This is a genomic window from Pseudomonas sp. 10C3 (assembly GCF_036346185.1).
Classification (GTDB): domain Bacteria; phylum Pseudomonadota; class Gammaproteobacteria; order Pseudomonadales; family Pseudomonadaceae; genus Aquipseudomonas.
In genome coordinates this window covers 1-57671 of the sequence record NZ_JASJVE010000025.1, presented here as the reverse complement: position 1 = coordinate 57671, position 57671 = coordinate 1, and the positions used below count along the sequence as shown (strand labels likewise).

Genomic DNA, 57671 nt, shown 5'->3' with positions numbered 1-57671 from the left:
ACGATCGCAGCAAGATCGAACAGGAATACGTAGTCGAGATCGAAGGGACCATGGCAGCCCATGGTCTCAATCGCCTCAACCACGGCCTGACTTACAAGGGCAAGGAACTGCCGGCAGTAAAAGCCAGCTGGCAGAACGAAAACCGCCTGCGCTTCGCCATGAAGAACCCCCAGCCCGGCGTCATTGCCCAACTGTGTGAAAGCGTCGGCCTCAAGGTCGTGTCCCTTCGACGCATCCGCATCGGCGGTGTGTCCATGGGCAAGCTGCCAGAAGGCCAATGGCGTTACCTGTCCGGCAAGGAAAAATTCTAAGCCGGCGCGCCCCACATTTCAGCGTCGCACAGGCTTCCCGTGCGACGTTCACATCAGACTTATCAGGACCGTAAACAATGATGAACAACGACGTACTGCGTAGCGTTCGCTACATGCTCGATATCAGCGATGGCAAAGTCGTGGAGATCATCAAGCTGGGTGGCCTGGACGTGTCCAAGGACGACGTGATCGCCTTCATGAAAAAGGACGAGGAAGAAGAAGGCTATCTGAATTGCAGCGATGAAGTCATGGCGCACTTTCTCGATGGTCTGGTGATCTTCAAGCGCGGCAAGGACGACAGTCGCGCCCCGCAAAAAATTGAAGTGCCAGTGACCAATAACACCGTGCTGAAAAAACTGCGGGTTGCCTTCGAACTCAAGGAAGACGACATGCACGCCATTCTCAAGGCGGCCGAGTTTCCGGTGTCCAAGCCAGAGCTGAGCGCGCTGTTCCGCAAGTTCGGTCACAGCAACTACCGGACCTGTGGCGACCAGCTGCTGCGCAACTTCCTCAAGGGCCTGACGCTGCGCATTCGCGCCTGAGTCCCCTGCTTCAAAACGGATGACCCGACGGACCTCGGCCCAAGATCATGACCATGACTTACAACGTCTCCCCCGTCGGCTTCATGCGCTCCTGCTTCAAGGAAAAATTCGCCATTCCTCGGCAGCCCCAACTGGCTCCCGCTGCGCGTGGCGTCCTGGAGTTGGTGGCACCCTTCGATCATGCCGACGCCGTACAAGGGCTTGAGCAGGTCAGCCATATCTGGCTACTCTTTCTTTTCCATCAGACACTGGAAGAAAAGCCACGCCTGAAGGTTCGCCCGCCGCGCCTCGGTGGCAACCAGTCCATGGGCGTGTTCGCAACGCGTGCGACTCACCGCCCCAACGGCATTGGTCAGTCGGTGGTGAAGCTGGAGAAGGTAGAGCCTGGACGCCTTTGGGTCTCGGGCATCGACTTGCTGGACGGCACTCCTGTGCTGGACATCAAACCGTACGTGCCCTACGCAGATAGCGTCGAGGGCGCCACAAACACCATTGCCAGTGCCGCGCCGATGTTGATTCCGGTGCAATGGGAAGGCAGCGCGCTGCTTCAGGCCCGTGAACACGCGCAACGTCTGAATGAGCCATTGGTCGAGCTGATCGAGCAATGTCTGGCGCAGGATCCACGCCCGGCTTATCAGGTACCAACGCCAGAACGCCGCTACGGCACGCAGCTGTGGGATCTTGACGTTCGCTGGCATTATCCGCAAAACGGGCTGATACGCGTGCTTGAGGTCGTGCCAGCGACACAATGAGTAACACGCTGCAAAAGAAAAAACCCGCTCGGCCATTGACTGCCGAAGCAGGTTTTTTTCTGAATCGGCTGACCTTACTTCTCGACGAAGGCGCGCTCGATCAGGTAATCGCCGGGCTCACGCATGCGCGGGGACACCTTCAAGCCAAAGCTGTTGAGAACTTCGCTGGTCTCATCGAGCATGCTCGGGCTGCCACACAGCATTGCACGATCATCCTCGGGGTTGATCGGCGGCAGACCGATGTCCCTGAACAGCTTGCCGCTGCGCATCAGGTCGGTCAGGCGGCCCTGGTTCTCGAACGGCTCACGCGTCACGGTTGGGTAATAAATCAGTTTTTCACGCAATGCTTCACCGAAGAACTCGTTCTGCGGCAAGTGCTCAGTGATGAACTCGTGGTAGGCAACCTCGTTCACGTAGCGTACGCCGTGGCAGAGAATAACCTTCTCGAAGCGCTCATACGTTTCCGGGTCCTGAATGACGCTCATGAACGGCGCCAGGCCCGTTCCTGTGCTGAGCAGATACAGGTGCTTGCCCGGCTTGAGATCGTCCAGCACCAGAGTGCCGGTCGGTTTCTTGCTGATGATGATCTCGTCGCCTTCCTTCAAATGCTGCAACTGCGACGTCAGGGGACCATCAGGCACCTTGATGCTGAAGAATTCGAGATGCTCTTCCCAGTTCGGGCTGGCGATCGAGTAAGCGCGCATGAGCGGGCGCCCGTTCGGCTGCTGAAGACCGATCATGACGAACTGACCGTTCTCGAAGCGCAAACCTGGATCACGGGTGCACTTGAAACTAAAGAGGGTGTCGTTCCAGTGATGGACGCTCAGGACACGCTCGTGATTCATGTTGCTCATGTACGGGGGCTCCGGAAAATTTCGCTCGCGCTGACTCTGAGCGCTATTGCGCGTCATTCTAGTGGCAAGCACAATATCTGTTAAATGAATTATTAAGATATGGGTTATCGGTTATATAGATATGCGATTTACTCTGCGTCAACTTCAAGTCTTCGTCGCCGTCGCTCAGCAGGAAAGCGTCTCGCGCGCTGCCGGGCTTTTGTCACTCTCGCAATCAGCGGCCAGCACCTCTATTACTGAGCTGGAGCGCCAATCCAGCTGCCAATTATTTGATCGCGCCGGCAAACGCTTGAGCCTGAACGCAACGGGCCGCCAGCTACTGCCACAAGCGGTAGCGCTGCTGGATCAGGCCAAGGAGATCGAGGACCTGTTCAATGGCAAATCCGGCTTCGGCTCATTGGCAGTCGGCGCCACGCTCACCATTGGCAATTATTTGGCCACGCTCTTGATCGGCAGTTTCATGCAGCGCCATCCCGAGAGCCAAGTGAAGCTGAGCGTGCAAAACACAGCGAATATTGTGCAGCAAGTTGCCCATTACGAAATTGATCTAGGTCTGATCGAGGGTGATTGTACCCATCCCGACATCGAAGTTCAGACGTGGGTCGAAGACGAACTGGTGGTTTTCTGCGCCCCGCAGCACCCGTTGGCCAAACGCGGTCACGCCACCCTGGAGGAACTGACCCAGGAAGCCTGGATCCTCAGGGAGCAAGGTTCAGGCACCCGCCTGACTTTCGATCAAGCCATGCGCCACCACCGCAACGCCCTGAATGTGCGTTTAGAGCTGGAACACACCGAAGCTATCAAGCGAGCAGTCGAGTCTGGTTTGGGTATTGGCTGTATTTCTCGTCTGGCACTGCGCGATGCCATCCGCCGCGGTAGCCTAGTGGCGGTGGAAACCCCGGAGCTGGACCTGTCGCGGCAGTTCTATTTCATCTGGCACAAGCAGAAGTACCAGACCTCTGCCATGCGCGAATTTCTCGACCTGTGTCGCGCATTCACCGCAGGGGTTCAGCGTAGCGACGAAATAGTGCTGCCGAGTATTGCCTGAGCCATCCAGCTATCCGCGAACCATCAACCCAGCAGAATCACACCCCACACCAGGCCGATCATACCCAACGCAATGAATTGCGCCGCGCTGCCCATGTCCTTGGCGTTTTTCGACAATGGGTGCAAATCCAGCGAAATCCGGTCAATGGCCGCCTCAACAGCGGAGTTGAGCAACTCAACAATCAGCGCCAGCAGGCATACGGCAATCAGAACCGCACGCTCACCCCGACTGACATTGAACATGAAGGCCAGAGGTATCAGGATCACGTTGAGGAGCACCAACTGACGAAATGCAGCTTCACCTGTGTAGGCGGCACGCAAACCATCAAACGAATAGCCGGTAGCGTTGAAGATACGTTTCAGGCCTGTTTGGCCTTTAAAGGGCGACATAGATGGGTAACTGCGTAAAAAAGACAAGGAAGGCTAATTTAACAAAAGTCAAAAAAGCGTGAGCATCCGGGCCGAATACAGCATTTAGTTGGCCGGAATTGATTCCATTTGCTGCAAGAGCAAAGCAGCCTGTGTGCGAGTGCGAACATTGAGTTTGCGAAAAATCGCCGTGACATGAGCCTTGATCGTGGCTTCCGAAACACTGAGTTCGTAGGCGATCTGCTTGTTCAGCAACCCCTCGCAGACCATGGTCAATACCCGGAACTGCTGGGGAGTGAGACTCGCCAGACCTGCACTGGCAGCCTTGGCTTCAGCCGAAACGCTGATGGCTTCATTGACTTGCGGCGGCCACCAGACATCGCCATCAAGCACCGTACGTACGGCCTGCTGAATGGTCTCAAGAGAACTGGACTTGGGAATAAAGCCACTGGCGCCAAACTCGCGCGAGCGAACCACGATGGATGCCTCTTCTTGCGCCGACACCATCACCACCGGGATTTGCGGGTACTGTCCGCGCAACAGGACCAGGCCAGAAAATCCGTAAGCGCCAGGCATGTTCAAGTCCAGCAACACCAAGTCCCAATCTGCCTTATCGGTCAGACAGCTTTCAAGCTCGGCAATGCTTTCGGCTTCAACTAACTTAGCCTCAGGACCCAACCCCAGACTCAAGGCCTGACGCAGTGCACTGCGAAACAAAGGGTGGTCATCAGCAATCAGGATTTCGTATGTCATTTATCAATGATCCTGTTTAGGTGAGCACTAATGGATTCAGCGCTCACGAAGGCATCCATCGATGCCAGCAAACTCACGGTACCAACACGGTACGTTCAACGCCAAGACTTACAAAAACCAGCGTTCAAGCGTTATTTCGGTGACAAGGATGACGAGCGAAGTCGGGGTGGTCAAGTTCAACGCTTTACGGCAAAGTCTGCACCCTCCCAACTAGAGCGTCATCATGCGAAAACAAGCCCTGCGGGCCGACCTGTTAATGCTGATCACCGCAATGATCTGGGGCTCCGGCTTTGTCGCGCAAACTTCAGGCATGGACCATATTGGGCCATATCTCTATACAGGCCTGCGCTTCGCCCTTGGCTCGTTATGCTTGTTGCCCCTGCTGCTCCGTCGCTCCGGCGCTGCAAAGCCCGAGCCTCTAATGACGCGCGGCCTACTGCTCGGTGGCATTGTGATGGGGCTGGCATTGTGCACAGGCATCAACCTGCAACAAGTCGGCCTACTGTTTACCAGCGTGACCAACGCCGGATTCATCACCGGTCTTTATGTCATTGTAGTTCCGCTCCTGGGCCTGCTGCTGGGCCACAAGACCGGAACAGGCACCTGGCTTGGCGCAGGGCTGGCAGTGGCGGGCATGTTCCTGCTCAGTGTCGGGGACAATTTCCACGTCGCCTCAGGTGATTGGTTGCAATTGATCGGGGCCTTTGTCTGGGGCGGACATGTAATCCTGGTCGGCGTTTTTGCCAGCCGCCACGACGCGATCCGCCTCGCGTTCCTGCAATTTCTGACCTGCTCGGTCATCAGCCTGATCCTGGCGCTGATTTTCGAAGACATACAGTTGCAGTCGATCATCGCCGCCGGCCCTGCCCTGCTGTACGGCGGCGTGGTTGCCGTGGGGATCGGTTATACCCTGCAAGTCGTTGCACAAAAAGATGCTATCGCCTCCCATGCGGCGATTATTCTTTCCCTCGAAGCCGTCTTTGCCGCCATTGCTGGTGCGCTACTGCTGGGAGAGTCGCTGCACCCGAAGGGCTACCTCGGTTGCGCGCTGATGCTTGCGGGTATGCTGCTAGCACAGTTGTGGCCAAAAAAACCTGAGCCGGTAATGGCCCTATAAAAAAGCCTTGAGATGAGTATGCGACGCATCGTCGAGGTCGACCGGAAGCTGATGTTTGGCTGCCAGATAGTGTGCGGTGAAGACATCCAGATACGCGTCCAGCACGCCACCGGCGGTGTTGTCCTCGGCCAGTTCAAGGCACAGCGCCGCCACTTCAGCGGTGCAAAAATGATCATCACGCTTTGAGCGACGCAGTCGATAGCGGGAAATCTGTTCCGGCTCCAGGCTGAGCACAGGAAAATGATCCAGATACGGGCTCTTGCGAAACATCTTGCGTGCCTCGCTCCAGGTTGCGTCCAGCAGAATAAAAAGCGGGCGCTTGCCTTCTTCTAGCTTCACCTCGGTGACCACACGTTCGCTGGCGACAAACTCGCCGGGGAACACGATATAGGGTTGCCATTGTGGATCATTGAGCAATGCCGGTAATTCGGCATCGACTTCAGTCCGCGACCAACCGTACGCATGAGTTTCTTCGATGACATCGGCAATCAACCAGCCCGTATTGGTCGGTTTCAGCGGCTCGACGTCATACATCAACAGACACATGGCTGATTTGGCCGCCACCTTCGGACGCCAGGCGCACAGGCAATAGCTGAAAATCACCCGGCACCCCGGGCAACGCTCAGCCCTTGAGCCTCGAGCAGTAAAAGGCTTGATACTACGCGCCAGGCGTTGGGCTCGCAGCCGGGAAACGGCATGACTCATTGCGGATGACGCCGACAAATACAAAGTATCGACACAGCAGGATCTCGGCAGATAGAAAGTCGAAGCAGTTTATCAGAGGCCGATGTCGCGCCCTTTGTTTCCTTGCCCTTTGTTTACTTTATACTGCACGACCATTCGAGCCTGCCCAGGCAAACACGCTCTGCGTGTGATCGGTTTTGTCGTTACCGACCCCGGCAGTGAACGCACTTTCAAGTCGCTGGTCCAACGGCCAGTCACTGAATCAGGAGAGTTTCATGCTGCGCCTTATCGTCCCCTCCCTCTCGCTTTTGCTGGCAGTACCGTTCTGCGCCGAAGCGGCCTCCAAGCAGGATTTCGAACTGAGCAAAATGCTGGAAAAAGTTGCTATGGAAAGCAGCGTCGGCACACCGCGGGCGATCAATGAAGACATTCTGGATCAGGGTTACACGGTTGAAGGAAAGGTCTTGATCAATCACCTTAGCGTGCGCGAAAGCCACGCCATGAAGATGCGCAGCAACCCGGACGCAGTTCGCAGCCAATTGGGCGATAGCGTTTGCCACAACACCGGTTACCGTCAACTCATGGCCAAGGGCGCACTGCTCAAGTATGAGTTCACCGAATACAAAACCAACCGCCCGGTTGCGACCCAGGCTTTCAAAGCCGCTGATTGCGCGGTGAAGAAATAGTATCGGTAAAAAATTTCATACGGCGACAAGCAGGGTCTATACATTTAAAAGGCTTTTAAATTTTCAGGGCAAAAAGGGGGTTGCCCGTACTGTTACGTAGTACCCATGTTTTTCTTTTAACCCAAGGACATAAGCAGAATCAGTATGGATCACTCGGTAACGATATCCGTGCGAAACTGGCGCTCCAAAGCCAGCTGTAATGCTCGGGCAAATGTCTGGGCAGCCAGCGACACACGATGTGTCGCGGTCGTGTCGATCATGTCGGCACGATCAGTGGTTCTGCAGAAGGAGAAAGTCTGAATGCCTTATGAACCGAATGATTTTTTGTCTCGACACTTCCAGAGCAATGGTTTCGACCTCACCAGCAAGGTTGAAGAACATATCGGCCTGGTTGCTCCCAACAGCCCCAATCTACCGCTCTACCGCGACATGATGTTGACTGTTCTGCGCATGGCGCAGGACGACCGCAATCGCTGGAACGCCAAGATAACCCTGCAAGCATTGCGTGAACTTGAGCACGCCTTCCGGATACTGGAACAATTCAAGAGCCGTCGTAAAGTCACCGTGTTCGGCTCGGCTCGTACACCTGTAGAACATCCGCTGTATGCCTTGGCACGGGAAGTAGGCGCCGCCTTGGCGCGCTCCGACCTGATGGTGATTACTGGTGCCGGTGGCGGCATTATGGCCGCAGCACACGAAGGAGCGGGGCTCGACCATAGCCTGGGCTTCAATATCACCCTGCCTTTCGAGCAGCATGCAAATCCCACCGTTGAAGGCACTGACAACCTGCTGCCTTTCCACTTCTTCTTTATCCGCAAATTGTTCTTCGTTAAAGAAGCGAATGGACTGGTGCTATGCCCTGGCGGTTTCGGCACGCTGGATGAAGCGCTGGAAGTCTTGACGCTGATTCAGACTGGCAAAAGCCCACTTGTGCCTGTCGTTTTACTCGACACACCCGGTGGCAGCTTCTGGCAAGAGGCGCTTAATTTCATCAGCCATCAACTGGAGGCCAATCATTACATTTTGCCAAGCGACATGAAGTTGCTGCGACTGGTTTACAGCGCGGAAGAAGCGGTCGATGAAATCAACCAGTTCTACAACAACTTCCATTCCACCCGGTGGCTGAAAAGTCTGTTTGTGATTCGGATGAATCACCCGCTCAACCAGCAGTCACTCGACTACATACAAGAGGCGTTTGCCGACTTGCGGCTGAGTGACACCTTCCATCAGCATATGTACATGGGTGAAGAGCACGACGAACCGCAGTTCAGCCACCTTGTGCGACTGGTGTTTAACTTTAATGGAAGAAACCAGGGTCGCCTGCGCGAACTGGTCGATTACATCAACAAACCGGAAAGCTGGGCCAAAACCCCTCCTCAGCAACAAACCCGTGTACGTGAACCGCTAAAGGTCACGTAAGGGGTCCTGCCCCGGGCAAGCTCAGCGGCTTGTCCACTTCGCTCAGTCATCCGCACCCCGGCCGCTCAACAAGCGGCCGATCATGTCCAGCGGATAACCCCGATAGCTAAGGAAACGTCCCTGCTTCGCACGCTCGCGAGCGTCCACCGGTAGTTTCCCGGCAAACTTGCGTCGCCAGGTTTCTTCCAGCTGAGCCTGCCAGTCGAAGCCACTCTCGCGTAATGCCTGCTCTATATCTGCTCGTGGCAAGCCACGCTGCCCAAGTTCTTCACGGATGCGCAAAGGCCCTTGCCCCGAGCGAGCACGGTAAGAAACGAAGCTTTCGAGGTATCTCGACTCGGACAACAACCCTTCTTCCGTAAGCCGGTCAAGGGCAGGTTCGATCAATTCAGGAGGAGCGCCGCGCTGACGCAACTTGCGCGCCAGCTCGACTCGACCGTGCTCGCGACGTGCGAGCAGGTCCATTGCAGTACGCCTTACGGCGACAGGCGTATCAAGCACCGCTGTCATAGGCTGTATCAGATATCGACGTCGGCTTCGGCCAGATCAGCAGCAGCCACTTTACCGGATGATGCCTTGGTGTCGACACTTGGAGTCAGCAGCTTTTCACGAATCAGCTTCTCGAGGTTCGCACCAATTTCCGGATTATCCGCCAGGAACTTGGCCGAGTTGGCTTTGCCCTGACCAATTTTGCTGCCCTGATAGCTGTACCAGGCACCGGATTTCTCTACAAAACCGTGAAGTACAGCCAGATCAATGATCTCGCCGTTCAGGTAAATACCCTTGCCGTAGAGAATCTGGAACTCAGCCTGACGAAACGGCGGAGCCACTTTGTTCTTTACGACTTTGACGCGGGTTTCGCTACCTACAACTTCATCACCTTCTTTCACCGCGCCAGTACGGCGAATGTCCAGACGGACCGAAGCATAGAACTTGAGCGCATTACCGCCCGTGGTGGTTTCCGGGCTACCGAACATCACACCGATCTTCATACGGATCTGGTTGATGAAGATGACCAGGCAGTTGGCGTTCTTGATGTTACCGGTGATTTTACGTAACGCCTGTGACATCAGACGGGCCTGAAGGCCTACGTGCATGTCACCCATTTCGCCTTCGATTTCAGCTTTCGGAACCAGGGCTGCTACGGAGTCGATAACAATAACGTCGACGGCGTTGGAGCGCACCAGCATGTCGGTGATTTCCAGCGCTTGCTCACCGGTATCGGGTTGCGATACCAGCAGGTCGTCAACATTGACGCCAAGCTTGCCCGCGTATTCTGGATCGAGCGCGTGTTCAGCATCGACGAATGCACAGGTAGCACCCAGCTTTTGGGCTTGAGCGATAACCGAAAGCGTCAGCGTGGTTTTACCCGAGGATTCCGGACCGTAGATTTCAACGATTCGGCCTCGTGGCAAGCCACCGATACCGAGGGCGATATCCAACCCGAGTGAGCCGGTAGAAATAGAAGGAATCGCCTGGCGGTCATGATCCCCCATGCGCATAACGGCACCTTTGCCGAATTGACGCTCGATCTGACCCAAGGCCGCAGCCAAGGCTTTCTTCTTGTTCTCGTCCATTGAAGTCCTCACGTAATCAATAAGGCCTGACGGCCACAACACCTGTATAAGTAGACAGTATTATTCCACAGGGTGGAGCGCTCGCCTACCCCCGTTTTAGTATTTCTCCAGCCGCGAGCTGTATCAGCCCCTCTAGCGCGGCCTTTACCGTTTGTCGGCGGACCTGATCACGGTCACCGTCAAACTGTCTGCGCTCGGAAACGAGCTGCTGTCCCGCGCCCCATGCAAGCCATACCGTCCCTACCGGCTTGTCCGCCGAGCCACCATCAGGCCCGGCAACGCCACTGACCGCGACAGCAAACTGTGCCCCGCTTTTTTCCTGTGCGCCCGACACCATGGCCTCGACCACTTCGCGGCTGACCGCTCCCACCGAACCGAACAGTTCGGCTGGCACGTTCAACTGACGGGTCTTTTGCGCGTTCGAATAGGTGACATAACCGGCCTCGAACCAGGTAGAGCTGCCGGGTATACGGGTAATCGCCTCGGCAATCCCTCCCCCCGTGCAGGATTCAGCGGTGGTTACTTGCGCCTTCAACGATTGCAGATGCTTGCCGAGTACAGCCGCAAGCTGGGTAATATCATCCACGACCTTCTCCGATTTTCAGCACGTCAGACGAGACACCGTACACGAGCTTTTTATACGTGCAAGGACAGAAGCATTCGACCACTCCGCCCCTTGGATCACGCGCGATTGAATGGCTACCGACCTCTCTTGACCGGTTTTTTAACGGTTTCAATCATTGTTTCTCTGGGGCGCTTTTTTGCCTCGTCGACAGAGATGAAGCGACCATTGACTGCATCTCGACCACGTTTATTCGACATAAGAACATCCTTGTTCCTGCTGTTCTCTGGAATGAAACAGCTTGAATGCAAGCGTAGCCATCTCTGCGCAATAGCCCATCGCAAAGTCGTAACCAGGCTTTTCGCCAGGCTCCACTCTGCGAGGCAAGATCGTGCGTGTTAACCTTGCGCCCATTGTAAAAACAGACGGGCACAGGACTTCATCCACGTCGATGAGCTCCGCAAGGCGCCCGACATCTGGCCCACACTTTTGACGAATTCGCCTAAAAAACCGATGAATAAAGCATTGACTGACCTGTCTTCCCACACCCCGATGATGCAGCAATATTGGCGGTTGAAAAATCAACACCCTGATCAGTTGATGTTCTATCGCATGGGCGACTTTTACGAAATTTTCTACGAAGACGCCAAAAAAGCCTCCAAGCTGCTGGATATCACGTTGACTGCGCGCGGCCAGTCGGCGGGACAGGCGATCCCTATGTGTGGGATTCCTTACCATGCGGCCGAAGGCTATCTCGCGAAGCTGGTGAAGCTCGGCGAGTCGGTAGTGATCTGCGAACAGGTCGGCGATCCCGCGACCAGTAAAGGCCCGGTGGACCGTCAGGTCGTGCGAATCATTACACCCGGCACGGTCAGCGACGAAGCGCTACTCGACGAACGCAGGGACAACCTGATTGCTGCGGTATTGGGCGATGAACGCCTGTTTGGCCTCGCTGTTCTGGACATCACCAGTGGCAATTTCAGTGTTCTTGAAATCAAGGGCTGGGAAAACCTGCTGGCGGAGCTGGAGCGCATCAATCCAGTCGAGCTGATGATCCCCGATGATTGGCCACAGGGCTTGCCCGCCGAGAAGCGACGAGGGACCCGGCGTCGTGCGCCGTGGGACTTCGAGCGCGATTCGGCGTTTAAAAGCCTGTGCCAGCAATTTTCTACCCAGGACCTCAAAGGCTTTGGTTGCGAGAACCTGACACTGGCTATCGGAGCCGCAGGTTGTTTGCTCGGTTATGCCAAAGAAACCCAGCGCACCGCTCTCCCGCATTTGCGCAGCCTGCGCCATGAACGTCTGGATGATACGGTCGTACTCGATGGCGCCAGTCGACGCAACCTGGAGCTGGACACCAATCTGGCAGGCGGACGCGAAAACACTCTGCAATCGGTCATGGACCGCTGCCAGACCGCCATGGGCAGTCGCCTGCTGACACGCTGGCTGAATCGCCCGTTACGTGACTTGAGCGTGCTGCAAGCCCGACAAAGCTCGATCACATGCCTGCTCGAACGTTACCGCTTTGAACACCTGCAGCCGCAGTTGAAGGAAATTGGCGATATCGAGCGGATTCTCGCCCGGATTGGCCTGCGCAACGCACGCCCGCGTGATCTGGCCCGCCTGCGCGACGCCCTGGCGGCATTGCCCGAGCTACAACGAGCAATGACTGATTTGGAAGCACCGCACCTCCAGCAACTGGCGCTGACGACCAGCACCTACCCGGAATTAGCGGACCTGCTGCAAAGAGCTGTCATCGACAACCCGCCTGCAGTCATTCGTGATGGCGGCGTGTTGAAAACCGGCTACGACGCCGAGCTCGACGACCTGCAATCGCTCAGCGAAAACGCCGGACAGTTTCTGATTGATCTGGAAGCCCGAGAAAAAGCCCGCACGGGGCTGGCCAACCTCAAGGTCGGCTACAACCGGATTCACGGCTACTTTATCGAGCTGCCAAGCAAGCAAGCCGAGCAGGCGCCCGCCGACTATATCCGACGCCAGACGCTCAAAGGCGCCGAGCGCTTCATCACCCCTGAGTTGAAGGCGTTCGAAGACAAGGCGCTGTCAGCCAAGAGCCGCGCACTGGCTCGCGAAAAGATGCTCTACGAAGCGTTGCTCGAAGACCTGATCGGTCATTTGGCGCCCTTGCAAGACACGGCTGCGGCATTGGCTGAACTGGACGTACTGAGCAACCTGGCTGAGCGCGCGCTGAACCTTGACCTGAACTGCCCACGCTTCGTCGATGAGCCGTGCATGCGCATCGAACAAGGCCGGCACCCGGTTGTCGAGCAAGTGTTGACCAGTCCATTCGTCGCCAACGATCTGGCGCTTGATGACAACACTCGAATGCTGGTGATCACCGGACCGAACATGGGCGGTAAGTCGACATACATGCGCCAGACCGCCCTGATCGTTTTGCTGGCTCACATCGGCAGCTTCGTACCTGCAGCCAGTTGCGAGCTGTCGTTGGTGGATCGGATCTTTACCCGGATCGGTTCCAGCGACGACCTGGCAGGCGGCCGTTCTACCTTTATGGTGGAAATGAGCGAAACCGCGAACATTCTGCATAACGCGACCGACCGCAGCCTGGTATTGATGGATGAAGTTGGCCGTGGCACCAGCACATTCGACGGATTATCACTGGCGTGGGCTGCGGCAGAATGTCTCGCCCAGTTACGCGCCTATACGCTGTTCGCCACCCACTATTTCGAGCTGACTGTACTCCCGGAAAGCGAGCCGCTGGTTGCAAACGTGCATCTGAACGCCACGGAGCACAATGAACGAATCGTCTTCCTGCATCGTGTCTTGCCCGGACCTGCCAGCCAAAGCTATGGCCTGGCAGTCGCCCAGCTGGCGGGGGTTCCAGCCAAGGTCATACTGCGCGCAAAGGAACACTTGCAGCGTCTGGAAACAACGAGCCTGCCCCATGAGGCGCCCCGATCAGTCCCTGGCAAACCATCGACCCCACAGCAAAGCGATATGTTCGCCAGCCTTCCGCACCCGGTACTCGAAGAGTTGTCAAAAACCAAAGTAGACGACCTGACACCGCGCCAGGCGCTAGAGTTATTGTATGTCTTGCAGACGCGCATCTAACGGCAATCGCTGCAAGCTGTTAGAATCCCGCGCGGCTTGGGATGCTGCGGGTTTTTAGCCTGACTCCGCAGATTATCCGAGCCGCGTGAAAGCGAACGAACAACGGTAAGGCAAGGCGCGATGCCGTATAAGCGCCTTGCCACTGAATGTATTGGTTTCACACGGCCTGGGAAGTTCCCGAACTTAGCAGCCCTGCTGGAAGGGCTCAGCTACCGCCGCCTGAGGAGATAATTAGAAATGACCTTCGTCGTCACCGACAACTGCATCAAGTGCAAGTACACCGACTGCGTAGAAGTGTGTCCGGTGGACTGCTTCTACGAAGGCCCGAATTTCCTGGTGATTCACCCGGATGAGTGCATCGATTGTGCGCTTTGCGAGCCTGAGTGCCCGGCACAGGCAATCTTCTCGGAAGATGAAGTGCCTGAGGATATGCAGGTATTTATCCAGTTGAACGTAGAGTTAGCGGAAATCTGGCCGAATATCACCGAGAAGAAAGAAGGCCTGCCCGATGCTGAAGAGTGGGATGGCGTCAAAGACAAGCTCAAAGATCTAGAGCGCTAAGTCGTATTGCTCTTACAAAAGGCCCCTTCGGGGCCTTTTGTATTTTAAGTCTTTAAACAGGGTCCGCCCAACGGGCCCTGCTGCGCCGGCAGTTTTCCGCAGGCAAAAAAAAGGGCGGTATGACCCGCCCATATTGTCCTTAATCCCTGTAATCCCTTTCATCATCCTGATGAATCGCATCCTGCGATGTCCTTGACTGTCATCCTTAACGGCCTGTGTCTATCCCTGGACACAGTTCTTATCTTAGTGATTTCACCGCCAGGAGCAACCGTTAAAAGTTTTCAAAAAGAGTCCTGGCCGACCAGTCATTAAAATTAAATATCATTTAAAATCAACAAACTACACAAATAATAATAAAACAAAGACAATATCGCCCCCTTAAACTTACGATCACTTACACCACGCGTAAGCAAAGGCTTACATAAAAAACGCCCTATTGCTCGTCGCGCTAAACGTATGAAAGGCATCATCTAATAAATCATGGAACACCCGCAGCCACTTATCCACCTCGCGAATATAAAAACACCCCGACCCAGTCGAGGTGTTTTTATAAATCGGTCGCACAACGTCGCACACACTTGAGTCCATGCACTGCTATTGAAACAGAGACTCGCTCGACAGACCGTTCTTTTCAAGAATTTCACGTAAGCGCTTGAGGCCCTCGACCTGAATTTGCCTGACCCTTTCGCGGGTCAAACCAATTTCCAGACCTACGTCTTCCAAGGTACTGCTTTCGTGCCCTCGCAAGCCGAAACGCCTTATTACCACCTCTCGCTGCTTATCGGTAAGCTCGGAAAGCCACTGATCGATACTCTGGGAAAGATCATCGTCCTGCAGCAATTCACACGGGTCTGTAGGGCGATCATCGGTCAGCGTATCGAGCAAAGTCTTGTCAGAATCTGGACCGAGGGAAACGTCTACGGAGGACACCCGTTCATTGAGCCCAAGCATGCGTTTGACCTCGCCAACCGGCTTTTCGAGCAGGTTGGCGATTTCTTCAGGAGAGGGTTCGTGATCAAGTTTCTGGGTCAATTCACGAGCAGCACGCAAGTAAACGTTAAGCTCTTTGACCACATGAATGGGCAACCTGATCGTACGGGTCTGATTCATGATGGCACGCTCAATGGTCTGGCGAATCCACCATGTCGCGTAAGTTGAGAAGCGGAAACCGCGTTCAGGATCGAATTTCTCGACCGCCCGGATCAGGCCCAGGTTGCCCTCTTCGATCAGGTCAAGCAATGAGAGTCCACGATTGACGTAGCGTCGGGCAATTTTTACCACCAGCCGCAGATTGCTTTCGATCATGCGTTTGCGCCCTGCCGGATCACCGCTCTGCGACAAACGCGCAAAGTGGACTTCTTCTTCCGGCGAAAGCAGAGGAGAGAAACCAATTTCATTCAGATACAACTGAGTGGCGTCGAGCGCCCGGGTGTAGTCGATGTACTTGTGTTGCTTGAGCGTTGTGGAGTGTTTGGCTTTGGCGCGGGCAGGAGTTACAGCAGTTTCCTTGCTCGAAACCTTGTCCAGAACGATGCCGGGTTCCATAAGGAGCACCTCATCGTCGATGTCAAACTCCGGCGCTTCTTTGCTGAGAGCCATTGTTATAGTCCTTTGGTGAGTTCGACCTCAAGCCCTAGCGGCGCCTAACTTCCATGGCAACGCTTGAGCCTGTCCCCTCTACGCCAGGAAACAGGCTGGTAACCGATCAACGACGTGGCAGGAATTCCAGAGGATCTACAGGTTTACCTTGACGGCGAATCTCAAAATGCAGTTTCACCCGGTCAGTCCCCGTTGACCCCATTTCAGCAATTGTCTGTCCGACCTTGACCTGCTGCCCCTCCCGAACCAACAGCCTACGGTTATGTCCGTAAGCACTGACGTAGGTGTCGCTGTGTTTGATGATTACTAACTCGCCGTAGCCCCGCAAGCCACTCCCGGCGTACACCACCGAACCATCAGACGCAGCCAAAACAGGCTGTCCCAAATCCCCAGCGATATCAATTCCTTTATTCAAACTACCGTTTGAAGAAAATTTACCTATCAAAATGCCATTAGATGGCCACGCCCAACCCGCGGGTGAACGTCCTACAGCCTGTATCGGCGTTGTCGCAGGAGTCCCGGCAGGAGCAGGAACGATTACCGGGACAACCCCGATAGGGCGAGAGATCACTGTCGTTTTGATCGAACCGGAAGGGGCTACATCGGATGTGGAAGCGACTGACGTCGGCGCGGAACTTGACCGGCCATCAAAGCGAATTGTCTGCCCCGGGTGGATGGTATAGGGAGCAGGAATCTGATTGCGTTCGGCCAGCGCTTTCCAGTCCCAACCGTAACGAAATGCAATAGAGAACAGGGTATCGCTACGCCGCACCACGTACTGCCCGGTCGTAACCGCCTGCCGTTGGGGCGCCGTCTTGTTACGATCGACAACCCTCACCCCTCCAGAAGGCGTGCTGGAGCAGCCGGCCAGAAATATACCGAGGGCAATGCCAATCACCAGGCGCTGAAAGCTTGCTATGGACATACACTGTCGAATGACTGTGAGACTCACCCGCCACTCCCTTTACTGGTGACTGAATTTAAGTTGCCTATTGTGCCGTAATAACGGCTGGCAGCTAATACTTAACTGGTTACAAAACCGTGCGTTACAGCACTTATTCAAGATACTGCGTTAACCTGCTCGTCGGCTATAGGACCTTGATGACCGGACAGAATTCATTACGGGCCGTAACAAGCCTCACGCCAGTGGCCCATTGAGCAAGGGCACGAATCGCACCGCGCCCAGCACATGACGGGAAAAACCATTCTCCTCGCGGATGATCAACATCAATTGCTGGACCTCGCCTGAGCCGACCGGAATGACCAAGCGTCCACCCGGCGCCAATTGATCAAGCAAGGCCTGCGGAACATCGGTCGCCACTGCAGTCACTATGATGCCGTTGTAAGGCGCCAGAGCAGGCCAGCCTTCCCAGCCATCGCCCCAGCGAAAGACCACATTGCGCAGATTCAGCTCGACCAGTCGCTCCTTGGCGCGGTCCTGCAAAACCTTGATGCGCTCCACCGAAAAAACTCGCTCCACCAGTTGCGCCAGGACTGCGGTCTGATAACCCGAGCCGGTGCCTATCTCCAGCACCTTGTCCAGAGGACCGGCTTCCAGTAGCAGCTCGCTCATTCGCGCAACCATGTATGGCTGGGAAATGGTCTGGTTATGGCCAATCGGTAATGCGGTGTCTTCGTAGGCACGGTGTGCCAGCGCCTCATCAACGAACAAATGCCGTGGCGTTCGCCGGATCACTTCCAGCACCTGAGCGTTGGACAGGCCTTCTTCGTACAAACGTTGAATCAAACGCTCGCGGGTGCGTTGGGAGGTCATCCCGATCCCGCGTCGTAACAGATCATCTTGCTCGCGCGACATCAACCGAGCCCCTCTAGCCAGCCGTTGAGGCTGCTGAAACCGTCCTGATAGGTTCGGTCCAGCTGCAGCGGGGTGATCGACACGTATCCTTGCATGACCGCGTGAAAATCGGTCCCTGGTCCGCCGTCTTCAACATCGCCTGCCGCTGCAATCCAATAGCCGACCTTGCCACGCGGATCGACAACCTTGACCGGAGCAGCCGCGCGGGCGCGATGCCCCAGGCGGGTCAGTTGAATACCGCGGATATGCTCAAGCGGAAGGTTCGGGATGTTGACGTTTAGCACCGTGCGCGGCGGCAGGTCGAGCTGTTCATGGGCTTCGACCAGCATGCGGGCAAAGTGCGCGGCCGTCGGCAGGTTGTCTACCAGACGCGATAACAATGAGAACGCAAACGACGGGCGCTTGAGAAATCGCCCCTCCAGCGCGGCGGCCACCGTGCCGGAATACAGCACATCATCGCCGAGGTTGGCCCCCAGATTGATGCCCGAGACAACCATGTCCGGCTGCAGATCAAGAAGCCCGTTGAGCCCAAGATGCACGCAATCGGTTGGCGTACCGTTCAGGCTGATGAAGCCGTTGGCCAACGTGTGGGCGTGAAGCGGGCGATCAAGCGTCAGAGAGCTGCTTGCACCGCTTTTGTCTTGATCAGGGGCAATGACCACGCACTCCCCATAGCCCGCCAACGCTGCATGAAGCGCAGCCAAACCCGGTGTCGTAACCCCATCATCGTTAGAAATCAGAATGCGCATGAGCTGTCCGTCTGCCCCACCGCCACCAGATCGACGAGTTCACGCACCAATACGGTGGCGAAGCATCCGGCCGGAAGGACGAATTCTAATTGCAGAATGTCAGGCTCGGGATAATGCCACGTCAATCCACCAATGGGCAGCCGCAGGATACGACGTTCATGTTCCATGCCTGCTTTGATCAGCCAATCGCGCAACGCGGGTTCGCGATCAGCGACGGCTTGTTCAAGCATGCCCGTGACGCCGGTCGCAGGCGAATCACCCTCGCCCCACTGCGGCCCGGTCGGGTGCAGGTCAAGAATAGCCAGACGAGGATCGCTGCATTCAGCCTCGCCAGCAGGGAAAAAGCTGCGACTATCAGTGAACGCCAGCAGATCGCCCACTTGCGCCCGCTGCCAACTGCCATCCGCCACTCGCGCCGCCAACACCTGATTGAACAGATAGCTGCGAGCCGTCGACAACAGCCGCGAACGCACATTGCGTTGTTCCGGCAATGCCTGGCGCGATGCGTACTCACGGGCTTCGCCCAGATTACCGCCCTGCCAACCGAAGCGCTGGGCACCAAAATAATTGGGGATGCCGTGGCTGGCGATCAATTCGAGGCGCGCCTGCAAGGCCACGTGATCCGCCTGCAACTGGGTCAGGCGCAAGGTAAAGCCATTGGCCGCGTGAGCGCCGCGATTCAGTTTGCGTTTATGACGGCCAATCTTCAGGATTTTCAGGGTATCGTCCTGAGCCGCTGACAGATCAGGGTCAGCCTTGCCCGGCAAGTGCAAGCTGAACCACTGTCGCGTCAACGCCTGACGATCCTTCAAGCCCGCATAACTGACGGTTCGCAACGGCACACCGGCAGCACGCGCCAGGCGGCGGGCCGCTTCTTCAGTGTTCAGGCCTCGCTTCTCGACCCATAGCCACAGATGCTCACCGTCGCCGGACAACGGAATATCCAGGACTTCATCGACCTGGAAATCTTCGGCCGTGGCTTTGAGTACCGCAGTACCCAAGGCGTCACCGTAGGCGCGCGGGCCAAGCAATTCGAGTTCCGTCATGCCGAGAGCAACAAGGCGACAGCATGAACCGCGATGCCTTCTTCACGGCCAACGAAGCCAAGTTTTTCAGTGGTGGTAGCTTTTACGTTCACTTGATCCAACTCGACGTGAAGATCCGCGGCAATCAGCGCGCGCATCGATTCGATATGCGGGGCCATTTTCGGTGCCTGGGCAACAATGGTGGCGTCGATGTTGCCGACTTTCCAGCCTTTGTTATTGACCAATGTGACCACGTGACGCAACAAGGCGCGACTGTCTGCGCCCTTGAATTGCGGGTCCGTGTCCGGGAAATGCCTGCCGATATCCCCCAACGCGGCCGCGCCGAGCAAGGCATCGCTGAGTGCATGCAGCAGCACGTCGCCATCGGAATGGGCGAGCAGCCCGAAGCCGTGCGCGATCCGCACGCCACCCAAGGTGATGAAATCGCCTTCAGCGAAACGGTGCACATCGTAGCCGTGGCCAATACGCATAAAAAAACGCCCCGAAAAAGTCAGGGCGTGATTCTACCTACTTTGTCGAACATTAGCCGCTTAGAGCGACCCCATGATGACGTAAGTGATCTTCGATAAAGCTCGCGATGAAGAAATAGCTGTGGTCGTAACCGGGCTGCATACGCAAGGTGAGTGGATGCCGAGCAGATTTTGCCGCCTGCACCAGCGCCTCAGGCATAAGCTGATTGGCGAGGAAATCATCACGATCACCCTGATCGACGAGGATCGGCAATTTTTCCGAAGCCTCGGCGATCAACACACTCGCATCCCATTCGCGCCAGCGCGAACGCTCATCCCCAAGGTAACGGGAAAAAGCCTTCTGGCCCCATGGGCAGTCCATCGGATTGCTGATCGGCGAAAAAGCTGACACTGATTGATAGCGCCCCGGATTACGCAAAGCGCACACCAATGCCCCGTGTCCACCCATGGAGTGACCACTGATTCCACGCCGGTCCGAGGCCGGAAAATGCGCCTCGACCAGTACCGGCAGCTCGTTCACCACATAGTCATGCATGCGGTAGTTCTTCGCCCATGGTTGCTGGGTGGCGTTCAGATAAAAGCCGGCACCCAGCCCAAAATCCCATGCACCATCCGGATCACCCGGTACATCCGGCCCGCGCGGGCTGGTGTCGGGGGCGACGATAATCAAACCCAGCTCGGCCGCGATCCTTTGTGCCCCTGCCTTATGCATGAAATTTTCATCGGTACAGGTCAATCCAGACAGCCAGTACACCACCGGCAATTTACCGCCCTGCTCCGCTTGCGGTGGCAGGTAAACGGCAAACACCATGTCGCAGCCGAGCACATCGGAGTGATGCTTGTAACGCTTGTGCCAGCCACCGAAGCTTTTCTGGCAGGACAGGTTTTCCAGGCTCATGACAGACCTCAGAAATGGATGACGGTGCGAATGCTCTTGCCTTCATGCATCAGCTCGAAAGCCTTATTGATGTCTTCCAGGCCCATGGTGTGGGTGATGAAAGTATCCAACGGGATTTCGCCCTTCTGTGCCATGTCGACATAGCTCGGCAATTCAGTGCGACCCCGTACACCGCCAAACGCCGAGCCGCGCCAGACGCGCCCGGTGACCAGTTGGAAAGGTCGGGTTGAAATTTCCTGACCGGCGCCAGCCACGCCAATGATCACCGACTCACCCCAACCTTTGTGGCAGCACTCAAGCGCCGCACGCATGAGTTGCACGTTGCCGATGCACTCGAAGGAGAAATCCACACCGCCGTCAGTGAGATCAACGATCACGTCCTGAATCGGGCGATCGTAATCCTTAGGGTTGATGCAGTCGGTAGCGCCCAGTTGTTTGGCGATTTCAAACTTGGAGGGATTGATGTCGATGGCGATGATGCGCCCGGCCTTGGCCTTGACCGCGCCAATCACCGCTGACAAACCGATCCCACCCAGACCAAAGATCGCCACGGTGTCGCCCGGTTTGACTTTCGCGGTGTTCAGTACCGCACCAATCCCGGTAGTGACGCCGCAACCGAGCAGGCAGACTTTTTCCAGCGGCGCGTCTTTGGATATTTTCGCGACCGATATTTCCGGTAATACGGTGTATTCGGAGAAGGTCGAGGTGCCCATGTAATGGAAAATCGTCTGGCCTTTATAAGAGAAGCGCGACGTACCATCCGGCATCAAACCTTTGCCCTGAGTGGCGCGAATGGCTTGGCACAGGTTGGTCTTGCCCGACAGGCAGAATTTGCATTTACGGCATTCCGGGGTGTACAGCGGGATCACATGATCACCGACTGCAACTGAGGTCACGCCTTCGCCGATTGCTTCGACGATTGCACCACCTTCATGACCGAGGATCGAAGGGAAGATGCCTTCCGGGTCAGCGCCAGACAAGGTGTAGGCATCGGTGTGACACACACCGGAAGCGACGACCCGCAGCAGCACTTCACCGGCCTTGGGCATCGCGACATCGACTTCAACGATTTCGAGCGGTTTCTTGGCTTCAAAGGCAACGGCAGCACGTGACTTGATCATCAATCTTCTCCGACGAAGTAAAAACAAGCCTGAGAGTGTAAAGCAGTGCTGATTAAGGAATAATCGGGCTAAAAGCAAAACATTATTGCTGTACAGGGACAATCGATGTACGCCAATCGCTGGGAAGGGCTGGATGAGTTTGTGGCGGTGGCTGAATGCGGGCAGTTCACCGCTGCGGCAGAACGCTTGGGCGTTTCGTCATCACACATCAGCCGACAGATCGCCAGGCTCGAAGAGCGCCTGCAAACCCGGCTGCTGTATCGCAGCACCCGACGCGTAGCCTTGACCGAAGCCGGGCAGACATTTCTTCAGCACTGTCAGCGCCTGCAAGATGGGCGCGAAGAAGCACTGCGCGCGATAGGCGACCTCACCAGCGAACCTAAAGGCCTGCTGCGCATGACCTGCGCCGTGGCGTATGGAGAACGCTTCATTACACCGCTAGTGACCGGCTTCATGATGCTGTATCCACAATTGCGCGTGGATATCGAGCTGAGCAACCGCACGCTGGACCTGGTGCATGAAGGCCTCGATCTGGCGATTCGCCTGGGTCGTCTGCAAGACTCAAGACTGATTGCTACCCGCTTGGCGCCTCGGCGCATGTACCTGTGCGCATCGCCCTCTTACCTTGAGCGTTATGGGCGACCGCACAGCCTGTCGGAATTGAACCGTCACAACTGCTTGATCGGTAGTAGCGACACGTGGCAACTGCAGCAAAATGGTCGGGAATTCTCGCAACGGGTTCAAGGCAACTGGCGCTGCAACAGCGGGCAGGCCGTGCTTGACGCGGCGCTGCAGGGGATCGGATTGTGTCAGTTGCCGGACTACTACGTGCTTGAACACCTGAACAGTGGCGCGTTGATTTCGCTGCTGGACGCTCATCAACCCCCCAACACGGCGGTCTGGGCACTTTATCCACAGCAACGGCATCTGTCGCCCAAGGTGCGCAAGTTGGTCGAGCATTTGAAAGCCGGGTTGGCGCTGTGTAAAGAGTATCGCGATTAAAGCGACTTCGCCGGGCTCAACCTTTGAAGTCTCGACGCTGACGCAGCCATTCTAGGTCTTCGGGGCGCGTCACCTTGATGTTGTCTGAACGCCCCTCGATCAGCCTGGGAGACTGACCTGCCCATTCGATGGCGGAGGCTTCATCGGTGATACTGACATCCGATACCAGACTGTCAGCCAAGGCACGGTGCAGTGCGCCGAGGCGGAACATCTGCGGCGTATAGGCCTGCCAGATCAAGCTGCGATCAACAGTTTCAGTGACGCGCCCATTACTGTCCGCACGCTTGAGTGTGTCGCGAGCCGGAACGGCCAACAGACCACCGACAGGATCGTCAGCCAATTCGTACAGCAGCGTGTCCAAGTCTCCGCGCGATAGATTCGGACGAGCCGCATCGTGAACCAGCACCCAGTCATCGTCATGAGCGCCTTGCGCGTGGAGATGCAACAGCGCATTGAGCACTGAGTCTGCCCGCTCCCGCCCGCCCGCCACGCGCTGGATCCGCGAGTCAGCAGAGCATGCCAGGGTCGGCCAATAGGGATCATCCACAGCCAGGCTGATCACCAGTCCCTTGAGTTGGGGGTGATCGAGAAAACAATTAAGGCTGTGTTCGAGAATAGTGAGTCCGCCCAGTTGCAGGTACTGCTTGGGCCGGTCAGCCGCCATGCGAGCGCCAACGCCCGCGGCAGGAATCACTGCCCAGAAGGCAGGTAGAACAGATGTCATTGGGCCAACTGATAAAGGGTTTCGCCGTCCTTGACCATGCCCAATTCGTGACGCGCCCGCTCTTCAACGGTCTCCAGGCCTTTTTTCAGCTCAAGCACTTCCGCATCAAGAACCCGGTTGCGTTCCAGTAGCGTATCGTTTTCAGCATGCTGATCAGCGATTTGCTGGGTCAGACTGGCCACTTGCGCCAGGCTTCCGTTGCCCACCCAAAGGCGATACTGCAGGCCGGCCAGCAGCAGAAGCAAGATGAGGAACAACCAGTTAGGACTGCGCATTGAATATTCAGGTACTCAGTGGAAAAGACAGCGATGCCGACACGTTGGAAATCGAGCGAGGGCATTGAGCCCGGCAAAACCAGGCTCAATCACTCATGCGCTGGCAGAATCGTCAGCTATGCCGACTTTTCTTACAGCGCCCGTTGTCTTTTTACCATCTCCAGCTCAGCCGCGAAACTCACCACGACCGTTGTATACAGCCTTGGCGCCCAATTGCTCTTCGATACGCAGCAGTTGGTTGTACTTGGCGATGCGATCAGAACGGCTCAGAGAACCGGTTTTGATCTGACCTGCGGCCGTACCGACAGCCAGATCGGCAATGGTCGAGTCCTCGGTTTCGCCGGAGCGGTGCGAGATGACAGCCGTATAACCCGCTGCCTTGGCCATCTGAATGGCTTCCAGGGTTTCGGTCAGGGTGCCGATCTGGTTGAACTTGATCAAGATCGAGTTGCCGATCTTTTTATCGATGCCTTCTTTGAGAATCTTGGTGTTGGTCACAAACAGGTCGTCGCCAACCAATTGCACTTTCTCACCCAGTTTGTCGGTCAGAACTTTCCAGCCAGCCCAATCGGACTCGTCCATGCCATCTTCGATGGAGATGATCGGATAACGGCTGACAAGACCGGCCAGGTAATCAGCGAAACCCGCCGAGTCGAACTTCTGACCTTCGCCAGCCAGATCGTATTTGCCGTCTTCGTAGAATTCGCTGGCCGCGCAGTCCAGCGCCAGGGTCACGTCGGTGCCTAGCGCGTAACCGGCGTTGGCCACCGCTTCAGCGATAGCACCCAAGGCGTCTTCGTTCGAAGCCAGGTTCGGTGCGAAACCGCCTTCATCGCCGACAGCAGTGTTCAAGCCACGGGCTTTGAGCACAGCTTTCAGATGATGGAAAATTTCGGTGCCCATGCGCAGCGCTTCGGAGAAGGTCTTGGCGCCAACCGGCTGCACCATGAACTCCTGGATATCGATGTTGTTATCGGCATGCTCGCCACCGTTGATGATGTTCATCATCGGCACCGGCATTGAGTACACACCCGGCGTGCCGTTGAGGTTGGCGATGTGCGCGTACAGCGGCAGATCCTGATCCTGAGCGGCAGCTTTGGCTGCGGCCAGCGACACAGCCAGGATCGCATTAGCGCCCAGGCTGGCTTTGTTTTCGGTCCCGTCCAGGGCGATCATGGCACGGTCCAGCGCTTGCTGGTCCAGCGGATCCTTGCCCAGCAACAGGCTGCGGATCGGGCCATTGATGTTAGCTACAGCCTTGAGAACACCTTTGCCAAGGTAACGACCCTTGTCGCCATCACGCAGCTCGAGCGCCTCACGCGAGCCAGTGGAAGCACCGGACGGCGCGCAGGCACTGCCGATGATACCGTTATCGAGGAGCACATCTGCTTCCACGGTGGGATTGCCACGGGAGTCGAGAACTTCACGACCTTTGATGTCGACGATTTTTGCCATTGTTGTAAACACTCCAAGATTGACGAAAGCGACACAGCTGAGGGAATCAATTATCGCCGTCAGGCGTTGTGCAGCGGGCAGGTCTGACGAGGATAAGCCTCTGGCCCGTGGGCCAGAGAAATACCGAGCGGCACTTTACCGGAGAAACCGGTTTTACGCGGTCTCTACCGTCGGAAAACTTTTCACAAGTTCATCCAGTGCCTTGAGCTGAGCCAGGAATGGCTCGAGCTTGTCCAGACGCAAGGCGCAAGGACCATCGCATTTTGCGTTATCCGGATCCGGATGCGCTTCGAGGAACAACCCGGCCAGACTCTGGCTGAGACCGGCCTTGGCCAGATCGAAGACCTGAGCCCGACGACCACCAGCAGAATCGGAGCGACCACCTGGCATTTGCAAGGCATGAGTCACGTCGAAGAATACCGGATACTCGAACTGCTTCATGATGCCGAAGCCGAGCATGTCCACGACCAGGTTGTTGTAACCGAAGCTGGAACCACGCTCGCACAGAATCAATTGATCATTCCCGGCTTCTTCGCACTTGGCCAGGATATGTTTCATTTCCTGAGGGGCGAGAAACTGGGCTTTCTTGATGTTGATCACCGCACCGGTCTTGGCCATTGCCACGACCAGATCGGTCTGCCGCGATAAAAACGCCGGCAATTGGATGATGTCGCAAACCTCAGCCACTACCGCAGCTTGCTCAGGTTCGTGCACATCCGTGATCAGCGGTACACCAAAGGTCTTTTTGATCTCTTCAAAAATCCGCATGCCCTCTTCCAGGCCTGGGCCACGGTAAGAGGTCACGGACGAACGATTGGCCTTGTCGAAACTGGCCTTGAACACGTAAGGGATACCGAGCTTTTCGGTGACCCTTACGTACTCTTCGCAGACCTGCATGGCCATGTCCCGCGATTCCAGCACGTTCATGCCACCAAACAAGACAAACGGCTTGTCGTTGGCAATCTCGATCGCGCCTACACGGATGATCTTTTGCGCCATAAAAGTCAGGCCTTCTTCTGATGTTGCGTCAAAGCCGCCTTGACGAAACCGCTGAACAACGGGTGACCGTCGCGCGGTGTCGAGGTGAACTCAGGGTGGAACTGACAGGCGACGAACCAAGGATGATCCGGCGCTTCGATCACTTCGACCAAAGCACCGTCACCGGACCGACCGGTCACTTTCAGGCCCGCTTCGACCAGGCTTGGCAGCAGCTTGTTGTTCACTTCATAACGATGGCGATGACGCTCGACGATCACGTCTTTAGCATAGCAATCGCGCACCAGCGAACCAGGCTCCAACTGGCAATCCTGCGCGCCAAGACGCATGGTGCCGCCGAGGTCGGATGTTTCAGTGCGGGTTTCAACGGCACCGGTGGCATCTTCCCACTCGGTGATCAGACCCACGACCGGATGGCCACTGGCGCGATCGAACTCGGTAGAGTTGGCGTCTTTCCAGCCCAACACGTTGCGCGCGAACTCGATAACCGCTACTTGCATGCCCAAACAGATACCCAAATAAGGGATCTTGTTCTCGCGAGCGAATTTTACAGCAGTGATCTTGCCTTCAACGCCACGCAAACCAAACCCGCCCGGAACCAGAATCGCGTCGACACCTTCGAGCAAGGCAGTGCCCTGATTCTCGATGTCTTCGGAGTCGATGTAGCGCAGGTTGACCTTGGTGCGATTGGAAATACCGGCATGGCTCATCGCTTCAATCAACGATTTGTAGGCGTCGAGCAGCTCCATGTACTTGCCGACCATGGCGATGGTGACTTCATGCTCAGGGTTGAGCTTGGCGTCGACCACTTGTTCCCACTCGGACAAATCAGCACTGCCGCATTGCAGACCGAAACGCTCAACGACGAAATCATCAAGCCCTTGAGCGTGGAGCATGCCCGGAATCTTGTAGATGGTGTCGGCGTCTTCCAGCGAGATGACTGCGCGCTCTTCAACGTTGGTGAACAACGCAATCTTGCGCCGCGAGGCAATATCCACGTGATGATCCGAGCGGCAGATCAATACGTCTGGCTGCAAACCGATGGAGCGCAGTTCTTTGACCGAATGCTGAGTCGGCTTGGTCTTGGTTTCGCCAGCAGTGGCGATATAAGGCACCAGCGTCAGGTGCATCAACATCGCACGCTTGGCGCCGACCTCGATGCGTAACTGGCGGATAGCCTCAAGGAACGGTTGCGATTCGATGTCACCGACGGTGCCACCGATCTCGACCATGGCGACGTCAGCATCGCCAGCGCCCTTGATGATCCGGCGTTTGATTTCGTCGGTGATGTGCGGAATCACCTGGATGGTCGCGCCCAGATAATCACCACGGCGCTCTTTGCGCAGGACGTGTTCGTACACACGCCCCGTGGTGAAGTTGTTGTTCTGGGTCATGGTGGTGCGGATGAACCGCTCGTAGTGGCCCAGGTCCAGGTCGGTTTCGGCGCCGTCATGAGTGACGAACACTTCACCGTGCTGGAATGGGCTCATGGTGCCCGGGTCCACGTTTATATAGGGGTCAAGCTTGAGCATGGTGACCTTAAGTCCCCGCGCCTCCAGGATGGCCGCCAGTGAAGCAGAGGCAATGCCTTTCCCCAATGAAGAAACAACACCGCCCGTGACGAAGATGTAGCGCGTCATGAAAAACCCTAGAAGTCTGCGTTAAAGCGGTCAGAGCCGCCGGGGAGAGCGAAGGAAGGCCGAAGCCCCCAATTACCAATTAATTTCACAGTGCACTCCTGAAAATTGCTGCGTTGGGACCGGCAGACTGAAAAAGCTCGCCTGTTGCTCGCTACATTTTTGAGAATCGCCCAGCAAAAACTGCCTGGTAATCGGCAACTTCCGTCGATTCAGAAGAATCCACAGAAGCTGTATCAAGAAGGGAGCGTAGTCTACCGGAAACGGCCTTTCAGCTCAAACTTTGGTCGTTCGTCGGCGCATGCCAGCGCAATCGCCAGTCGCCATGGGCTGTTCCGTCCAATTCTGGCAGGTTGGCAACCGCCAATAACTGCTCACCGCGATACACCAGCGGCAATCGGCCACGGGCAAACACCGGCAAACCACTTTCGTTGAGCAAGCGCTTGAGGTCTCGATGCCCTCGCCCCGGCAGATGCATGAGCTCACCGCCTTGGCGATAACGCACCTGCAACTCGCCGCCCAAAACCCCATTGTCAAACTCAAGCCAGCCATTGCCCGGCAAACTCAATGCCTCCCGAGGATCTGCCCAGACGATCGAGGCGTCTGGCTGCTGCAACCATGCACCCGACAGCCACCAGATACGCCCCTCGGCGCGGTGTAGCTCACCGTCGGCAAGACGCCAGATCGGTCGAGCCTCGCAGCCGGCGTCACGCAAACTGTCCCAACCGACCCAATGTTCGCTGTCCGGCAGGCGCGTCAAAGGCGCTAGCCAATGGCGCAATGCGTTGCGTTGGCGTGCCGGAGAAAGGGCTTTTAGAGGGTCGAGCGCCAACGACGACAAACCCAGCCAAGGGAAGGGTGCATCGGTACCCGCCCGCACCAGGTCCTGGTCGGCCAATTCGTCGAGCAGCCCTTGCGCCTCCGCCAGATGCGCAGCGGTTCGCGCCATGTTCGCGGCAGCTTGAGGCCAGCGCTCGGTCAGTGAGGGCAGAATGAGCTGACGCAGGTAATTTCGGGAAAACCTACTGTCTTTATTGCTGGGGTCTTCGACCCAGCTCAATCCCCGTTCGCGGGCATACATCTCCAGCATTGCGCGCGAGACGTCGAGCAAAGGCCGCAACAACTGCCCTCTTCCCAGCGCGCGCTGTTCAGACATCGCAGCAAGACCCCGCACACCCGCCCCGCGCAGCAGACGAAACAGCAGGGTTTCGGCCTGATCATCGCGATGCTGGGCGGTCAACAGCACCTCGCCTGGCGCCAGCGCCTGACTGAACGCCGTATAACGCGCCTCACGAGCCGCACGCTCGATACTGGCGCCAGGCTCAACCTGCACCGCCATCACCTGCAGCGGCACACCCAAGGCCCGACACACCTGAGCACAATGTTCGGGCCACGCATCTGCCGCAGCCTGAAGGCCGTGATGGATATAAATCGCAGATAAGGGCGGCAATGCTTCTCGGGTAGCGAGATCAGCCAGAAGGTGCAGCAGAACGGAGGAGTCCAGACCGCCGGAAAACGCGATGCGCCAAGCCGAAGCATTGCGCCAAGGCTCGAGAGTGCGAAGCAACCTGGAGCGCAGATCGTTATTGCAGTGCTTGAACGTAGTCATGGACGACAGCCGCTGTGCGCCTGATTGCGGATAAGCCCGTTCCTGCAAAGGAGCGGGCTTATCCGCGAATGCAATCTTGACTCAGAGACCGTAGCTCATCAGGCGCTCATAACGGCGCGCCAGCAACGCTTCGGTATCGAACTTCTTGAGCATCGCCAATTGGCTGCTTAATTCCTGACGGATCGAAGCCGCAGCCATCGCCGGGTCGCGATGGGCGCCGCCCAACGGTTCGCCGATGACTTTATCAACGATACCCAAACCTTTGAGACGGTCAGCGGTAATGCCCATTGCGTCAGCAGCATCAGGGGCTTTTTCGGCAGTTTTCCACAGAATCGATGCGCAACCTTCCGGCGAAATAACCGCGTAGGTCGAATACTGGAGCATGTTCAATTGATCGCAAACGCCGATAGCCAGCGCACCGCCAGAACCACCCTCGCCGATAACCGTGGCAATGATCGGAGTTTTCAAGCGAGACATGACGCGCAGGTTCCAGGCAATCGCTTCGCTCTGGTTACGCTCTTCGGCATCGATACCCGGGTAGGCGCCCGGTGTGTCGATGAAGGTCAGAATCGGCATTTTGAAGCGCTCGGCCATTTCCATCAGACGACAGGCTTTACGATAGCCTTCAGGACGTGGCATGCCGAAGTTGCGGCGAACTTTCTCGCGCACTTCACGGCCTTTCTGGTGACCGATCACCATCACTGGCTGGTCTTCCAGACGCGCAATGCCGCCGACGATGGCCGCATCGTCGGAAAAGTGCCGATCACCGTGCAGTTCGTCGAATTCGGTGAAGATGTGTGAGATGTAGTCCAGGGTATAAGGACGACGCGGGTGACGCGCCATCCGCGCAATCTGCCAGCTGGTCAGGTTGCCAAAAATGTTTTCGGTGAGCGTGTTGCTCTTTTCCTGCAGACGAGAAATTTCGTCGCCGATATTCAGCGAGTTGTCATTACCGACCAAGCGCAGCTCTTCGATCTTGGCTTGCAGGTCAGCGATCGGCTGTTCGAAATCAAGAAAATTCGGGTTCATAGGCATCCGTCTTGGGTCGACGGCCAAGAGGCCGGCCGGTTGATCCGTTAACGCCTTACCTTACGGGAACAGGCGTATTCAGGTCGAGATTAAAAATTATGGTTGAACGCAGGCTGGATTAACAGGCCCCGTGCTATCAACGGTATTGCAGGAAGACGTTCTCACGCCCGAACTGGTCACGCAGTGCTTGAATCAAGCTGTCCGCCGGATCGATTCGCCACCCCTCGCCAAACTGCAGCAAAGCCTTGGCATCCACCCCGGTGTAGTCCACGGTAATAGGACACGCACCGCGATGCCGCTTGCACAAATCGCCCAACCACCGCAGCCGATCGCCCTTGAGCGCATCGGCATGCACCTTCAAGCGCAGGCTTTCAGCGAGATTGGTTCGCGCATCTTCCAGGCTCATTACCCGTTTAGCACGCAAACGCAGGCCGCCGGAGAAGTCATCATTGCTGACCTCGCCTTCGACCACCACCATCGCATCGGTCTGCAACAGCGACTGTGCCGAATGAAAAGCCTCGGCAAACAGTGAGGCCTCGATTCGTCCAGAGCGGTCATCGAGGGTGATAAAGCCCATCTTGTCGCCCTTTTTGTTCTTCATGACGCGCAACGCAATGATCATACCGGCTACCGTCTGCGTGTCTCGCGCCGGCTTCAGATCGATGATGCGTTGACGAGCGAAACGGCGAATTTCGCCTTCATATTCGTCGATAGGGTGCCCGGTGAGGTACAAACCCAGGGTTTCTTTCTCGCCACGTAAACGCTCTTTAAGGCTCAGCTCTTTGGCCTTGCGATGGTTCGCGTAGACGTCGGCGTCTTCTTCGACGAACAAGCCGCCAAAAAGATCGGAGTGACCGCTGTCATGACTGCGAGCGGTCTGCTCTGCGGCCTGAATCGCCTCTTCCAGCGCAGCAAGCAGTACCGAGCGATTGCGGTCGATGTTGGCTTGATAGGCTTTCGGCTCGATTTCAAAATAGGGGCCAAGCCGATCCAGCGCACCGCTGCGGATCAAGCCATCGAGGGTCCGTTTGTTGATGCGTTTGAGGTCGACACGCGCGCAAAAGTCGAACAAATCCTTGAACGGCCCAGCCAAACGCGACTCGGTAATGGCTTCTACCGGTCCTTCGCCGACACCCTTGATGGCGCCGAGGCCATAAAGAATCCGGCCGTCCTCACTCACAGTGAACTTGTATTCGGAGGTGTTCACGTCCGGCGCATCAAGGCGCAACTTCATGTTGCGCACTTCTTCGATCAAGGTCACGACCTTGTCGGTGTTGTGCATGTCCGCCGACAGTACCGCAGCCATGAAAGGTGCCGGGTAGTGAGTTTTCAGCCAGGCGGTCTGATACGACACCAGGCCATAAGCAGCGGAGTGGGATTTGTTAAAACCATAACCGGCGAATTTTTCCACCAGGTCGAAAATGTTACCGGACAAGTCCGGGTCAATATTGTTGTTGGTACAGCCTTCGATGAAACCGCCCCGCTGCTTGGCCATTTCTTCGGGTTTTTTCTTACCCATGGCCCGACGCAGCATGTCCGCACCACCGAGGGTGTAACCGGCCATGACCTGAGCGATCTGCATCACCTGTTCTTGATACAGGATGATGCCGTAGGTCGGTGCCAATACCGGCTTAAGGCCTTCGTACTGATAATCGACGTGCGGATAGGACAGCTCGGCGCGACCGTGCTTCCGGTTGATAAAGTCATCCACCATGCCCGATTGCAGCGGGCCCGGACGAAACAATGCCACCAACGCGATCAAGTCTTCCAGGCAGTCGGGCTTGAGCTTTTTGATCAGCTCTTTCATGCCGCGCGACTCAAGCTGGAACACGGCGGTGGTTTCGGCTTTTTGCAGCAGGCTGTAGGTCGCCTTGTCATCCAGCGGGATAAAGGCGATATCCAGCGGCGCTTCGTCGACCTTGGCGCGCTCACGGTTGATGGTCTTGAGCGCCCAATCAATGATGGTCAGGGTCCGCAGGCCGAGGAAGTCGAACTTCACCAGCCCCGCCGCCTCGACGTCATCTTTATCGAACTGGGTCACCAGGCCATCGCCCGCTTCATCGCAGTAGATGGGCGAGAAGTCGGTCAGTTTGGTCGGAGCGATCACCACGCCGCCGGCATGCTTGCCGACGTTACGCACGATACCCTCGAGCTTGCGGGCCATCTCCCAGATTTCCGCCGCCTCTTCATCAACCTTGAGGAAGTCGCGCAGGATTTCTTCCTGCTCGTAGGCTTTCTCCAACGTCATGCCGACTTCGAACGGAATCATTTTCGACAGTCGATCAGCCAGGCCGTAGGACTTGCCTTGAACCCTGGCAACGTCCCGCACCACGGCCTTGGCCGCCATTGAACCGAAGGTAATGATCTGGCTGACCGCGTTACGACCATATTTCTCGGCCACGTACTCGATAACGCGGTCGCGGCCGTCCATGCAGAAGTCAACGTCGAAGTCGGGCATGGAGACCCGTTCCGGATTAAGGAACCGTTCGAACAGCAGGTCGTATTCCAGCGGGTCGAGATCGGTGATCTTCTGCACGTAAGCCACTAGCGAACCAGCACCCGACCCACGGCCAGGACCCACCGGCACGCCATTGGCTTTGGCCCACTGGATGAAGTCCATCACGATCAGAAAGTAACCGGGGAAGCCCATCTGGATGATGATATCCAGCTCGAAATTCAACCGATCGACATAGACCTGACGCTTGGCCTCGTAATCCTCGGTCGTGTCCTTGGGCATCAGGACCGACAGGCGCTCCTCCAGACCATCGAAAGATACTTTGCGAAAGTATTCATCGATGGTCATGCCGTCAGGAATCGGAAAGTTGGGCAAGAAGTGAGTACCCAGCTTCACATCAATGTTGCAGCGTTTGGCGATTTCGACCGTGTTTTCCAGCGCCTCGGGCAGGTCGCTGAACAGTTCGGCCATTTGCGCCGCGCTTTTCAGGTACTGCTGATCGCTGTAGTTATGCGAGCGACGCGGATCATCCAGCGCCCGGCCTTCACCGATGCAAACCCGCGTTTCGTGGGCCTCGAAATCTTCCTGCTTGATAAAGCGGACATCGTTGGTCGCCACCAGCGGTGCGCCAAGACGATCAGCCAGGGCAACGGCAGCGTGCAGGTGCTCTTCGTCATTAGGGCGGTTGGTGCGCTGCACTTCCAGATAGAAACGGTCAGGAAAAACCGCCATCCATTCACGCAGTAACTGATCCGCCTCATCCGGATTACCGCCGAGCAGGGCCATGCCGATTTCGCCCTCTTTAGCTGCCGACAGTGCGATCAAGCCTTCGTTGGCCTCAGCAACCCATTCCCGCTCGACAATCACCTGGCCATTGCGCTGGCCTTCGATGAAGCCACGAGAAATCAGCTCAGTCAGATTGCGGTAGCCCTTGGCATTCATCACCAACAGGCTGATCCGGCTCAGCGCAGCATCTTCGTCCTTGTTCGACAGCCACAGGTCGGCACCACAAATAGGCTTGATACCCCCGCCCATGGCGGCCTTGTAGAACTTGACCAGCGAACACATGTTGTTCTGATCGGTCACGGCAACAGCCGGCATACCCATGCTGGCCAAGGTCTTGATCAACGGTTTGACCCGGACCAGACCATCGACCAGAGAATATTCAGTGTGCAGGCGTAGATGAACGAAAGAAGCCGGCATGTTGATCCTATAGCGCGAAATACAAAAAAACCAAGGCCCGGAGTGTACCGGGCCTTGGTCAAAACATCAGCCCAGTGAGACTGTCGTGAGCGGAATTTGCTACAGCAGCTCGCGGGCTTCGTACGCGGCCCGCACCGGGGCAAACGAACGCCTGTGAATAGGTGTCGGGCCGAGACGCGCCAGCGCTTCCAGATGAACGGGGGTTGGATAACCCTTGTGGCCGCCGATGCCATAACCCGGATAAATCAGCTCGAACGCCGCCATTTCGCGGTCCCGACTGACTTTCGCCAGAATCGACGCCGCGGCGATTGCCGGAACTTTGGCATCACCTTGAATCACCGGCGCGCTGGGCACGGACAATTGCGGGCAGCGATTACCATCGATCAGCGCCAGTTTTGGGGTAATGGTCAGCCCCTCGACCGCGCGTTTCATGGCCAACATGGTTGCGTGAAGAATATTCAACTCGTCGATTTCTTCCACTTCAGCCCGGGCGATGTACCAGCACAGAGCCTTTTCGCAGATCTCGTCGTAGAGTTTCTCGCGGCGAGCCGGGGTGAGCTTTTTTGAATCGTTGAGGCCGAGGATCGGGCGGCGTGGATCGAGGATGACGGCAGCCGTCACCACAGCGCCACAAAGAGGGCCGCGACCGACTTCGTCGACGCCGGCAACCAGGTCTTCCACCAGATTGAAGTCCAAACCCATTTGCATTTATTGCGAACTCACTGTGAAGGCGACTGACCCAACAGGCCAAGCACCGCATCGGCGGCCTGATTGGAGGCGTCGCGGCGCAAGATCCGGTGAATGGCATCGAAACCTGCAGTCTGCGCTTCGCCGCCATCGAGCAGCGGCAACAGCGTTTGCGCAAGGGTCTCGGCGGTTGCTGCGTCCTGCAACAATTCCGGGACCAGCAAACGCTGGGCGAGCAGATTAGGCAAAGAAACGTAAGGGCTTTTCACCAGACGCTTGAGTATCCAGAAGGTAATCGGTGCCAAGCGGTAGGCAACGACCATGGGACGTTTGTACAGCAGCGCTTCAAGTGTCGCCGTGCCGGATGCGATCAACACCGCATCGCACGCCGCCAGTGCCAGGTGAGAGCCGCCGTCGAGCAGCAGCACCGGCACGTCGCGCCCTTGCAACAGTTGCTCGATCTGCGCACGCCGCTCCGGGCTGGCGCAGGGCAGCACGAAGCGAATACCAGGACGCAAGGCCATCAGACGTTCCGCGGCATCGAAGAACAGGCCTCCGAGGCGCCCTACTTCGCCACCTCGACTTCCGGGCATTAGCGCAACCAGCGGGCCGGCAGCCAAACCCAGTTGAGCTCGCGCCGCAGCGCGATCAGCTTCAAGAGGGATGGTGTCAGCCAAGGGATGACCGACAAACCGCACCGGTACGCCCTTCTCTTCGTAGAACCGAGCTTCAAAGGGCAGCAGCGTCAGCATCAGGTCGCAGCCTTCGCGAATTTTCAGCACGCGCTTTTGCCGCCAGGCCCATACCGACGGACTGACGTAATGCACCGTCTTGATTCCAGCGCGCCGTAGCTTGAGTTCGATATTGAGCGTGAAGTCCGGGGCATCGATACCGATGAAGACGTCAGGCTTTTCGCCGAGAAACGTTTGAACAAGCTGCTTGCGCTTGGCTAACAACTCTTTGAGCCGACCCAGCACCTCGACCAGCCCCATGACCGCCAGACGCTCCATCGGGAAGTAGGAAACCATGCCTTCGGCCTGCATCAGCGGACCGCCGACACCGATAAACTCGACAGAGGGATGACGAATCTTGAGCGCTCGCATCAAACCCGCACCCAGGATATCGCCTGACGCTTCGCCTGCTACAAGCGCGATTCGCAGTGGCCTGATCATTAACGCGTGATGCCGCGGGTCGAAGCCTGAATCGACTCGAGGAACACGGCGACTTCAGGGAACAACGCAGCTGGTTCGGCGAGCTCGGCAATGGCTTGATCGACGGTCAGTCCCTGCCGATAGACGACTTTGTACGCACGACGTAGCGCGTGAATGGTCTCTTCGCTGAACCCACGACGGCGCATGCCCTCGAAGTTCATGCTACGAGCTTCAGCCGGGTTACCAAAAACGGTGACGAACGCTGGCACATCCTTGCCAATTGCAGTGCCCATGCCTGAAAAGCTGTGAGCGCCAATATGGCAAAACTGATGCACCAGTGTGAAGCCGGAGAGGATCGCCCAATCATTGACGTGCACATGTCCGGCCAACGCGGTGTTGTTGACCAGAATGCAATGATTGCCGATCACGCTGTCGTGACCGATGTGGGCGTAGGCCATGATCAGGTTATGGTCACCCAGGGTCGTTTCCGCACGATCCTGAATCGTCCCGCGATGGATGGTCACACCCTCACGAATAACGTTGTGATCACCGATCACCAGACGCGTCTCTTCGCCTTTGTACTTGAGATCGGGCGTGTCCTCGCCTACCGATGAAAACTGGTAAATGCGGTTGTGCTTACCGATCTTCGTTGGGCCCCTGAGAATTACATGCGGCCCAACGACTGTACCCTCGCCAATTTCCACACCAGGTCCGACGATCGACCAAGGGCCGACCTCTACATTGTCGGCCAGGATGGCCGTCGGATCGATGATTGCGCGAGGGTCAATCAAACTCATAGTTTACGTTCCGCGCAGATAATTTCTGCGGAACACACTGGCTTGCCGTCGACCGAAGCCTGGCACTCGAATTTCCAGATCTGACGCTTGCAGCTGATGAATTTAGCTTCAAGTATCAACTGATCACCCGGCAGCACCGGCTGACGAAAGCGCAGTTTGTCTGAACCTACAAAGTAGTAAAGCGTGCCTTCGGATGGCTTCACGTCCAGTATTTTAAAACCGAGGATACCAGCGGCCTGGGCCATCGCTTCAATGATCAGAACGCCCGGCATGATTGGGTGCTGAGGAAAGTGACCGTTGAAGAAAGGCTCATTAATGCTGACATTCTTGTACGCACGAATGCTTTTGCTCTCGACATTCAGCTCCACCACACGATCCACCAACAAGAATGGGTAGCGGTGAGGCAGGTATTCGCGAATCTCGTTGATGTCCATCATTTCGGGGGGGAAGCCTGTAGTAAAGAGTGGGAGTACGCGACTGAGGCGCAGCACTCCTGTTGCAAATCAAGGAGGCAGTCTATTGGCTGTGCACGCTTGATATCAAAAGAGCATCAGCCATCAGATGACTCATTACCGCCTGAGGTCACGGCTTCAACAACCTTTTCCAACTGTTGCAGGCGCCGCGCCATGTCATCCAACTGACGAATACGCGCCGCGCTTTTGCGCCATTCCGCAGCGGGCTGCATCGCAGTCCCCGAAGAATAGGCACCGCGCTCGGTAATCGAGCGGGTCACCATGGTCATACCTGTGACAAAAACTCCATCACACACTTCTATATGACCAACCATGCCGACACCGCCAGCGATGGTGCAATGCTTGCCAATCTTGGTACTGCCCGAGATACCGACACACGCCGCCATCGCGGTGTGATCGCCGACCTGCACGTTGTGCGCGATCTGAATCTGGTTATCCAGTTTGACGCCGTTGCCGATCAACGTGTCGGCTAACGCACCGCGGTCGACGGCCGTATTGACGCCGATTTCCACGTCGTCACCGATCAGAACACCCCCAATCTGCGCGATTTTCTGCCAAATCCCTTTTTCATTGGCGAAACCGAAACCTTCACCGCCGAGCACGGCTCCCGACTGAATCACAACGCGTTTACCAATGCGTACATCGTGATAAAGCGTGACCCGCGGGGCCAGCCAGCCACCTTCGCCAATTTCACAACGAGCGCCGATAAAGCAATGGGCCCCCACTGTGACCCCGGCCGCGATGCAGGCACCGCTTTCGATAACGGCAAAAGCGCCCACGCTGGCAGTGGCATCAACCTGGGCGTCCGCCGCAACCACTGCAGACGGATGCACCCCAGGCAGAGCCTTGGGCTTGGGGTCGAAAAAATGGGAAATCTTCGCGTACGCCAGATAAGGATCAGCCACTAATAACGCATCACCGGCAAAACTCTCCGCATCCGCTGGCTTCAGCAGCACGGCTGCAGCATGACTATCGGCGAGGAACCTGCGGTACTGCGGATTGGCCAGAAAACTCAACTGAGCAGGGCCGGCCTCTTGCAAAGTGGCCAGCCCGGTAATCTCTTTATCCGCGGCGCCACGTAACGTGGCGCCGAGGAACTCAGCCAGTTGGCCGAGTTTAATGGTCGCAGTCATGATTACTTCAGCTGATTCATGCGCTCAATCACTTGGCGAGTGACGTCGTACTGAGGTTTGACATCAATGACAGCGCCGCGCTCGAATACCAGGTCATACGCGCCTTTCTTGATCACTTCTTCTACAGCCTGATCAAGTTTTGGCTTCAACTGCTTGAGCATTTCACGGTCGGCAACCGCTTTGGCTTCATTCAGCTCCTTGGACTGGAACTGGAAGTCACGAGCCTTTTGCTTGAATTCAAGCTCAAGACGCTCACGCTCAGGTTGCGCCATCTTGTCGCCACCGCTGACCAGACGATCCTGAATACCCTTGGCACTGCTTTCAAGAGTTTTGAGCTTGGTCAATTGTGGGCCGAATTTTTTCTCGGCATCCACGGCATATTTCTTTGCCGCGTCTGATTCGAGCAGTGCCATTTGATAGTTCAGCACTGCAATTTTCATTTCAGCAAATGCTGGAGTCGCTATCAAGGCCGTGGCCAAGATAACCAGCTGAGTCAACTTACGCACGATGCACTCCTACAAAATCCGTTGTCGTTATCGGTGATCAGACGATTAGAAGGTCTGACCGAGAGAGAATTGGAATATTTGGGTTTCCGCATTGTCCGGTTTTTTGACCGGCATAGCCACGGCAAAACTCAACGGGCCCAGTGCCGTAACCCACGTCACGCCGACACCCACAGAACTCGCCAATCCAGAAAGGTCGATATTACTGCACGTGACCTTGTTGCCACTTAACGTGAGTTTGCTGGAGTCACAATTGCTGTCGAATACGTTGCCGACGTCCCAGAACACAGAGGTCCGCAGTGAGCGTTGATCTTTGATGAATGGCAGTGGGAACATCAGTTCTACACCACCCTGGATCAGTACGTTACCACCGAACGGCAGCGGATTCTGATCCGGATCTGCCAATGTGCCTGGGTTAACACCCGTACTCGGGGTGCTACGCGGGCCCAAGGTGCTGTCCTTGAAACCACGAACCGAGTTGAAACCGCCAGCATAGTAGTTCTCGTAGAACGGCAGGCCCGAGGTTGACCCATAACCATCGCCATAACCCAACTCTGTGTGCAGACGCAGGGTGTAATTATCGGTTAGCGGGTGGAAATACTGACCACGGTAATCAAGCTTGAAGAACGACAGGTCGCTGCCCGGCGTAGTGGTTTCCAATACCAGGCTCTGGGAATGCCCACGCGTGGCGAGCACACCTTTGTTCAACGTTGACTCGGACCAACCCGCCGAAGCCTTGAAGTTGAGGTACTTATCGCCCTGCGCATTAACGAAGTTGAAAATCTCGTCGACTGTGTAAACGCCGGTCTTGATTTGGTCCTCCTGCACGGTAAGGCCGAAGGTCAAACGTGAGGTTTCATTGATCGGGTAACCGACGCTCACGCCCGCACCCAAGCTGTCTACGGCATAACTGGCTACAGAAACGTTAAGGTTTTTGTAGTCAGTGGTACGGTAGAACGCGTTGTAACCTAGGCTCACGCCATCCGCAGTCCAGTAGGGGTCGACAAAGCCAAAGTTGTATCGGCTCTGGTATTGGCTGCGAGTCAGACCAATGCTGACCTTGTTACCGGTACCCAGGAAGTTGTTCTGGCTGATCGAGCCGCCGAGAATAAGGCCCGCGCTCTGGGCGAAACCAACGCTGGCAGTGATCGAACCGGACGCTTGTTCTTCAACGGCGTAATTGACGTCAACCTGATCGTCGGTGCCCGGAACCGCAGGCGTTTCGACGTTCACTTCTTTGAAGAAGCCGAGACGTTCAAGACGGGTTTTCGATTGATCGATCAGATAAGTCGAAGCCCATCCGCCTTCCATCTGACGCATTTCACGACGCAGCACTTCATCGGCAGACTTGGTGTTGCCACGGAAGTTGATGCGGTTGACGTAAGCACGCTTGCCCGGATCGACCACAAAGGTGATGTCGACTGTGTGATCTTCATTGTTCGGGGTCGGAACGCCGTTGACGTTGGCGAAGGTATAGCCTTCGTTACCCAGGCGACGAGTGATCAGCTCTGACGTAGTGGTCATGACTTTGCGCGAGAACACTTGACCCGGCTTGACCAGCAACAGGGCCTTGACCTGGTCTTCGGGTACTTTCAAATCGCCGCTCAGCTTGACCGACTTGACGCTGTACTTCTCGCCTTCATTCACGTTGACCGTGATGTAGACGTTTTTCTTGTCAGGCGTGATCGATACCTGAGTCGAGGCTATATCCATGTTGATATAGCCGCGATCGAGGTAGTAAGAACGCAGACGTTCAAGGTCGCCGGAGAGTTTTTCCCGGGCGTACTTGTCGTCGTTCTTGAAGAATGACAGCCAGTTGGTGGTCTTGAGCTCGAACAGACCGATCAGGTCTTCATCAGGAAAGACGCTGTTACCCACCACGTTGATGTGCTGGATAGCGGCAACCGTGCCTTCATTGATGTTGATCTTCAGACCGACGCGGTTCCGCGGCTGCGGCACAACCTCGGTGGCGACCTCAGCCGAATAACGACCTTGGGCAACGTATTGACGTTGCAGCTCGTTACGCACGCCTTCAAGGGTCGCACGCTGAAAGATCTCACCTTCAGCCAGACCTGACTGCTTGAGCCCCTTCATCAGGTCTTCGGTACTGATCGCCTTGTTGCCTTCAATGTCGATACTGGCAACAGAAGGCCGTTCGACTACAGTAATGACCAGGACATTGCCATCGCGGCCGAGCTGGATATCTTGAAAGAACCCGGTTTTGAACAGCGCACGAGTGGCATCCACCAGGCGACGATCATCCGCAGACTCGCCGACATTCAACGGCAAGGCACCAAAGACGCTGCCTGCGGATACCCGCTGGAGGCCATTGACACGGATATCGGAGATAGTGAAGGACTCAGCGTGAACTTCGGCGATCATCAGTACGGCAAGAACCGCAGTTAGCAGCAGACGTTTCATGAAGTCCTTTCTTATTCCAACTGGCAATAAACAAATTGCCGCAAAATGCGGCAAATTCGCAATTCAGCGAAGCTTTACAGTCGACCCAGATCGTTGATCAAGGCAAGCAACATCACCCCAACCACTAAGCTAATACCGATCTGAATCCCCCAACCTTGCACCCGATCCGATAGCGGACGACCCCGCGCCCACTCAATCAGGTAGAACAACAGATGCCCCCCATCCAATACTGGAATGGGCAACAAATTGAGAACACCCAGGCTAATACTCAGATAAGCGAGGAAATTCAGGAAGTCACCTACCCCTGACTGTGCAGAAGCGCCCGCCACTTTAGCAATGGTTATCGGTCCGCTCAAGTTTTTTACAGAGAGCTCGCCGAACAACATTTTCTTGAGTGAATCAAAGGTCAGCATACTCATGGTCCAAGTGCGCCTCGCGCCCTCTCCCACAGCGGCCAGAGGCCCGAAGCTAACCTCTCGTAACATCTCTGGTGGCCAATCGACACCTTTGACTCCGGCCCCCAGATAACCGGTCGCCGTTTTTCCCTCACCTCGCACCGCCAGCGTCAACGGCACATCAAGCTGAGCACCCTCACGTTCGATACGCAAAGAAATTTTTGCATCGGGTCGCAGGCGGACAGCGTCAACAACCTGCTGCCAATCACTCAACGCTTGACCGTCGAGCGCCACAAGCCGATCGCCGGCCTTCAGGCCTGCAGCTTGCGCCGGGCCTTTCGGATCAAGCTCCGCCAGCACCGGCGGCAAGGCCGGACGCCATGGGCGAATACCCAGCGAGCGTATCGGATCGGGCTCGTCAGCACCTTTGAGCCACTTATCCAGCGCCAGCTCACGAGGAGAATCGACGGCCGAGCCCTGATCACGCACGCTGAGAGCCACGGTACCGCTCTCGCCCAGACGCCGCACCAGTTGCAAGTTCACTGCCGCCCAGCCCGATGTAGGCTCGCCGTCGACAGCGACAATCTCTTGCCCTGCGCTCAATCCACCCTTGTCGGCGATGCTGCCTGACTCAACCGTGCCAATTACAGGACGCACCTGCTGACTGCCGAGCATTGCCAGGAACCAGAAAAAAACGATAGCCAGCAAGAAATTGGCAACCGGACCGGCAATCACGATTGCAATACGTTGATACACGGTCTTACGGTTAAAGGCCTGATCCAGCTGATCGGCTGGCACCTCGCCTTCCCGCTCGTCGAGCATTTTAACGTAACCACCCAATGGAATGGCTGCGATAACGTACTCAGTGCCTTTTCGATCATGCCAGCGAAGCAGCGGCATACCGAAACCCACCGAGAAACGCAAAACCTTGACGCCACAACGCCGAGCCACCCAAAAGTGGCCAAATTCGTGAAAGGTCACCAGCACACCCAATGCCACCAAGGTGCCGACAATCATATAGAGCGCGCTCATCAACTTTCTCCGGGTACCTGCCTTGTACAGTGTGAAAGCCGTGTATGGGTTTCACACCACCACAATCGCCTGCGCCGTCTAATCTACCGCCGTTACCGCCCGTTGCGACCGAGCCATTGCTCAGCCAAACCGCGCGCTTTTGAATCTATCTCGAATACCGCATCGAGCTCCTCTACCGCAACGACGGGCTCAAGATTCAAAACCTCATCAATGATACTCGCGATCTCCGGATAGCGGATGCGCCGCTCAAGAAACGCTGCAACGGCAACCTCATTGGCAGCGTTGAGCATCGCTGGCGCGCTGTTACCCGCCTCCGCTGCCTGCCGTGCCAGACGCAGGCATGGAAACCGCTGTTCATCCGGGGCCTGGAAATCCAGGCGCGCAATACTGAACAGGTCCAGCGGCGCAACACCCGAATCAATCCGATTCGGCCAGGCCAGCGCATGAGCAATCGGCGTACGCATATCCGGGTTACCAAGCTGAGCCAACACCGAACCATCCACATAGTCAACCATGGAATGGATCACACTCTGCGGATGAATAACCACTTCAACCTGATCGGGCCGCGCATCGAACAGCCAGCAGGCTTCGATCAATTCGAGCCCTTTGTTCATCATGCTGGCGGAGTCTACAGAAATCTTGCGCCCCATTGACCAATTAGGATGGGCGCACGCCTGTTCTGGAGAGACATACATCAATTCAGACAAGGGCGTTTCACGAAACGGACCGCCTGAAGCGGTCAACAGAATACGGCGCACGCCGACCGAACCCAAGCCACCGGCATAGTCATTGGGCAAGCACTGGAAGATCGCGTTGTGCTCGCTGTCGATCGGCAGCAGTACGGCACCGCTACGCTGCACAGCCTGCATGAACAACGCACCGGACATCACCAGCGCTTCTTTGTTGGCCAGCAGCACCTTCTTGCCCGCCTCGACAGCTGCCAGGGTAGGACGAAGCCCTGCTCCACCGACGATCGCCGCCAATACGGTATCGACCTGAGGATGAGCCGAGACCTCGCACAAACCGCGCTCACCTACCAGAACCCGTGTATCAAGGCCGGCAGCCGCCAGATCATCTTGCAGACCGCGAGCGAGATCAATGTCGGGCACCACGGCAAACCGGGGTGAGTGGCGCACACACAGCGCCAACAACTCTTTCAAGCGACTGAATCCTGTGAGCGCAAAAACCTGATACCGCTCAGGGTGACGAGCGATGACGTCAAGCGTGCTCAGTCCAACGGAGCCAGTAGCGCCCAGGACCGTTATTTGTTGAGGCTTACTCACAGCGTCCCCCAACTGGCAGCCCAGAGCAGTACCGCAAAAACGGGGATGGCAGCAGTCAAACTGTCTATGCGATCCAGCACGCCACCATGACCCGGCAGTAGACTACTGCTGTCCTTGATGCCGGCCTGACGCTTGAACATGCTTTCAGTCAAATCACCGACGACCGAGATCAATACTACGCTTGCGGCGCCCAGTAAGCCCATAAGGAGTTGCGAGCCAGACCAGCCGCGAACCATTCCGACAATCGCGGTGATCAGCAGACTGGCGATCAAACCACCGAACACACCCTCCCAGCTCTTGCCTGGACTGACCCTGGGCGCAAGCTTGCGCTTGCCAAAAGCCTTCCCGGAGAAATAAGCGCCGATATCTGCACCCCAAACCAACACCATGACCGCAAGGATCAACCCATTACCCAGAGGCCATTGCTTGATCAGAACCAATCCCTGCCATGCGGGTAATAGAACCAACAGACCGATGATCAACTTGCAGGCAGCGCCAGACCAGTAAGCACTGGTATCCGGATAGGTCAGCACCAGGATGGTTGCCACCAGCCACCACAGCACTGCAGCACCTAAAACCCAAAGCGCCAGACCTGGCAGCAAGTGCAGCAACAGCAGCAAGACGGCGATTAGCGCAGCATAGGCAACCCGTGCAGGCCGGGCAGCAAAACCCGCCAGACGTGCCCACTCCCAACCCCCCAAAGTCACCACTACGCCAATAAACAGGGCAAAACTTGCACCTTCGAGCAGAAAAAAACCGCATAAGGCAATCGGCAGCAGGATCAGTGCGGTGATGATTCGTTGTTTCAGCATTAAGCCCGGGCTCCAGCTTCTACCTGTTCGCTCGTTTTACCGAAGCGGCGTTGGCGGGAAGCGAAATCTGCCAGCGCAGTGCGCATGGCGTCGTGTTTGAAGTCCGGCCAGAAAAGGTCGGAAAAGTACAGCTCGGCGTAGGCGAGCTGCCAGAGCAAGAAGTTACTGACACGATGTTCGCCGCCGGTACGAATACACAAGTCCGGTAATGGCTGATCACCCGTTGCCAGACACGTCTGCAACAACTCAGGAGTGATTTCCTCCGGACGCAGACGCCCGGCCTGAACCTCGCGAGCCAGATGCTGGGCAGCCTGGGCAATATCCCATTGTCCGCCGTAGTTAGCCGCAATCTGCAGCACAAAACGACCGGGGCCGGCAGTCCGCTCTTCAGCTTCACGCATGGCAGCCTGCAGCTCAGGATGAAACCGTGAACGGTCACCAATGATCCGCAAGCTGATCGCGTTATCGTTCAAACGCCGGGTCTCACGGCGCAGAGCCGTGAAAAACAACTCCATCAAAGCGCCGACTTCCTCAGCCGGGCGCTGCCAGTTCTCACTGGAGAAAGCGAACAGGGTCAACACCTCGACCTTCGCTTCAGCGCACACCTCAATGACCGCACGAACAGCATCCACGCCTGCTTTATGCCCGGCGACACCGGGCAAAAGACGCTTTTTCGCCCAGCGATTATTACCATCCATGATGATTGCGACATGGCGCGGCACCGATGACGGTGCCGCCTGCTTGGTCTTATCCATAAACGCCCAGGCCCTTTATACAGCCATCAGATCCGCTTCTTTTTGCTTCACTGCCGTTTCGATATCCGCCACGAACTTATCCGTCAGCTTCTGAATATCATCGGCAGCGCGACGCTCTTCGTCTTCGCTGATTTCTTTCTCTTTGATCAGATCCTTGAACTGGCTCAACGCATCGCGACGGATGTTACGAACAGCCACCCGAGCATCTTCCGCAGCATCACGAGCTTGTTTTGTGAAGCCCTTACGGGTCTCTTCAGTCAAAGCCGGCATCGAGATCAGAAGCAGCTCGCCCAGGTTCGTCGGGTTGAAGCCCAGCCCGGCACTCTGAATAGCCTTGTCGACGGCTCCGAGCATATTGCGCTCGAATGCCACGACCTGCAGGGTGCGCGAGTCCTTGACGGTCACGTTCGCAACCTGATTCAGAGGGGTATCGGAGCCATAATAAGGCACCATCACACCGCCCAGAATGCTGGGATGAGCCTGACCAGTACGAATTCGGCTGAATGCGTGAGCCAGGGACTCCAGGGTTTTCTGCATACGCGTTTGAGCGTCTTTCTTGATTTCGTTGATCATTGCTCGCCTTCCTCGATCAGGGTTCCTTCAGCGCCACCATGTACGATATTCAGCAGGGCGCCGGGCTTGTTCATGTTAAATACGCGCAGCGGCATTTTATGATCGCGGCACAGACAGATAGCGGTCAGATCCATCACACCCAACTTGCGATCCAGAACTTCATCGTACGTCAGATGATCGAACTTCTCGGCATTTGGGTCTTTGAATGGATCTGCGGTGTACACACCATCGACCTTGGTCGCTTTGAGCACTACGTCGGCATCGATTTCGATCCCTCGCAGACAAGCGGCCGAATCGGTGGTGAAGAACGGGTTGCCAGTGCCTGCGGCGAAAATCACCACATCCTTGGCGTTGAGATGACGCATGGCTTTGCGACGATCGTAATGATCGGTCACGCCCACCATGGAAATGGCCGACATCACGATAGCCGAAATGTTAGCTCGTTCCAGCGCATCACGCATGGCCAGAGCGTTCATCACAGTGGCCAGCATGCCCATATGATCGCCTGTCACCCGATCCATACCGGCAGCACTCAAGGCCGCCCCACGGAATAGATTGCCACCACCAATAACCAGCCCGACCTGAACCCCGATACCGACCAACTGACCAACTTCAAGGGCCATGCGATCCAGGACTTTCGGGTCAATGCCGAACTCTTCGGAGCCCATCAGGGCCTCGCCGCTAAGCTTGAGTAGAATGCGTTTATAGCGAGCCTGATAACCACTGCCCTGCTGAGCCATTGCGAATCTCTCCTGCGGCGTTTAAAAAAATTCTGTGCGAGCTGTTTTCAGCCTGCGATTACTCTAGCTGACGGTACGACACCGTCAGGGGATGCAGCCTTGTAAGCCACTTCCCCAAGGAAAACAAATTCCTTTTACCTATTTGACGAAGAGGCCGCTCGCGTGAGCGGGCAGCCTCTTCGGGGCGACAGTGTGAAACCGTCTTATTGCTTGCTTGCAGCCACTTGTGCGGCAACTTCTTCAGCGAAGTTGTCGACTGGTTTCTCGATGCCTTCGCCTACTTGGAAGCGAGTGAAGGAAACGATTTCAGCGCCGGCTTTCTTGGCCAGTTCACCGACCTTGATTTCCGGGTTTTTGACGAACGCTTGTTCGACCAGACTTGCTTCAGCCAGGAACTTCTGAATGCGACCGCCAACCATTTTCTCAACGATTTCGGCTGGCTTGCCTTTGATCTTGTCTTCGTTGAGGCTCATGAACACGGCTTTTTCGCGTTCTACAGCTTCTGCGGAAACTTCCGAAGGCAGCAGGAACTCAGGGTTGCTGGCAGCAACGTGCATAGCGATGTCTTTGGCCAGGTCAGCGTCACCGCCTTTCAGGACAACAACAACACCGATCTTGTTACCGTGCAGGTAAGCATTGACCACGTCGCCTTCAACCCGAGCCAGACGGCGGATGTTGACGTTTTCGCCAACTTTCGCGATCAGAGCTTCACGGGCCAATTCCTGAGCGACGATCAGCGGAGCTGCGTCAGTCAGTTTTTCAGCAAATGCTTTTTCAAGGCTGTTGTTCACGAATTCTTTGAAGTCGTCCTGCAGGGCCAGGAAGTCGGTCTGCGAGTTGACTTCGAGGATCACTGCACTTTTGCCATCTTCGGCAACTTTGACAGCAATGGCGCCTTCAGCAGCAACGTTGCCTGCTTTCTTGGCGGCTTTGATGGCACCAGAGGCGCGCATATCGTCGATTGCTTTTTCGATGTCGCCGTCAGCCTTGGTCAAGGCCTTTTTGCAATCCATCATGCCTTCGCCAGTGCGCTCACGCAGTTCTTTGACCAACGCTGCAGTAATTTCTGCCATTTCAAATTCCTCTTGGATAGGTCTTAAAACCATTCCACCCGACCGAACGGGCGTTCAAATTCTTGAAAACCGCTGCTGGCTGCGGCACATGACTGCAAGGCGGCGCCAACATATGGTTTCCGAGGGGGCAAAAAGGGGGCCAGGCCCCCTTTTTGCGTACCGAGTAAACGCTAGGCGTTTGCTACTCAGCCTTCAACGACTGCGGCAGCTGGAGCTTCTTCGACGAACACGTCGGTGCCGCCGTTAGCGTTGTTGCGGCCACGGATAACAGCGTCAGCCATCGAACCCATGTACAACTGGATGGCGCGAATGGCGTCATCGTTGCCTGGGATGATGTAATCAACGCCTTCCGGGCTGCTGTTGGTATCGACTACGCCGATAACCGGGATACCCAGCTTGTTAGCTTCGGTGATCGCGATGCGCTCGTGATCAACGTCGATAACGAACAGTGCGTCAGGAAGACCGCCCATGTCCTTGATACCACCCAGGCTACGATCCAGCTTTTCCAGATCGCGAGTGCGCATCAGCGCCTCTTTCTTGGTCAGCTTGGTGAATGTGCCGTCTTCTGCCTGAATTTCAAGCTCGCGCAGACGCTTGATGGAGGCACGGATGGTTTTGAAGTTGGTCAGCATGCCGCCCAACCAGCGGTGATCGACGTAAGGCGAGCCGCAACGTGCAGCTTCTTCAGCGACGATTTTGCCAGCGGAACGCTTGGTGCCAACAAACAGAATCTTGTTTTTGCCCGAAGCCAGTTTTTCAACGAAAGCCAGAGCTTCGTTGAACATAGGCAAGGTTTTTTCAAGGTTGATGATGTGAATCTTGTTACGTGCGCCGAAAATGTATTTACCCATTTTCGGGTTCCAGTAACGGGTTTGGTGACCGAAGTGGACACCGGCTTTCAGCATATCGCGCATGTTGACTTGGGACATGATAGTTCCTTGATAAGTCGGGTTAGGCCTCCACGTATCCCAATGACCAACCAACAGCTTCAAGCTGAGGGCACCCAGGTCATCGTGTCGACACGTGTGTGGGTTTAAGCTTCTGGGACATACCCAGGAAAGCGGCGCATTTTATACCATAAAAGGCCGGAAAACGGAACACGAAATAAGCACCGCCGCAAACGTCCTTTTGCGCCGTACACGCGGGGCCACCTCGCGCATATATAAAGCGATGATCACCCGCAGCCTGACGGTCTGTTAGAATCGCGTTTTACGTGTTTAGCCGCGCCACACCGCGCCGAGAGAATTTTATGACTGTCACCATCAAAACCCCCGAGGATATCGAGAAAATGCGCATCGCCGGCCGTCTGGCTGCCGACGTGCTCGAAATGATCGGCGCTTACGTCAAGCCTGGCGTGACCACGGACGAGCTGGACCGTATATGCCATGACTTCATCGTCAATGAGCAGAAGGCGATTCCGGCCCCGCTGAACTACAAGGGCTTCCCCAAGTCGATCTGCACCTCGATCAACCACGTGGTGTGCCACGGCATTCCAAACGAGAAGCCGCTCAAGGATGGCGACGTCCTGAACATCGACGTCACGGTAATCAAGGATGGCTACCACGGCGATACCAGCAAAATGTTCCATGTTGGCAAAGTGCCAGAGTGGGCTGAGCGTCTGTCGAAAATCACGCAAGAGTGCATGTATAAAGGCATTGAGCTGGTTCGCCCAGGCGCTCGCCTTGGCGATATCGGCGAAGTGATCCAGAAACACGCCGAAAAGAATGGTTTTTCCGTGGTGCGCGAATACTGCGGTCACGGCATTGGCAAGGTCTTCCATGAAGAGCCGCAAGTACTGCACTATGGCCGTGCTGGCACAGGCATGGAGCTCAAGGAAGGCATGACCTTCACCATTGAGCCCATGATCAACCAAGGCCGTGCCGAAACCCGCTTGCTGGGCGATGGCTGGACCGCGATCACCAAGGATCGCAAGCTGTCTGCCCAGTGGGAACACACGATCCTGGTCACGGCAGACGGGTATGAAATTTTCACCCTGCGGAGCGACGACACTATTGCCCGCACATCGACAGTAAGCGCGTCGGTATAAACCACGTCGTTAAAGTCAGGCCTGATAGATAGAAGGAAAGCCGTTCAATGCCGCAGGTGGATCCAGAATTATTCGACCGCGGCCAGTTCCAGGCCGAACTGGCCTTGAAAGCGAGCCCCATTGCCGCTTTCAAGAAAGCCATTCGCCAGGCCCGCGAAGTGCTCGACGGACGTTTCCGCTCGGGTCGCGACATCCGGCGCCTGATCGAAGATCGTGCCTGGTTTGTCGATCACATCCTGCAGCAGGTGTGGGAACAGTTCGACTGGAGCGACGAGGCGGATATCGCCCTGCTGGCGGTTGGCGGCTATGGTCGCGGCGAGCTGCATCCTTATTCAGACATCGACCTGCTGATCCTGCTGGACAGCGCCGACCACGAGGTTTTTCGCGAGCCCATTGAGCGCTTTTTGACGTTGCTATGGGATATCGGCCTGGAAGTCGGCCAGAGTGTGCGCTCGGTCGATGAATGCGCACAGGAAGCCATCGCCGACCTGACAATCATCACCAACTTGATGGAAAGTCGTACGATTGCCGGCCCCGAACGCCTGCGCCAGCGCATGCTTGATGTCACTAGCCCCGCCAGGATGTGGCCGAGCAAAGAGTTTTTCCTGGCCAAGCGTGCAGAGCAGAAAGCCCGCCATCACAAGTACAACGACACCGAATACAACCTGGAACCCAACGTCAAAGGCTCTCCTGGTGGCTTGCGCGATATCCAGACCATTCTCTGGGTCGCCCGTCGCCAGTACGGCACCTTGAATCTGCACGCGCTGGCGGGCGAAGGTTTTCTGCTGGAAAGCGAAAACACTCTGCTCGCCTCATCCCAAGAGTTTTTGTGGAAGGTGCGCTACGCCTTGCACATGCTTGCCGGCCGATCGGAAGACCGCCTGCTGTTCGACCATCAAAGCAGCATCGCCCGCCTGCTCGGCTACGAAGACGGCGATGCGAAGCTAGCAATCGAACGCTTCATGCAAAAGTATTACCGCGTGGTCATGAGCATTGCCGAACTGAGTGATCTGATCATTCAGCACTTTGAAGAAGTCATTCTTTCAGAGGAAGGGAGCGGCACGACTCAGCCGATCAATTCGCGCTTCCAGCTGCATGATGGCTACATCGAAGCCTCCCACCCCAATGTTTTCAAGCGCACCCCCTTCGCGATACTGGAAGTTTTCGTGCTGATGGCTCAGCACCCGGAAATCAAGGGCGTTCGCGCCGACACGATTCGCTTGCTGCGCGAACATCGGCACCTGATCAACGACGAGTTCCGTAACGACATTCGCAACACCAGTCTCTTTATCGAGCTGTTCAAGTGCGAGTTCGGCATCCATCGCAATCTGCGCCGGATGAACCGTTACGGGATTCTGGGTCTGTACCTGCCGGAATTCGGCCATATCATCGGCCAGATGCAGCACGACCTGTTCCATATCTATACCGTCGACGCGCACACCCTGAACCTGATCAAGCACCTGCGTAAGCTGCAATACACTCAGACCTCAGACAAGTTTCCGCTGGCTAGCAAGATTATGGTCAAGCTGCCCAAGCCCGAACTGATCTACCTGGCAGGGCTGTATCACGATATTGGCAAAGGCCGCGGTGGCGACCACTCGGAACTGGGCGCTATCGATGCCGAAGTCTTTTGCCAACGCCATCAACTGCCGATCTGGGACACCCGCCTGATCGTATGGCTGGTGCAAAACCATTTGGTGATGTCGACCACCGCCCAGCGCAAGGACTTGTCCGACCCGCAGGTCATCCATGATTTCGCCCAGTTCGTTGGCGATGAAACCCACTTGGATTACCTCTACGTCCTGACCGTGGCCGATATCAACGCAACCAATCCAACGCTGTGGAACTCGTGGCGCGCCAGCTTGTTGCGCCAGCTGTACACCGAGACCAAACGCGCACTGCGTCGCGGCCTGGAGAACCCTGTCGACCGTGAAGAGCAGATTCGTCGTACGCAAAGTGCCGCGCTGGACATTCTCGTTCGCAGCGGTATCGACCCGGATGACGTCGAGCAACTATGGGCGCAGCTTGGGGATGATTATTTCCTGCGGCACACCGCTGGCGATGTGGCCTGGCACAGCGATGCAATCCTGCAGCAGCCTGCCGATGGCGGCCCGCTGGTGCTGATCAAGGAAACCACTCAGCGCGAGTTCGAGGGCGGCACTCAAATCTTCATCTACGCTCCCGACCAGCATGACTTCTTTGCCGTGACCGTGGCCGCCATGGATCAGCTCAACCTGAACATTCATGACGCCCGCGTCATCACCTCCAGCAGCCAGTTCACCCTCGACACCTACATCGTGCTCGATAACGATGGCGGCTCAATTGGCGACAACCCTGTACGGATCAAGCAAATCCGCGAAGGGCTGACCGAGGCCCTGCGCAACCCCGATGACTACCCGACCATCATCCAGCGCCGGGTACCCCGCCAGCTCAAGCATTTTGCCTTCGCGCCACAGGTCACGATCCACACCGACGCACAACGCCCGGTCACGATCCTGGAACTGAGCGCACCTGATCGCCCTGGCCTGCTGGCGCGAATCGGCAAAATCTTCCTGGAGTTCGACCTGTCATTGCAAAACGCGAAAATCGCCACGCTCGGCGAGCGGGTGGAGGACGTTTTTTTCATCACTGACGCGAACAATCAGCCGCTGTCCGATCCACAACTGTGCAGCCGACTTCAGGACGCTATCGTCGAGCAATTGAGCGTCAATCATGAGCCTCACGCAGAGATGCGCCTCAGTATCTGAATGACGCCATTGCAGGCCCACCTTTACGTTTCGACTCAACGGCGCCCGGCCCACTCCCGGGCGCCACGCTCACTGAGACCTACACCCCATGAATAACGCCTTGCAGCAGCTCCAGCCCTACCCTTTCGAAAAACTCCGCGCCTTACTTGGCAGCGTGACGCCCAATGCCGATAAACGCCCTGTCGCGCTGTCCATCGGCGAACCCAAGCACCGCTCGCCTGCGTTCGTCGCTGAAACGCTGGCCGCCAACCTCGATCAGATGGCGGTTTACCCGACTACGCTCGGCATCCCGGCGCTACGCGAAGCCATCACCGCCTGGTGTGAGCGCCGTTTTGACGTGCCCACCGGCTGGCTCGACCCGGCGCGTCATGTGTTACCGGTCAACGGGACTCGCGAAGCCTTGTTCGCCTTCACCCAGACCGTGGTCAACCGCAGCGACGACGCACTGGTAGTCAGTCCAAATCCGTTCTATCAAATCTATGAAGGCGCAGCCTTGCTGGCCGGCGCACAGCCCCATTACCTGCCCTGCCTGGCGGAAAATGGTTTTAACCCGGATTTCGATGCAGTGTCCGCAGACGTCTGGAAGCGCTGCCAGATCCTGTTCCTGTGCTCGCCCGGCAACCCAACTGGCGCACTGGTGCCACTGGAAACCCTGAAAAAGCTGATCGCCCTGGCTGATGAACATGATTTTGTGATCGCCGCCGACGAGTGCTACAGCGAGCTGTACTTTGACGAACAGACTCCGCCACCAGGCCTGCTGAGTGCATGCGTGGCGCTGGGGCGCAAAGACTTCAAACGTTGCGTGGTATTCCACAGCCTGTCCAAACGCTCGAACCTGCCCGGCTTGCGCTCAGGTTTTGTGGCCGGCGATGCCGACATCCTTAAAGCTTTTTTGCTCTATCGCACCTATCACGGTTGCGCCATGCCGGTTCAAACCCAGCTGGCGAGTATTGCCGCATGGAATGACGAAGAGCACGTACGCGCCAACCGAACGCTGTATCGGGAGAAGTTCGACGCCGTGCTGGAGATCCTCGCCCCGGTGCTCGACGTACAGCGTCCCGACGGTGGTTTTTATCTGTGGCCGAATGTCGGGACCGACGACACTGAGTTCTGCCGCGACCTGTATATAGCCGAGCATGTCACCGTGGTGCCGGGCTCCTACCTGTCCCGCGAAGTCGACGGTTTCAACCCCGGCGCCGGACGTGTACGCATGGCGCTGGTTGCACCTCTGGCCGAATGCGTCGAAGCGGCCACGCGTATTCGGGATTTCATCAAAGGCTGATCACGAAATCTGTAGCGGCCAACACACTGGCCGCTACAGCGAACCGCGATAACTATGTACAGCCTCGGTCAGCTCGCCACAGAGAACAATGAGACTCCGCCTACCCTGGAGTTTCACCATGAACGAACTACGACTCTGCAACGCCCGCCGCTTGAGGGACCAACAGGTTTCCTATGAGACCGCCATCGAAGAGAACCCTGACAATGCCGGGGTATCTGTTCCCGGCAGTCGCCGCAAGCGGGCCGTCGGGCATTTTTCCAGGTTCTGGGCCAATGGCCGCACCCTGAAAATCGGTTTTACCGATGAGGACCTGCCCGAACCCCACAAACAAGCCATTATTGCCGCTATCAACCAGTGGCAAGCCTCTGTAAACCTGACGTTCGAGTTTATTGATGGCCGGGAAAACACGCCGGGCTATGGTAAAGGTGACATCCGAATCACGACTGCCTCCAGCGCGAACTACACCCTGATCGGGACCGATGCCAAGGCCAACGACCCGTGGACTCCTACGATGGTGCTGGGTGTAAAACCATCGGACCCGAAGTTCCGATACACCGTCATGCACGAGTTTGGCCATGCGCTGGGGGCCGAGCATGAACATCAGCACCCGGAAGCCGATATTCCTTGGGACGTGTCGAAGGTGTACGAACACTACGCGAAAGCCGGTCATTCCGCCGAAGAAGTCGATGAATCGGTGCTTCGCAAATTCGAATCAGACAAAACGACCTACACCGCTTACGACAAGCAGTCGATCATGCATTATCCGGTGCCTAACACCATTACGATCGGCGATTGGGAAGTGGGCCTCAATGCGATGATCAGCGATAAAGACAAAGCCTTCATGCGCAAGGCTTATCCAAAAAGATAAGTTGATGGCTATTTAACCGGCCCCAGATTCGCCTCACTCAGGTCCAACTCACCCAATATCTGACGCAGCGCGTCGTCGCCGATCCGGTGATGACGGCGCAGGCTATAGAGTTCCAGGCGCTGCGCGCGCAACGCGTGCAAACGCAGGCGTCGTTCCAGCTGGTCCATTTGCCAAGCCAGCGCCTGCGCTTCGGAGGTGTCGTTGAACACCTCGAGGTGATGGCGGTATTCGGACATGATCCGCGCTTTGACTTCCATCGCCAAAGCGGCTTGCGCAGCGTCGGGGATGACGCCGGTGTCGGCCAGGTCCTCAGCTTCCAGGGCGTGAATCGCCGCTTCAGCGGTATGCTTCCATGCCTCTCGAACCTCGCGTTTCATCGCGTGGTCCGGGCTTTTAGCGACACCGCGCAGCAACAATGGCAAAGCGATGCAGGCTGCAATCAATGACAGCAGGATGACGCCTGCGGCGATAAAGATCAGCAGATCACGCTCAGGAAAGTCTGCCCCGGCACTGATCAACAGCGGCACGGACATCACACCCGCCAGCGTCACGGCCCCTCGCACGCCACCCACGGTCAGCAGCCAGCCAGAGCGCGCCGTCAGCTCAAGCGATGATTCGCCGCGATCACCCCAGCGCCGCAAGCCGACCATCAGCCGCCAGACGCTCTGCACCCACACATAACGTAACGCCAACAACACCATAAAAATCGCCAATACATCTAGGCAACGCCACAACAGGGTTGGCCAGAGCGACACTTCATGGCTGGCGACGGCCTTGATGATGTCCGGAAACTGCAGGCCCAGCAGCAGGAAAATCAAGCCATTGAAAGCAAACTCCAGCAGTGCCCAGACGCTACGATTAAGCAGCCGCGTACTGGTCTGTCGCGGCAGCAGATCCAGCCAGCTTTGCATCATACCGGCGGCCACGGCTGACAGAATCCCCGAAGCGCCCAAGCGTTCAGCCAATACATAGGCAGCGAAGGGCAGGAGCAACATGAACACTACATGGGTCGCAGGGTCATCCCAGCCCCGGGCAATCATCCAGCCACGCAAACGCCCCACCAGCCAGCTCAGCGCTACGCCGATGGCCAAGCCGCCACAGGCGACTAGGACAAATGTCAGGCTGGCGCTGGCCAGCGAGAACACGCCCGTCACCGCCGCCGCCAAAGCAAACTTGAAGGTCACCAGGCCGGAGGCATCATTCATCAAAGCCTCGCCTTGGAGCATATGCATAATTGGCGCGGGCAGCCGATCCTGAGCAATCGCCGACACCGCCACGGCATCGGTCGGCGACAGCACGGCCGCCAAGGCGAAGGCCACCGGCAAGGGGATGGTTGGTATCAGCCAATGGATAAAGAAACCGGCGCCCACCACCGTGAACAATACCAGCCCCACTGCCAAGGTAAGAATCGGCCCGCGAAAACGCCACAACTCGCGCTTGGGCATACGCCAACCATCCGAGAACAGCAGCGGTGGCAGAAACAAGAACAAAAACAGTTCAGGGTCGAGCGCGACATGCAAACCCAGCGTCGGCCAAGCCAGCAACGCCCCGGCAGCGATCTGCAACAGTGGCAACGGCAACGGAATCAACCGGGCCACCAACCGCGACACACCGACCAGCATCAGCAAAATAAGGACGGTATAGGCTGTTTGCATAAAGCGGTTTTCCTCGTCGTCCACTAACAGTCAAATGCATGCACCCAGGCAATTGCATACCTTCAAACTGACACATTGACGCTCGACCCTTCCACACTGCCGCACTTAGAGAACGGTCAATTCAATGCTCTTGATTGCAAGAACAGGGTAATCGCTCTGTTTCGCATTCGCCGACCAAGGTAACGTAACGAGAACGATTATTCATTCGACCTAGAGCAGGCTTATTAACTGATTCGCACAGGATCGTAACAGGCCACCCCCGAAAATACTTTTTTGCCCACGTTAATGAACGACCTTAAGCAGACCGGCTGTATTCAACACATCCCAGGGCACGATGCAAAAATATTTGCCGCTGGATGGACAGTATTTGTTCAGGTTAGCTCCGCTATTGTAGGAAAGGTCTGACGGTACAGTCTGCGCGCGGACTCAGTACTCTACTGAACTAGCTTGACGCGCATACTGCTGTTGCACCTTTTCGCGTTAAGTTAAACTGTCTCGTGCGAATCGCCCTGCGCTCGCAGCTCCGCAAAACGGTCATGTAATAGAGTTCGCGCCATCCCGCTGAAGGTAAACGTAATTTTCACGATTCCTGAACTATGATTTGCGCGAACAATTGTGTCGCGGCGCCGTTACCGACGCTGTCAGCGCGGCCCCGTATTTTCAAAGTAAACAGTATCTGTGGATATTGCAGACGGCTCGCTTCTTAAACCGCAATGCTTTCCTGCGCTAGAGGATCCTATGAATCAAAGTTTCCTGCCCTTTTCCCGCCCGAGTATCGGTGACGAAGAAATTGCCGCCGTCGAGCAGGTTTTACGCTCCGGCTGGATTACCAC

The 57671-nt window shown here is 56.5% G+C and carries 54 protein-coding genes (1 of these 54 running past the window's edge); 15 read left to right on the top strand and 39 right to left on the bottom strand.

What is annotated here, in order from left to right:
• The 3 genes from QN399_RS21475 to tsaA all read left to right on the top strand — a co-directional run.
• Window positions 1–311 carry the 3' portion of an rRNA pseudouridine synthase gene (locus QN399_RS21475; protein ID WP_322180422.1) on the top strand. 400 nt of this gene lie to the left of the window's left edge, so only the last 311 of its 711 coding nucleotides appear in the window; its start codon lies off the left edge, out of view; its stop codon occupies window positions 309–311.
• Between the two features lie 77 nt (window positions 312–388).
• Window positions 389–853 carry a DUF1456 family protein gene (locus QN399_RS21470; protein ID WP_322215314.1) on the top strand — a complete coding sequence of 155 codons (465 nt, stop codon included), beginning with the start codon at window positions 389–391 and terminating at the stop codon, window positions 851–853.
• Between the two features lie 53 nt (window positions 854–906).
• Window positions 907–1605 carry a tRNA (N6-threonylcarbamoyladenosine(37)-N6)-methyltransferase TrmO gene (gene tsaA / locus QN399_RS21465; protein ID WP_330201607.1) on the top strand — a complete coding sequence of 233 codons (699 nt, stop codon included), beginning with the start codon at window positions 907–909 and terminating at the stop codon, window positions 1603–1605.
• 74 nt (window positions 1606–1679) lie between these two features.
• Here the strand turns inward: tsaA and fpr are convergent, their stop codons facing one another.
• Complete coding sequence (fpr, locus tag QN399_RS21460; protein ID WP_219061275.1) at window positions 1680–2459, bottom strand: ferredoxin-NADP reductase; 780 nt, start codon at window positions 2457–2459, stop codon at window positions 1680–1682.
• 121 nt (window positions 2460–2580) lie between these two features.
• On the opposite strand from fpr, the gene QN399_RS21455 reads away from it, so the two are divergent.
• A complete protein-coding gene (locus tag QN399_RS21455; RefSeq protein ID WP_322180426.1) occupies window positions 2581–3507 on the top strand; it encodes a LysR family transcriptional regulator in 927 nt (308 codons plus the stop codon).
• A 23-nt stretch (window positions 3508–3530) separates the two neighbouring features.
• Here QN399_RS21455 and QN399_RS21450 read toward each other — a convergent pair whose 3' ends face one another.
• Entirely contained in the window at window positions 3531–3896 is a 366-nt protein-coding gene (locus QN399_RS21450; protein ID WP_322180428.1) for a diacylglycerol kinase, read from the bottom strand.
• 84 nt (window positions 3897–3980) lie between these two features.
• Complete coding sequence (gene erdR / locus QN399_RS21445; RefSeq protein WP_219061272.1) at window positions 3981–4628, bottom strand: response regulator transcription factor ErdR; 648 nt, start codon at window positions 4626–4628, stop codon at window positions 3981–3983.
• A gap of 223 nt (window positions 4629–4851) precedes the next feature.
• Here erdR and QN399_RS21440 point away from each other — a divergent pair, with 223 nt between their 5' ends.
• Window positions 4852–5745 carry a DMT family transporter gene (locus QN399_RS21440; RefSeq protein ID WP_330201606.1) on the top strand — a complete coding sequence of 298 codons (894 nt, stop codon included), beginning with the start codon at window positions 4852–4854 and terminating at the stop codon, window positions 5743–5745.
• Here QN399_RS21440 and QN399_RS21435 read toward each other — a convergent pair.
• Window positions 5740–6450: a tRNA-uridine aminocarboxypropyltransferase gene (locus tag QN399_RS21435; RefSeq protein ID WP_322180433.1), complete on the bottom strand. Its 711-nt coding sequence runs from the start codon at window positions 6448–6450 to the stop codon at window positions 5740–5742. The two genes, QN399_RS21440 and QN399_RS21435, sit on opposite strands and share 6 nt — an antisense overlap.
• Window positions 6451–6704: 254 nt before the next feature.
• Between QN399_RS21435 and QN399_RS21430 the strand changes: the two genes are divergently transcribed.
• Both QN399_RS21430 and QN399_RS21425 read left to right on the top strand, forming a co-directional pair.
• Window positions 6705–7115: a quorum-sensing-regulated virulence factor family protein gene (locus tag QN399_RS21430; RefSeq protein WP_322180435.1), complete on the top strand. Its 411-nt coding sequence runs from the start codon at window positions 6705–6707 to the stop codon at window positions 7113–7115.
• 300 nt (window positions 7116–7415) lie between these two features.
• Window positions 7416–8534, top strand: coding sequence for an LOG family protein (locus tag QN399_RS21425; RefSeq protein ID WP_322180437.1), 1119 nt, complete (start codon window positions 7416–7418; stop codon window positions 8532–8534).
• A 42-nt stretch (window positions 8535–8576) separates the two neighbouring features.
• Here QN399_RS21425 and recX read toward each other — a convergent pair whose 3' ends face one another.
• From recX to QN399_RS21410, 3 genes are all read right to left on the bottom strand, one after another.
• On the bottom strand, window positions 8577–9044 hold the full coding sequence (gene recX / locus QN399_RS21420) for a recombination regulator RecX (protein WP_322180439.1): 468 nt from the start codon (window positions 9042–9044) through the stop codon (window positions 8577–8579).
• A gap of 8 nt (window positions 9045–9052) precedes the next feature.
• Window positions 9053–10111 carry a recombinase RecA gene (recA, locus tag QN399_RS21415; protein WP_330201605.1) on the bottom strand — a complete coding sequence of 353 codons (1059 nt, stop codon included), beginning with the start codon at window positions 10109–10111 and terminating at the stop codon, window positions 9053–9055.
• Between the two features lie 85 nt (window positions 10112–10196).
• Window positions 10197–10697 (bottom strand): CinA family protein, encoded by a 501-nt coding sequence (locus QN399_RS21410; protein WP_322180443.1) that lies wholly within the window; start codon window positions 10695–10697, stop codon window positions 10197–10199.
• Window positions 10698–11198: 501 nt separating this feature from the next.
• Between QN399_RS21410 and mutS the strand changes: the two genes are divergently transcribed.
• Window positions 11199–13766, top strand: a complete 2568-nt coding sequence (gene mutS / locus QN399_RS21405; RefSeq protein WP_322182773.1) for a DNA mismatch repair protein MutS — start codon at window positions 11199–11201, stop codon at window positions 13764–13766.
• A gap of 237 nt (window positions 13767–14003) precedes the next feature.
• Complete coding sequence (fdxA, locus tag QN399_RS21400) at window positions 14004–14327, top strand: ferredoxin FdxA (RefSeq protein ID WP_322180445.1); 324 nt, start codon at window positions 14004–14006, stop codon at window positions 14325–14327.
• A 594-nt stretch (window positions 14328–14921) separates the two neighbouring features.
• On the opposite strand, the gene rpoS is transcribed toward fdxA, so the two are convergent.
• The 8 genes from rpoS to QN399_RS21360 form a co-directional block, all read right to left on the bottom strand.
• The gene (rpoS, locus tag QN399_RS21395; RefSeq protein ID WP_219061263.1) at window positions 14922–15926 is read right to left on the bottom strand and encodes an RNA polymerase sigma factor RpoS; all 1005 of its coding nucleotides are present in this window, start codon (window positions 15924–15926) and stop codon (window positions 14922–14924) included.
• 106 nt (window positions 15927–16032) lie between these two features.
• On the bottom strand, window positions 16033–16878 hold the full coding sequence (locus QN399_RS21390; protein WP_322180448.1) for a peptidoglycan DD-metalloendopeptidase family protein: 846 nt from the start codon (window positions 16876–16878) through the stop codon (window positions 16033–16035).
• A gap of 186 nt (window positions 16879–17064) precedes the next feature.
• Window positions 17065–17700: a protein-L-isoaspartate(D-aspartate) O-methyltransferase gene (locus QN399_RS21385; protein ID WP_322182776.1), complete on the bottom strand. Its 636-nt coding sequence runs from the start codon at window positions 17698–17700 to the stop codon at window positions 17065–17067.
• Window positions 17701–17741: 41 nt separating this feature from the next.
• Window positions 17742–18491 (bottom strand): 5'/3'-nucleotidase SurE, encoded by a 750-nt coding sequence (gene surE, locus QN399_RS21380; protein ID WP_322215306.1) that lies wholly within the window; start codon window positions 18489–18491, stop codon window positions 17742–17744.
• Complete coding sequence (gene truD, locus QN399_RS21375; protein ID WP_322180453.1) at window positions 18479–19537, bottom strand: tRNA pseudouridine(13) synthase TruD; 1059 nt, start codon at window positions 19535–19537, stop codon at window positions 18479–18481. Before truD ends, surE begins: the two co-directional genes overlap by 13 nt.
• Entirely contained in the window at window positions 19534–20007 is a 474-nt protein-coding gene (ispF, locus tag QN399_RS21370; RefSeq protein WP_219061259.1) for a 2-C-methyl-D-erythritol 2,4-cyclodiphosphate synthase, read from the bottom strand. Before ispF ends, truD begins: the two co-directional genes overlap by 4 nt.
• Window positions 20008–20059: 52 nt before the next feature.
• Window positions 20060–20905, bottom strand: coding sequence for an S-formylglutathione hydrolase (fghA, locus tag QN399_RS21365; RefSeq protein WP_322215303.1), 846 nt, complete (start codon window positions 20903–20905; stop codon window positions 20060–20062).
• A gap of 8 nt (window positions 20906–20913) precedes the next feature.
• Window positions 20914–22026 (bottom strand): S-(hydroxymethyl)glutathione dehydrogenase/class III alcohol dehydrogenase, encoded by a 1113-nt coding sequence (locus QN399_RS21360; protein ID WP_219061257.1) that lies wholly within the window; start codon window positions 22024–22026, stop codon window positions 20914–20916.
• Window positions 22027–22131: 105 nt separating this feature from the next.
• Between QN399_RS21360 and QN399_RS21355 the strand changes: the two genes are divergently transcribed.
• A complete protein-coding gene (locus QN399_RS21355; protein ID WP_322180458.1) occupies window positions 22132–23028 on the top strand; it encodes a LysR substrate-binding domain-containing protein in 897 nt (298 codons plus the stop codon).
• Window positions 23029–23044: 16 nt separating this feature from the next.
• Here the strand turns inward: QN399_RS21355 and ispD are convergent, their stop codons facing one another.
• The 23 genes from ispD to rpsB form a co-directional block, all read right to left on the bottom strand.
• Window positions 23045–23752, bottom strand: coding sequence for a 2-C-methyl-D-erythritol 4-phosphate cytidylyltransferase (gene ispD, locus QN399_RS21350; protein WP_322180460.1), 708 nt, complete (start codon window positions 23750–23752; stop codon window positions 23045–23047).
• Complete coding sequence (ftsB, locus tag QN399_RS21345) at window positions 23749–24027, bottom strand: cell division protein FtsB (protein ID WP_219061254.1); 279 nt, start codon at window positions 24025–24027, stop codon at window positions 23749–23751. Before ftsB ends, ispD begins: the two co-directional genes overlap by 4 nt.
• Before the next feature lie 165 nt (window positions 24028–24192).
• Window positions 24193–25482 carry a phosphopyruvate hydratase gene (gene eno, locus QN399_RS21340; protein WP_322180463.1) on the bottom strand — a complete coding sequence of 430 codons (1290 nt, stop codon included), beginning with the start codon at window positions 25480–25482 and terminating at the stop codon, window positions 24193–24195.
• Window positions 25483–25635: 153 nt separating this feature from the next.
• A complete protein-coding gene (gene kdsA, locus QN399_RS21335; protein WP_330201604.1) occupies window positions 25636–26481 on the bottom strand; it encodes a 3-deoxy-8-phosphooctulonate synthase in 846 nt (281 codons plus the stop codon).
• Between the two features lie 5 nt (window positions 26482–26486).
• Window positions 26487–28118, bottom strand: coding sequence for a CTP synthase (locus QN399_RS21330; RefSeq protein ID WP_322180467.1), 1632 nt, complete (start codon window positions 28116–28118; stop codon window positions 26487–26489).
• Between the two features lie 268 nt (window positions 28119–28386).
• The gene (gene tilS / locus QN399_RS21325; protein WP_330201603.1) at window positions 28387–29724 is read right to left on the bottom strand and encodes a tRNA lysidine(34) synthetase TilS; all 1338 of its coding nucleotides are present in this window, start codon (window positions 29722–29724) and stop codon (window positions 28387–28389) included.
• Between the two features lie 81 nt (window positions 29725–29805).
• Window positions 29806–30753, bottom strand: a complete 948-nt coding sequence (locus tag QN399_RS21320) for an acetyl-CoA carboxylase carboxyltransferase subunit alpha (RefSeq protein ID WP_322180471.1) — start codon at window positions 30751–30753, stop codon at window positions 29806–29808.
• 136 nt (window positions 30754–30889) lie between these two features.
• Window positions 30890–34411, bottom strand: coding sequence for a DNA polymerase III subunit alpha (gene dnaE / locus QN399_RS21315; RefSeq protein ID WP_330201602.1), 3522 nt, complete (start codon window positions 34409–34411; stop codon window positions 30890–30892).
• 99 nt (window positions 34412–34510) lie between these two features.
• The gene (rnhB, locus tag QN399_RS21310; protein ID WP_219061247.1) at window positions 34511–35119 is read right to left on the bottom strand and encodes a ribonuclease HII; all 609 of its coding nucleotides are present in this window, start codon (window positions 35117–35119) and stop codon (window positions 34511–34513) included.
• A gap of 11 nt (window positions 35120–35130) precedes the next feature.
• Window positions 35131–36270 (bottom strand): lipid-A-disaccharide synthase, encoded by a 1140-nt coding sequence (gene lpxB / locus QN399_RS21305; RefSeq protein ID WP_322215296.1) that lies wholly within the window; start codon window positions 36268–36270, stop codon window positions 35131–35133.
• On the bottom strand, window positions 36270–37046 hold the full coding sequence (gene lpxA / locus QN399_RS21300) for an acyl-ACP--UDP-N-acetylglucosamine O-acyltransferase (protein ID WP_219061245.1): 777 nt from the start codon (window positions 37044–37046) through the stop codon (window positions 36270–36272). Before lpxA ends, lpxB begins: the two co-directional genes overlap by 1 nt.
• Entirely contained in the window at window positions 37043–37483 is a 441-nt protein-coding gene (fabZ, locus tag QN399_RS21295) for a 3-hydroxyacyl-ACP dehydratase FabZ (RefSeq protein ID WP_322180478.1), read from the bottom strand. The genes lpxA and fabZ overlap by 4 nt, the downstream gene beginning before the upstream one ends.
• A 113-nt stretch (window positions 37484–37596) precedes the next feature.
• On the bottom strand, window positions 37597–38652 hold the full coding sequence (lpxD, locus tag QN399_RS21290) for a UDP-3-O-(3-hydroxymyristoyl)glucosamine N-acyltransferase (RefSeq protein WP_322215292.1): 1056 nt from the start codon (window positions 38650–38652) through the stop codon (window positions 37597–37599).
• Between the two features lie 2 nt (window positions 38653–38654).
• Complete coding sequence (locus tag QN399_RS21285; RefSeq protein ID WP_322180482.1) at window positions 38655–39158, bottom strand: OmpH family outer membrane protein; 504 nt, start codon at window positions 39156–39158, stop codon at window positions 38655–38657.
• Between the two features lie 45 nt (window positions 39159–39203).
• A complete protein-coding gene (bamA, locus tag QN399_RS21280; protein ID WP_322180484.1) occupies window positions 39204–41576 on the bottom strand; it encodes an outer membrane protein assembly factor BamA in 2373 nt (790 codons plus the stop codon).
• Between the two features lie 74 nt (window positions 41577–41650).
• Entirely contained in the window at window positions 41651–43003 is a 1353-nt protein-coding gene (gene rseP, locus QN399_RS21275; protein ID WP_322180486.1) for a sigma E protease regulator RseP, read from the bottom strand.
• A 92-nt stretch (window positions 43004–43095) separates the two neighbouring features.
• Window positions 43096–44286, bottom strand: a complete 1191-nt coding sequence (gene ispC / locus QN399_RS21270) for a 1-deoxy-D-xylulose-5-phosphate reductoisomerase (RefSeq protein ID WP_322180488.1) — start codon at window positions 44284–44286, stop codon at window positions 43096–43098.
• Window positions 44283–45098, bottom strand: a complete 816-nt coding sequence (locus QN399_RS21265; protein ID WP_322180490.1) for a phosphatidate cytidylyltransferase — start codon at window positions 45096–45098, stop codon at window positions 44283–44285. The genes ispC and QN399_RS21265 overlap by 4 nt, the downstream gene beginning before the upstream one ends.
• The gene (gene uppS / locus QN399_RS21260; protein ID WP_322180491.1) at window positions 45098–45853 is read right to left on the bottom strand and encodes a polyprenyl diphosphate synthase; all 756 of its coding nucleotides are present in this window, start codon (window positions 45851–45853) and stop codon (window positions 45098–45100) included. Before uppS ends, QN399_RS21265 begins: the two co-directional genes overlap by 1 nt.
• Window positions 45854–45868: 15 nt before the next feature.
• Entirely contained in the window at window positions 45869–46426 is a 558-nt protein-coding gene (gene frr, locus QN399_RS21255) for a ribosome recycling factor (protein WP_322180492.1), read from the bottom strand.
• Window positions 46423–47166, bottom strand: a complete 744-nt coding sequence (gene pyrH, locus QN399_RS21250) for a UMP kinase (RefSeq protein WP_322180494.1) — start codon at window positions 47164–47166, stop codon at window positions 46423–46425. Before pyrH ends, frr begins: the two co-directional genes overlap by 4 nt.
• Before the next feature lie 203 nt (window positions 47167–47369).
• Complete coding sequence (gene tsf / locus QN399_RS21245) at window positions 47370–48239, bottom strand: translation elongation factor Ts (RefSeq protein WP_322180496.1); 870 nt, start codon at window positions 48237–48239, stop codon at window positions 47370–47372.
• A 185-nt stretch (window positions 48240–48424) separates the two neighbouring features.
• The gene (gene rpsB / locus QN399_RS21240; RefSeq protein ID WP_219061233.1) at window positions 48425–49168 is read right to left on the bottom strand and encodes a 30S ribosomal protein S2; all 744 of its coding nucleotides are present in this window, start codon (window positions 49166–49168) and stop codon (window positions 48425–48427) included.
• 320 nt (window positions 49169–49488) lie between these two features.
• Between rpsB and map the strand changes: the two genes are divergently transcribed.
• The 4 genes from map (at window position 49489) to QN399_RS21220 (ending at window position 55183) form a co-directional block, all read left to right on the top strand.
• Window positions 49489–50286: a type I methionyl aminopeptidase gene (map, locus tag QN399_RS21235; protein WP_322180498.1), complete on the top strand. Its 798-nt coding sequence runs from the start codon at window positions 49489–49491 to the stop codon at window positions 50284–50286.
• Window positions 50287–50333: 47 nt separating this feature from the next.
• A complete protein-coding gene (locus tag QN399_RS21230; protein WP_322180500.1) occupies window positions 50334–53033 on the top strand; it encodes a [protein-PII] uridylyltransferase in 2700 nt (899 codons plus the stop codon).
• Between the two features lie 88 nt (window positions 53034–53121).
• Window positions 53122–54315 (top strand): succinyldiaminopimelate transaminase, encoded by a 1194-nt coding sequence (gene dapC / locus QN399_RS21225; RefSeq protein ID WP_322180502.1) that lies wholly within the window; start codon window positions 53122–53124, stop codon window positions 54313–54315.
• A gap of 118 nt (window positions 54316–54433) precedes the next feature.
• Window positions 54434–55183, top strand: a complete 750-nt coding sequence (locus tag QN399_RS21220; protein WP_330201601.1) for a M12 family metallopeptidase — start codon at window positions 54434–54436, stop codon at window positions 55181–55183.
• Window positions 55184–55191: 8 nt separating this feature from the next.
• On the opposite strand, the gene QN399_RS21215 is transcribed toward QN399_RS21220, so the two are convergent.
• Window positions 55192–56838, bottom strand: coding sequence for a Na+/H+ antiporter (locus QN399_RS21215; RefSeq protein ID WP_322180507.1), 1647 nt, complete (start codon window positions 56836–56838; stop codon window positions 55192–55194).
• Window positions 56839–57576: 738 nt separating this feature from the next.
• Here QN399_RS21215 and QN399_RS21210 point away from each other — a divergent pair.
• A partial coding sequence (locus tag QN399_RS21210; RefSeq protein WP_323567072.1) for a hypothetical protein occupies window positions 57577–57671 on the top strand: 95 nt, incomplete at its 3' end.

Excerpts from the sequence above, each read along its gene's own strand:
- QN399_RS21360 (WP_219061257.1), bottom strand. The coding sequence starts at position 22,026 with ATGATCAAGTCACGTGCTGCCGTTGCCTTTGAAGCCAAGAAACCGCTC.
- rnhB (WP_219061247.1), bottom strand. The coding sequence starts at position 35,119 with ATGCAAATGGGTTTGGACTTCAATCTGGTGGAAGACCTGGTTGCCGGC.
- ftsB (WP_219061254.1), bottom strand. The coding sequence starts at position 24,027 with ATGCGCAGTCCTAACTGGTTGTTCCTCATCTTGCTTCTGCTGCTGGCC.
- QN399_RS21230 (WP_322180500.1), top strand. The coding sequence starts at position 50,334 with ATGCCGCAGGTGGATCCAGAATTATTCGACCGCGGCCAGTTCCAGGCC.
- dapC (WP_322180502.1), top strand. The coding sequence starts at position 53,122 with ATGAATAACGCCTTGCAGCAGCTCCAGCCCTACCCTTTCGAAAAACTC.
- QN399_RS21265 (WP_322180490.1), bottom strand. The coding sequence starts at position 45,098 with ATGCTGAAACAACGAATCATCACCGCACTGATCCTGCTGCCGATTGCC.
- surE (WP_322215306.1), bottom strand. The coding sequence starts at position 18,491 with ATGCGCATTCTGATTTCTAACGATGATGGGGTTACGACACCGGGTTTG.
- pyrH (WP_322180494.1), bottom strand. The coding sequence starts at position 47,166 with ATGGCTCAGCAGGGCAGTGGTTATCAGGCTCGCTATAAACGCATTCTA.
- rseP (WP_322180486.1), bottom strand. The coding sequence starts at position 43,003 with ATGAGCGCGCTCTATATGATTGTCGGCACCTTGGTGGCATTGGGTGTG.
- lpxA (WP_219061245.1), bottom strand. The coding sequence starts at position 37,046 with ATGAGTTTGATTGACCCTCGCGCAATCATCGATCCGACGGCCATCCTG.
- lpxD (WP_322215292.1), bottom strand. The coding sequence starts at position 38,652 with ATGACTGCGACCATTAAACTCGGCCAACTGGCTGAGTTCCTCGGCGCC.
- truD (WP_322180453.1), bottom strand. The coding sequence starts at position 19,537 with ATGACGGAACTCGAATTGCTTGGCCCGCGCGCCTACGGTGACGCCTTG.
- fpr (WP_219061275.1), bottom strand. The coding sequence starts at position 2,459 with ATGAGCAACATGAATCACGAGCGTGTCCTGAGCGTCCATCACTGGAAC.
- eno (WP_322180463.1), bottom strand. The coding sequence starts at position 25,482 with ATGGCAAAAATCGTCGACATCAAAGGTCGTGAAGTTCTCGACTCCCGT.
- fabZ (WP_322180478.1), bottom strand. The coding sequence starts at position 37,483 with ATGATGGACATCAACGAGATTCGCGAATACCTGCCTCACCGCTACCCA.
- fdxA (WP_322180445.1), top strand. The coding sequence starts at position 14,004 with ATGACCTTCGTCGTCACCGACAACTGCATCAAGTGCAAGTACACCGAC.
- bamA (WP_322180484.1), bottom strand. The coding sequence starts at position 41,576 with ATGAAACGTCTGCTGCTAACTGCGGTTCTTGCCGTACTGATGATCGCC.
- QN399_RS21320 (WP_322180471.1), bottom strand. The coding sequence starts at position 30,753 with ATGAACCCGAATTTTCTTGATTTCGAACAGCCGATCGCTGACCTGCAA.
- QN399_RS21220 (WP_330201601.1), top strand. The coding sequence starts at position 54,434 with ATGAACGAACTACGACTCTGCAACGCCCGCCGCTTGAGGGACCAACAG.
- rpoS (WP_219061263.1), bottom strand. The coding sequence starts at position 15,926 with ATGGCTCTCAGCAAAGAAGCGCCGGAGTTTGACATCGACGATGAGGTG.
- uppS (WP_322180491.1), bottom strand. The coding sequence starts at position 45,853 with ATGGATAAGACCAAGCAGGCGGCACCGTCATCGGTGCCGCGCCATGTC.
- QN399_RS21330 (WP_322180467.1), bottom strand. The coding sequence starts at position 28,118 with ATGACGCGCTACATCTTCGTCACGGGCGGTGTTGTTTCTTCATTGGGG.
- frr (WP_322180492.1), bottom strand. The coding sequence starts at position 46,426 with ATGATCAACGAAATCAAGAAAGACGCTCAAACGCGTATGCAGAAAACC.
- kdsA (WP_330201604.1), bottom strand. The coding sequence starts at position 26,481 with ATGGCGCAAAAGATCATCCGTGTAGGCGCGATCGAGATTGCCAACGAC.
- rpsB (WP_219061233.1), bottom strand. The coding sequence starts at position 49,168 with ATGTCCCAAGTCAACATGCGCGATATGCTGAAAGCCGGTGTCCACTTC.
- fghA (WP_322215303.1), bottom strand. The coding sequence starts at position 20,905 with ATGAGCCTGGAAAACCTGTCCTGCCAGAAAAGCTTCGGTGGCTGGCAC.
- QN399_RS21455 (WP_322180426.1), top strand. The coding sequence starts at position 2,581 with ATGCGATTTACTCTGCGTCAACTTCAAGTCTTCGTCGCCGTCGCTCAG.
- ispF (WP_219061259.1), bottom strand. The coding sequence starts at position 20,007 with ATGCGTATTGGCCACGGCTACGATGTGCACCGTTTCGCTGAAGGCGAT.
- QN399_RS21435 (WP_322180433.1), bottom strand. The coding sequence starts at position 6,450 with ATGAGTCATGCCGTTTCCCGGCTGCGAGCCCAACGCCTGGCGCGTAGT.
- QN399_RS21430 (WP_322180435.1), top strand. The coding sequence starts at position 6,705 with ATGCTGCGCCTTATCGTCCCCTCCCTCTCGCTTTTGCTGGCAGTACCG.
- erdR (WP_219061272.1), bottom strand. The coding sequence starts at position 4,628 with ATGACATACGAAATCCTGATTGCTGATGACCACCCTTTGTTTCGCAGT.
- tsf (WP_322180496.1), bottom strand. The coding sequence starts at position 48,239 with ATGGCAGAAATTACTGCAGCGTTGGTCAAAGAACTGCGTGAGCGCACT.
- map (WP_322180498.1), top strand. The coding sequence starts at position 49,489 with ATGACTGTCACCATCAAAACCCCCGAGGATATCGAGAAAATGCGCATC.
- tilS (WP_330201603.1), bottom strand. The coding sequence starts at position 29,724 with ATGACTACGTTCAAGCACTGCAATAACGATCTGCGCTCCAGGTTGCTT.
- QN399_RS21355 (WP_322180458.1), top strand. The coding sequence starts at position 22,132 with ATGTACGCCAATCGCTGGGAAGGGCTGGATGAGTTTGTGGCGGTGGCT.
- recA (WP_330201605.1), bottom strand. The coding sequence starts at position 10,111 with ATGGACGAGAACAAGAAGAAAGCCTTGGCTGCGGCCTTGGGTCAGATC.
- QN399_RS21440 (WP_330201606.1), top strand. The coding sequence starts at position 4,852 with ATGCGAAAACAAGCCCTGCGGGCCGACCTGTTAATGCTGATCACCGCA.
- recX (WP_322180439.1), bottom strand. The coding sequence starts at position 9,044 with ATGACAGCGGTGCTTGATACGCCTGTCGCCGTAAGGCGTACTGCAATG.
- QN399_RS21425 (WP_322180437.1), top strand. The coding sequence starts at position 7,416 with ATGCCTTATGAACCGAATGATTTTTTGTCTCGACACTTCCAGAGCAAT.
- QN399_RS21470 (WP_322215314.1), top strand. The coding sequence starts at position 389 with ATGATGAACAACGACGTACTGCGTAGCGTTCGCTACATGCTCGATATC.
- ispD (WP_322180460.1), bottom strand. The coding sequence starts at position 23,752 with ATGACATCTGTTCTACCTGCCTTCTGGGCAGTGATTCCTGCCGCGGGC.
- QN399_RS21215 (WP_322180507.1), bottom strand. The coding sequence starts at position 56,838 with ATGCAAACAGCCTATACCGTCCTTATTTTGCTGATGCTGGTCGGTGTG.
- dnaE (WP_330201602.1), bottom strand. The coding sequence starts at position 34,411 with ATGCCGGCTTCTTTCGTTCATCTACGCCTGCACACTGAATATTCTCTG.
- QN399_RS21385 (WP_322182776.1), bottom strand. The coding sequence starts at position 17,700 with ATGACCTCCCAACGCACCCGCGAGCGTTTGATTCAACGTTTGTACGAA.
- lpxB (WP_322215296.1), bottom strand. The coding sequence starts at position 36,270 with ATGATCAGGCCACTGCGAATCGCGCTTGTAGCAGGCGAAGCGTCAGGC.
- tsaA (WP_330201607.1), top strand. The coding sequence starts at position 907 with ATGACTTACAACGTCTCCCCCGTCGGCTTCATGCGCTCCTGCTTCAAG.
- QN399_RS21450 (WP_322180428.1), bottom strand. The coding sequence starts at position 3,896 with ATGTCGCCCTTTAAAGGCCAAACAGGCCTGAAACGTATCTTCAACGCT.